This window comes from Burkholderia sp. Tr-862 (genome assembly GCF_011753085.1).
GTDB lineage: Bacteria > Pseudomonadota > Gammaproteobacteria > Burkholderiales > Burkholderiaceae > Burkholderia > Burkholderia ambifaria.
This window is the reverse complement of the sequence record NZ_VWWG01000026.1, coordinates 1-57,671: the sequence shown is the minus strand read 5'-3', so window position 1 is coordinate 57,671 and position 57,671 is coordinate 1. Positions and strand designations below refer to the sequence as shown.

The 57,671-nt window shown below is 64.8% G+C and carries 51 protein-coding genes, 1 tRNA gene and 1 pseudogene; 32 read left to right on the top strand and 21 right to left on the bottom strand.

From position 1 onward, the window contains the following. Positions 1-80 precede the first annotated feature (80 nt). The gene (locus F3J14_RS11075; RefSeq protein WP_166723007.1) at positions 81-1,712 is read left to right on the top strand and encodes a CHAD domain-containing protein; all 1,632 of its coding nucleotides are present in this window, start codon (positions 81-83) and stop codon (positions 1,710-1,712) included. A 48-nt stretch (positions 1,713-1,760) separates the two neighbouring features. Further along, on the top strand, positions 1,761-2,600 hold the full coding sequence (locus tag F3J14_RS11070; RefSeq protein WP_166723006.1) for a TOBE domain-containing protein: 840 nt from the start codon (positions 1,761-1,763) through the stop codon (positions 2,598-2,600). Between the two features lie 185 nt (positions 2,601-2,785). Here the strand turns inward: F3J14_RS11070 and F3J14_RS11065 are convergent, their stop codons facing one another. The 4 genes from F3J14_RS11065 to F3J14_RS11050 all read right to left on the bottom strand — a co-directional run bounded on the left by F3J14_RS11065 (position 2,786) and on the right by F3J14_RS11050 (position 5,914). Next, entirely contained in the window at positions 2,786-3,487 is a 702-nt protein-coding gene (locus tag F3J14_RS11065; RefSeq protein ID WP_166723005.1) for an ATP-binding cassette domain-containing protein, read from the bottom strand. A gap of 106 nt (positions 3,488-3,593) precedes the next feature. Further along, entirely contained in the window at positions 3,594-4,271 is a 678-nt protein-coding gene (gene modB, locus F3J14_RS11060) for a molybdate ABC transporter permease subunit (RefSeq protein ID WP_166723011.1), read from the bottom strand. Between the two features lie 10 nt (positions 4,272-4,281). Next, entirely contained in the window at positions 4,282-5,079 is a 798-nt protein-coding gene (gene modA, locus F3J14_RS11055; RefSeq protein ID WP_166723004.1) for a molybdate ABC transporter substrate-binding protein, read from the bottom strand. Positions 5,080-5,215: 136 nt separating this feature from the next. Then, on the bottom strand, positions 5,216-5,914 hold the full coding sequence (locus F3J14_RS11050) for a phosphatase PAP2 family protein (protein WP_166723003.1): 699 nt from the start codon (positions 5,912-5,914) through the stop codon (positions 5,216-5,218). A 248-nt stretch (positions 5,915-6,162) separates the two neighbouring features. Between F3J14_RS11050 and F3J14_RS11045 the strand changes: the two genes are divergently transcribed. Both F3J14_RS11045 and F3J14_RS11040 read left to right on the top strand, forming a co-directional pair. Next, on the top strand, positions 6,163-7,272 hold the full coding sequence (locus F3J14_RS11045) for a PHB depolymerase family esterase (RefSeq protein WP_166723002.1): 1,110 nt from the start codon (positions 6,163-6,165) through the stop codon (positions 7,270-7,272). An 81-nt stretch (positions 7,273-7,353) separates the two neighbouring features. Next, positions 7,354-7,530 (top strand): DUF3563 family protein, encoded by a 177-nt coding sequence (locus tag F3J14_RS11040; RefSeq protein ID WP_006753395.1) that lies wholly within the window; start codon positions 7,354-7,356, stop codon positions 7,528-7,530. A gap of 108 nt (positions 7,531-7,638) precedes the next feature. On the opposite strand, the gene F3J14_RS11035 is transcribed toward F3J14_RS11040, so the two are convergent. The 5 genes from F3J14_RS11035 to F3J14_RS11015 form a co-directional block, all read right to left on the bottom strand. After that, positions 7,639-8,058 carry an organic hydroperoxide resistance protein gene (locus tag F3J14_RS11035; RefSeq protein ID WP_011658280.1) on the bottom strand — a complete coding sequence of 140 codons (420 nt, stop codon included), beginning with the start codon at positions 8,056-8,058 and terminating at the stop codon, positions 7,639-7,641. A gap of 151 nt (positions 8,059-8,209) precedes the next feature. Next, positions 8,210-8,662, bottom strand: coding sequence for a MarR family transcriptional regulator (locus tag F3J14_RS11030; protein WP_006753397.1), 453 nt, complete (start codon positions 8,660-8,662; stop codon positions 8,210-8,212). Between the two features lie 182 nt (positions 8,663-8,844). Beyond that, positions 8,845-9,654 carry a BPSS1780 family membrane protein gene (locus F3J14_RS11025; RefSeq protein ID WP_166723001.1) on the bottom strand — a complete coding sequence of 270 codons (810 nt, stop codon included), beginning with the start codon at positions 9,652-9,654 and terminating at the stop codon, positions 8,845-8,847. After that, positions 9,645-10,643, bottom strand: coding sequence for a homoserine kinase (locus F3J14_RS11020; RefSeq protein ID WP_166723000.1), 999 nt, complete (start codon positions 10,641-10,643; stop codon positions 9,645-9,647). The genes F3J14_RS11025 and F3J14_RS11020 overlap by 10 nt, the downstream gene beginning before the upstream one ends. Before the next feature lie 107 nt (positions 10,644-10,750). After that, entirely contained in the window at positions 10,751-11,158 is a 408-nt protein-coding gene (locus F3J14_RS11015; RefSeq protein ID WP_166722999.1) for a hypothetical protein, read from the bottom strand. Positions 11,159-11,298: 140 nt separating this feature from the next. On the opposite strand from F3J14_RS11015, the gene F3J14_RS11010 reads away from it, so the two are divergent. Next, positions 11,299-12,825, top strand: a complete 1,527-nt coding sequence (locus F3J14_RS11010; RefSeq protein WP_166722998.1) for an AMP nucleosidase — start codon at positions 11,299-11,301, stop codon at positions 12,823-12,825. A gap of 113 nt (positions 12,826-12,938) precedes the next feature. Here F3J14_RS11010 and F3J14_RS11005 read toward each other — a convergent pair whose 3' ends face one another. Together F3J14_RS11005 and F3J14_RS11000 are read right to left on the bottom strand one after the other, a co-directional pair. Then, a complete protein-coding gene (locus F3J14_RS11005) occupies positions 12,939-13,217 on the bottom strand; it encodes a hypothetical protein (RefSeq protein ID WP_166722997.1) in 279 nt (92 codons plus the stop codon). 401 nt (positions 13,218-13,618) lie between these two features. Beyond that, entirely contained in the window at positions 13,619-14,377 is a 759-nt protein-coding gene (locus F3J14_RS11000; RefSeq protein ID WP_166722996.1) for a TIGR00730 family Rossman fold protein, read from the bottom strand. Position 14,378: 1 nt separating this feature from the next. Here F3J14_RS11000 and polA point away from each other — a divergent pair, with 1 nt between their 5' ends. The 3 genes from polA to F3J14_RS10985 all read left to right on the top strand — a co-directional run bounded on the left by polA (position 14,379) and on the right by F3J14_RS10985 (position 20,041). Further along, positions 14,379-17,132: a DNA polymerase I gene (gene polA, locus F3J14_RS10995; RefSeq protein ID WP_166722995.1), complete on the top strand. Its 2,754-nt coding sequence runs from the start codon at positions 14,379-14,381 to the stop codon at positions 17,130-17,132. Between the two features lie 279 nt (positions 17,133-17,411). Continuing rightward, positions 17,412-18,746, top strand: a complete 1,335-nt coding sequence (locus F3J14_RS10990) for an NAD(P)/FAD-dependent oxidoreductase (RefSeq protein ID WP_166722994.1) — start codon at positions 17,412-17,414, stop codon at positions 18,744-18,746. Between the two features lie 419 nt (positions 18,747-19,165). Continuing rightward, on the top strand, positions 19,166-20,041 hold the full coding sequence (locus F3J14_RS10985; protein WP_166722993.1) for a dienelactone hydrolase family protein: 876 nt from the start codon (positions 19,166-19,168) through the stop codon (positions 20,039-20,041). A gap of 51 nt (positions 20,042-20,092) precedes the next feature. On the opposite strand, the gene F3J14_RS10980 is transcribed toward F3J14_RS10985, so the two are convergent. Further along, positions 20,093-20,962, bottom strand: a complete 870-nt coding sequence (locus tag F3J14_RS10980) for a sulfurtransferase (protein ID WP_166722992.1) — start codon at positions 20,960-20,962, stop codon at positions 20,093-20,095. 117 nt (positions 20,963-21,079) lie between these two features. After that, positions 21,080-22,186 (bottom strand): aromatic ring-hydroxylating dioxygenase subunit alpha, encoded by a 1,107-nt coding sequence (locus F3J14_RS10975; RefSeq protein WP_166722991.1) that lies wholly within the window; start codon positions 22,184-22,186, stop codon positions 21,080-21,082. A gap of 270 nt (positions 22,187-22,456) precedes the next feature. Between F3J14_RS10975 and F3J14_RS10970 the strand changes: the two genes are divergently transcribed. From F3J14_RS10970 to folE2, 4 genes are all read left to right on the top strand, one after another. Then, entirely contained in the window at positions 22,457-22,750 is a 294-nt protein-coding gene (locus F3J14_RS10970; protein ID WP_166722990.1) for an exodeoxyribonuclease VII small subunit, read from the top strand. Next, on the top strand, positions 22,747-23,631 hold the full coding sequence (locus tag F3J14_RS10965) for a polyprenyl synthetase family protein (protein WP_166722989.1): 885 nt from the start codon (positions 22,747-22,749) through the stop codon (positions 23,629-23,631). The genes F3J14_RS10970 and F3J14_RS10965 overlap by 4 nt, the downstream gene beginning before the upstream one ends. An 81-nt stretch (positions 23,632-23,712) precedes the next feature. After that, on the top strand, positions 23,713-25,617 hold the full coding sequence (gene dxs / locus F3J14_RS10960) for a 1-deoxy-D-xylulose-5-phosphate synthase (RefSeq protein WP_166722988.1): 1,905 nt from the start codon (positions 23,713-23,715) through the stop codon (positions 25,615-25,617). Between the two features lie 154 nt (positions 25,618-25,771). Beyond that, positions 25,772-26,581: a GTP cyclohydrolase FolE2 gene (gene folE2, locus F3J14_RS10955; RefSeq protein WP_006751740.1), complete on the top strand. Its 810-nt coding sequence runs from the start codon at positions 25,772-25,774 to the stop codon at positions 26,579-26,581. Positions 26,582-26,681: 100 nt separating this feature from the next. On the opposite strand, the gene tsaD is transcribed toward folE2, so the two are convergent. Beyond that, positions 26,682-27,722 (bottom strand): tRNA (adenosine(37)-N6)-threonylcarbamoyltransferase complex transferase subunit TsaD, encoded by a 1,041-nt coding sequence (gene tsaD, locus F3J14_RS10950; RefSeq protein WP_105786713.1) that lies wholly within the window; start codon positions 27,720-27,722, stop codon positions 26,682-26,684. A gap of 120 nt (positions 27,723-27,842) precedes the next feature. On the opposite strand from tsaD, the gene F3J14_RS10945 reads away from it, so the two are divergent. The 10 genes and pseudogenes from F3J14_RS10945 to F3J14_RS35625 all read left to right on the top strand — a co-directional run bounded on the left by F3J14_RS10945 (position 27,843) and on the right by F3J14_RS35625 (position 36,660). Beyond that, on the top strand, positions 27,843-29,069 hold the full coding sequence (locus tag F3J14_RS10945) for an NAD(P)/FAD-dependent oxidoreductase (protein ID WP_348771984.1): 1,227 nt from the start codon (positions 27,843-27,845) through the stop codon (positions 29,067-29,069). A gap of 106 nt (positions 29,070-29,175) precedes the next feature. Beyond that, positions 29,176-29,388, top strand: coding sequence for a 30S ribosomal protein S21 (gene rpsU, locus F3J14_RS10940; RefSeq protein ID WP_006751743.1), 213 nt, complete (start codon positions 29,176-29,178; stop codon positions 29,386-29,388). A gap of 185 nt (positions 29,389-29,573) precedes the next feature. Further along, positions 29,574-30,020: a GatB/YqeY domain-containing protein gene (locus F3J14_RS10935; RefSeq protein WP_006751744.1), complete on the top strand. Its 447-nt coding sequence runs from the start codon at positions 29,574-29,576 to the stop codon at positions 30,018-30,020. A gap of 72 nt (positions 30,021-30,092) precedes the next feature. Further along, a complete protein-coding gene (dnaG, locus tag F3J14_RS10930; RefSeq protein WP_166722986.1) occupies positions 30,093-31,961 on the top strand; it encodes a DNA primase in 1,869 nt (622 codons plus the stop codon). A gap of 88 nt (positions 31,962-32,049) precedes the next feature. Next, complete coding sequence (gene rpoD, locus F3J14_RS10925) at positions 32,050-34,467, top strand: RNA polymerase sigma factor RpoD (protein ID WP_166722985.1); 2,418 nt, start codon at positions 32,050-32,052, stop codon at positions 34,465-34,467. 138 nt (positions 34,468-34,605) lie between these two features. After that, a tRNA-Ile gene (locus F3J14_RS10920) sits at positions 34,606-34,684 on the top strand. Positions 34,685-35,261: 577 nt separating this feature from the next. Next, a pseudogene (locus tag F3J14_RS35635) lies at positions 35,262-35,441 on the top strand (transposase); the annotation flags it as partial. A gap of 230 nt (positions 35,442-35,671) precedes the next feature. Beyond that, on the top strand, positions 35,672-36,016 hold the full coding sequence (gene tnpB, locus F3J14_RS10910; protein ID WP_166722983.1) for an IS66 family insertion sequence element accessory protein TnpB: 345 nt from the start codon (positions 35,672-35,674) through the stop codon (positions 36,014-36,016). A 39-nt stretch (positions 36,017-36,055) separates the two neighbouring features. Further along, positions 36,056-36,526 (top strand): transposase, encoded by a 471-nt coding sequence (locus F3J14_RS36165; protein ID WP_348771982.1) that lies wholly within the window; start codon positions 36,056-36,058, stop codon positions 36,524-36,526. Beyond that, positions 36,439-36,660 (top strand): IS66 family transposase zinc-finger binding domain-containing protein, encoded by a 222-nt coding sequence (locus F3J14_RS35625; protein WP_348771983.1) that lies wholly within the window; start codon positions 36,439-36,441, stop codon positions 36,658-36,660. Before F3J14_RS36165 ends, F3J14_RS35625 begins: the two co-directional genes overlap by 88 nt. 249 nt (positions 36,661-36,909) lie before the next feature. Here the strand turns inward: F3J14_RS35625 and F3J14_RS10900 are convergent, their stop codons facing one another. Continuing rightward, positions 36,910-37,317 carry a VOC family protein gene (locus tag F3J14_RS10900; RefSeq protein ID WP_166722982.1) on the bottom strand — a complete coding sequence of 136 codons (408 nt, stop codon included), beginning with the start codon at positions 37,315-37,317 and terminating at the stop codon, positions 36,910-36,912. A gap of 34 nt (positions 37,318-37,351) precedes the next feature. Then, positions 37,352-37,753 (bottom strand): 4-oxalocrotonate tautomerase, encoded by a 402-nt coding sequence (locus F3J14_RS10895; protein WP_166722981.1) that lies wholly within the window; start codon positions 37,751-37,753, stop codon positions 37,352-37,354. A gap of 142 nt (positions 37,754-37,895) precedes the next feature. Between F3J14_RS10895 and F3J14_RS10890 the strand changes: the two genes are divergently transcribed. Next, positions 37,896-38,474, top strand: coding sequence for a TetR/AcrR family transcriptional regulator (locus tag F3J14_RS10890; protein WP_166722980.1), 579 nt, complete (start codon positions 37,896-37,898; stop codon positions 38,472-38,474). Between the two features lie 383 nt (positions 38,475-38,857). Here F3J14_RS10890 and F3J14_RS10885 read toward each other — a convergent pair whose 3' ends face one another. Together F3J14_RS10885 and F3J14_RS10880 are read right to left on the bottom strand one after the other, a co-directional pair. Further along, complete coding sequence (locus F3J14_RS10885; RefSeq protein WP_166722979.1) at positions 38,858-39,607, bottom strand: creatininase family protein; 750 nt, start codon at positions 39,605-39,607, stop codon at positions 38,858-38,860. Positions 39,608-39,619: 12 nt separating this feature from the next. Next, positions 39,620-40,906, bottom strand: coding sequence for an MFS transporter (locus tag F3J14_RS10880; protein WP_166722978.1), 1,287 nt, complete (start codon positions 40,904-40,906; stop codon positions 39,620-39,622). Positions 40,907-41,079: 173 nt separating this feature from the next. On the opposite strand from F3J14_RS10880, the gene F3J14_RS10875 reads away from it, so the two are divergent. Further along, entirely contained in the window at positions 41,080-42,003 is a 924-nt protein-coding gene (locus F3J14_RS10875) for a LysR family transcriptional regulator (RefSeq protein WP_166722977.1), read from the top strand. 296 nt (positions 42,004-42,299) lie between these two features. After that, positions 42,300-43,292 carry a formylglycine-generating enzyme family protein gene (locus tag F3J14_RS10870; protein ID WP_166722976.1) on the top strand — a complete coding sequence of 331 codons (993 nt, stop codon included), beginning with the start codon at positions 42,300-42,302 and terminating at the stop codon, positions 43,290-43,292. Between the two features lie 42 nt (positions 43,293-43,334). On the opposite strand, the gene F3J14_RS10865 is transcribed toward F3J14_RS10870, so the two are convergent. Then, on the bottom strand, positions 43,335-43,955 hold the full coding sequence (locus F3J14_RS10865; protein WP_166722975.1) for a TetR family transcriptional regulator: 621 nt from the start codon (positions 43,953-43,955) through the stop codon (positions 43,335-43,337). A gap of 230 nt (positions 43,956-44,185) precedes the next feature. Here F3J14_RS10865 and F3J14_RS10860 point away from each other — a divergent pair, with 230 nt between their 5' ends. The 6 genes from F3J14_RS10860 (at position 44,186) to F3J14_RS10835 (ending at position 52,596) form a co-directional block, all read left to right on the top strand. Next, positions 44,186-46,366, top strand: coding sequence for a glycoside hydrolase family 3 C-terminal domain-containing protein (locus F3J14_RS10860; protein WP_247682185.1), 2,181 nt, complete (start codon positions 44,186-44,188; stop codon positions 46,364-46,366). A 147-nt stretch (positions 46,367-46,513) separates the two neighbouring features. Continuing rightward, positions 46,514-47,761: an MFS transporter gene (locus F3J14_RS10855; protein WP_166722974.1), complete on the top strand. Its 1,248-nt coding sequence runs from the start codon at positions 46,514-46,516 to the stop codon at positions 47,759-47,761. Positions 47,762-47,792: 31 nt separating this feature from the next. Beyond that, positions 47,793-49,280, top strand: a complete 1,488-nt coding sequence (locus F3J14_RS10850) for a sulfatase-like hydrolase/transferase (RefSeq protein WP_166722973.1) — start codon at positions 47,793-47,795, stop codon at positions 49,278-49,280. 163 nt (positions 49,281-49,443) lie between these two features. Then, entirely contained in the window at positions 49,444-50,481 is a 1,038-nt protein-coding gene (locus F3J14_RS10845; RefSeq protein ID WP_348771981.1) for a porin, read from the top strand. Between the two features lie 111 nt (positions 50,482-50,592). Then, on the top strand, positions 50,593-50,913 hold the full coding sequence (locus tag F3J14_RS10840) for a BON domain-containing protein (RefSeq protein ID WP_166722971.1): 321 nt from the start codon (positions 50,593-50,595) through the stop codon (positions 50,911-50,913). 60 nt (positions 50,914-50,973) lie between these two features. Then, positions 50,974-52,596, top strand: coding sequence for a sulfatase (locus tag F3J14_RS10835; RefSeq protein ID WP_166722970.1), 1,623 nt, complete (start codon positions 50,974-50,976; stop codon positions 52,594-52,596). Between the two features lie 189 nt (positions 52,597-52,785). On the opposite strand, the gene F3J14_RS10830 is transcribed toward F3J14_RS10835, so the two are convergent. Then, positions 52,786-54,621 carry a S53 family peptidase gene (locus F3J14_RS10830; RefSeq protein ID WP_166722969.1) on the bottom strand — a complete coding sequence of 612 codons (1,836 nt, stop codon included), beginning with the start codon at positions 54,619-54,621 and terminating at the stop codon, positions 52,786-52,788. Positions 54,622-54,781: 160 nt separating this feature from the next. On the opposite strand from F3J14_RS10830, the gene F3J14_RS10825 reads away from it, so the two are divergent. Next, complete coding sequence (locus F3J14_RS10825; protein WP_166722968.1) at positions 54,782-55,108, top strand: hypothetical protein; 327 nt, start codon at positions 54,782-54,784, stop codon at positions 55,106-55,108. Between the two features lie 466 nt (positions 55,109-55,574). On the opposite strand, the gene F3J14_RS10820 is transcribed toward F3J14_RS10825, so the two are convergent. Then, on the bottom strand, positions 55,575-57,671 hold a 2,097-nt coding region (locus F3J14_RS10820; RefSeq protein ID WP_166722967.1), incomplete at its 5' end, for a mechanosensitive ion channel domain-containing protein.

The following is a 57,671-nucleotide window of genomic DNA, read 5'->3' as shown; positions in this document are numbered from 1 at the left end:
GCCGTGTACTATGGAAGCTGATTCACGGACGACGCCGGCACGCAGGATGAGCCGGCGCTTCTTCATGTGCGGGAGCCTCCATGTCGCGTGTGCTGGAAATCGTGTTGTGCCTGTCGCTGGATGCCTGGCAGGTCAAGACGGGAAGCCGGGCCCGTGGCGAGCCGCGCGATTTCGGCGCCGAACTCGTCCGTGCGTGGCGGATTTGTCCGCAGGTGCGGATGCGGCGCGGCCACGAGCGCGTGACGATCGAGCCGTGCCAGGTCGAGGAGGCCGAGCCGAGCCCCGGCGAGTGCTGGTGGACGTGGATCGAGTCGAACGCGCAGGGGCGGCGTGTCGTCGCGTCCCGCACGAAGGCATTTGCGCCCGGCGTCGTGGAGCGCGAGCTGTTCGACGCCGAGCATGTCGGCATTGCCGTGGCCACGCCGCCCTCCGCGCCGGCGCCGCTCGCCGATGCGCAATCCACGCAGGCCACGGGCGAGGCTATGACGCCCGGCCCGGTTGACGAAGCGGCCGTCGCCGCGTCGTCCGGGCCGCCGCCGTTGCGGCTCGTCGCCGAGCGGCGGCGCGGGCGATGGGCAGACGACAGCGGCGTGGTGGTCGAGATGACGCTCGACGACGTTACGCTGCACGGTGGCGCCGGACTGCCGCACCGCCATGTCGAGCTGCGCCTTGCTGCGCCCGACTGGGAAACCATCCCCGCCCGCACGGCCGCGCTGCACGCGCTGTTCGCCGCCGCGCGCGAGCTCAGCGGCGCATGGCCCGCGTTCGTGCAGCTGACCAGCGTGATCGATCGCGCGTGCGCGGGCGAGCCGGGCGTCACCGGGCCGGTCAAGGCGAAACTCGTCGACCTGACCGGCATCCGCACGCAACGAACCGCGCTGTTCGCGCTGTCCGGCGACATCGCCGCGCAATGGCTCGGCAACGAGGGCGGCGTGCTCGATCGCGACGATCCCGAATTCGTGCACCAGATGCGCGTCGCGCTGCGCCGGCTGCGCACGCTGATGCGCTTCTTTCCGCGCTTCGCGGACGATCAGTGGCAGGAAACCTTCGGTGTCGACCTGCGCTGGCTCGCGTCGCTCCTCGGCACGGTGCGCGACTGGGACGTGTTTTCGACCGAAAGCCTGCCCGCGCTGATCGCGGCCGATGGCGGCAGCGCCGACTGGAACGGCACGCTCGACGCCGCGCGCGCGCAGGCGATGGCGGCGCGCATCGAACTGCGCCAGGCGCTGCATTCGGCGCGCTATGCGCGACTGACGCTCGGCTGGCTCGAATGGCTGAGCACGCTCGCGCTGCCGCCGGCCGCCGGCGACGACGATGCGCCGTCGCTGCGGCGACACGCGACCAAGCGCGTGCGGCGGCTGTTCGGTCATCTGTATGCATCGCCGTCGCTCACGTCGCTCGATACGGCCGCGCGGCATCAGGTGCGGATCGACGCGAAGCGGCTGCGCTATGCGCTCGAATTCTTCGCGTCGCTGGCCTCGCGCCGCACGCGCAACGAAACGGTCAAGACGCTCGCGCGCGTGCAGAGCGTGCTCGGCGAAGCGAACGACACGATGGTCGCGCAGCATCATCTCGAGCAACTGGCGGCACCCGCGTATCAGCTCGGATTCGTGCGCGGCTACGGTGCCGCGCTCGAGCAACGCGCGGCGCGCGACGCCGAGGCGCTGCTCGCGAGCCTGCGTCCGCCGAGACTCGACGGCAAGCCGCGTTGAGCGGCGTGCGCTCCCTATAATGGCCCCCCGTTTTCTGCAGACACACCCATGAGCGACGCGTCACCTCCTTCCTCTTCCGCCGGGCCGCTCGGACTGGGCGGTGAACTATGGCTGCGCGCCGGCCCGCAGACGCTCGGCGGCGCCACCCGCATCGCGCTGCTCGCGGCGATCGGCGACACCGGATCGATCACGCGCGCGGCGAAGGCCGTCGGCCTGAGCTACAAGGCCGCATGGGATGCGATCGATACGATGAACAACCTGGCCGGCGAGCCGCTCGTGACGCGTTCGACGGGCGGCAAGGGCGGTGGCGGCACGACGCTGACGCCGCGCGCGACGTCGCTGATCACCGCGTTCCGCACGATCGAGCGCGAGCATCGCCGCTTCATCGACGCGGCGAGCGCGGCTGTGTCCGGCTTCGACGTTGATTGGGCGCTGATCGGCCGGATCGGCATGAAGACGAGCGCGCGCAACCAGCTGTTCGGCAAGGTCGAGTCGATCGTGCGCGGCACGGTGAACGACGAAGTGACGCTCGTGCTGCCCGGCGGGCAGGTGATCGTCGCGGTGCTCACGCACGAAAGCGCCGACACGCTCGGCCTGGCGCCGGGCGCGGATGCGTGCGCGCTCGTGAAGGCGTCGTGGGTCGTGCTGGCGGTCGACGATGAGGCCGAACCGACATTGAAGGTGTCCGCGCGCAACCAGTTGCACGGGACGGTCGAAACCGTCGCGGCGGGCGCGGTGAACAGTGAGGTGACGCTGGCGCTCGACGGCGGCGGGACGCTCACGGCCGTCGTCACGAACGACAGCGTCGGAGCATTGCAACTCGACGTTGGCCGGCGCGCGATCGCGCTGTTCAAGGCATCGAGCGTGATTCTCGCGGTGACGGGCTGATCGCGCGCGCCGGCGGCGCGCACCGTTTCCGCCGCCGACCATGGGTGGACGAGGCGAAACCGGCGCTGCCCGACGTGCACGAGGCGCCGGCTTCGATTCCGTTTGCAAGCTTATTCCAGCTTATACCGCCAGTGCGGCTTCTTTCAGGCTCCAGTGTGGCCGCCAGAGCCACGGCCGGCGTGCGCTCAGACGACGCGCGTCGGCCACTCGGCGTGCGGCGTTGCGGCCTGCACGCGTCCTTCGCTCAATTGCACGACTTGGTCGCCGAACGCCGCGACGTCATCGGGATCGTGCGAGATCAGCACCATCGGGATATCGAGCCGCGCCTGCAGTTCGGCGAGCTCGTGGCGCATGCGCTGGCGCATCGCGCCGTCGATCGCCGCGAACGGCTCGTCGAGCAGCAGCACGTGCGGCTGCGCGACCAGCGCGCGGGCAAGCGCGACGCGCTGCTTCTGTCCGCCCGACAACTGCGACGGGAACTGGCCGGCGAGCGCGTCGAGTTCGAACGCCTGCAGCCAGTACGCGACTTCGGGCGGCGCCGTCTTCGCACGCGGGTTGCGCAGGCCTGGCGTGAGCCCGAACGCGATGTTCTGGCGTACGTTCAGGTGCGGGAACAGGGCATAGTCCTGGAACAGGTACGCGACGCGGCGCGCACGGGTCGGCACGTCGATGCCGCGCGCGGAATCGAACAGGGGTTCGCCGTTCAGCGTGATCGTGCCTTCGTCGGGCGACAGCAGGCCGGCGATCGCCTGTAGCGTCATGCTCTTGCCCGCGCCGGACGGCCCGAACAGCACGACGCGCTGGGTGGTGGCCGCAAACGACACGTCGAGCGTGAAACGTCGCTCTGCGCTCGCGTAGGTCTTGCGGATGTCGACGACGACGCTCATGCGGGCCTCCGTCGTGCTGCGCCGCCCGCGCCGCCAACCGCGCGCGCAACGGGCACGCGTTTCGCCGCGACCGGCTCGGCCCAGCGGTACGGATGCGATCGGCGCGTCATGTCGGCTGGCTCCGCCCGGCGCGGGACGGCACGAGCCACCCAGTCGCGAGCAGTACGAGCACGCAGGTGATCGATGTCACCAGCACGAGGAAGTTGGCCGTGTTGTCGTCGCCGGCCTGCACCGCCGCGTAGATCGCGACCGACAGCGTTTGCGTGCGGCCGGGCAGGTTGCCGGCGATCATCAGCGTCGCGCCGAATTCGCCGAGCGCGCGCGCGAATGCGAGCAGGGCGCCGGCCAGGATGCCGCGCGTGGCGAGCGGCAGCGTCACGCGGAAGAACACCGCGGTTTCGCCGAGCCCGAGCGTGCGTGCCGCGCGTTCGAGGTGCGGATCGACGCTTTCGAACGCGGCGCGCGCCGATTTCAGGATCAGCGGAAACGCGACGACCATCGAGGCGATCACTGCGCCCTGCCACGTGAAGACGAGTTCGATGCCGAGCTTGTCGAGCCACGCGCCCAACACGCCGCGCCTGCCGAGCAGCACGAGCAGGTAATAGCCGAGCACCGTCGGCGGCAGGACGAGCGGCAGTGTCAGCAGCGAATCGACCACGTCGCGCATCGGCGAGCGCCAGCGCGCGAGCACGAAGGCGGCGGCGACGCCGAGCACGATGTCGAGCGCGGTCGCCCAGCCGGCGACCTTCAGCGACAACAGCAGCGGTACCCACGCGTCCTGCATCATGCCGTGCTCACTTGCCCGCGGGCTTGAAGCCGAACGTCGACAGCACGGCCTGGCCCTCTGGCGACGCGACGAAGTCGATGAACGACTGCGCCTGCGCGGCATGGCGGCTGTCCTTGACCACCGCGATCGGATAGGTGATGGCCGTTTGCGTCGGCACGGTCAGTGCGATCTTCACGCGGCCCGGCATGATCGCCGCGTCGGTGCCGAACACGAAGCCCGCGTCGACTTCGCCGCGCGCGACGTAATCGAGGCTCTGGCGCACGTTGGCGGCCAGCACGCCCTTGGCGCTGACGGCGTCCCACAGCCCTGCCGCGCGCAGCGCGCCTTCGGTATAGCGGCCGACCGGTACCGATGCCGGATCGCCGTACGCGATACGCCTCACGCCGGGCGCCGTCAGGTCGTTCAGCGACGTCGGCGCGGCCGCATGGCTGTCCGCCGGCACGATCAGCACGAGCGAATTCGCCGCGAAATCGCGGCGCGTGCCGGGCACGATGACCTTTTCGGTGACGGCGCGATCCATCGCCTTCTGGTCGGCCGACGCGAACACGTCCGCCGGCGCGCCCTTGGCGATCTGCTGCATCAGCACGTCCGACGCGCCGAAGTTGAACAGCACCTTCGTGTCCGGGTGCTGCTTGTGGTATGCGTCGCCGACTGCCTTGAACGCGTTCGTCAGGCTCGCGGCCGCCGACACGACCAGCTCGTCGGCAGCGGAAGCCGGCGCGCTGAACGCGATGCCCGCGGCCAGCGTGGCGAGCGGCAACAGGCGGAGCAGGGTGCGGCGAAGCGGGCGGACGGTTGAGCGCATGGTCTGGTCGTTCGAATGGTTGAAAACCGTAATCGTAATATAGGGCAGGTTATAACGCTCAGCATACCGTTCATGCGCCGGGACGCATGAAACCTTCAGACGTGAAACGCGGCGGGAAAGACGTGCGCGGGGCCCGTCACGCGTGCAGCGACGGCGTCGACGACCCGGTGCGGTGCAGCGACGACGGCTGCGATGCCGGCCGATAGTTGGGATTGGCTTTCCAGCGGGCGCGGACGAACGGCCGCTCGTGCCCCGACAGCTCCAGCGCGACCTTGGTGACCCATTGGTGCGACGGCACCGTGATGCCATGCAGCGCGATGGTGACGAGCGCCAGGCTCGCGACGACCGCCGGCACCGACCAGCGGTGCGGCACCGCCTGCCACGAGCCCGCGATGAACACCAGTGCGGCGATCGCACCGACGATGCACCCGGTGATCGATTCGGACGGCGAATGCGCGGCGAGCGCGACGCGCGACACGCCGACCGCGATGCCGGCCGCGAGCCCGAGCGCGATGCCGGCGATCCGCAGCGGCGCGCGCGTGCGGATCAGCGCGAGGAACATCGCGACGGGATAGACCGACGTCGACAGCATCGCATGGCCGCTGAATCCGGTGAAATCCCACGCGCGAATCCCGATGCCCCAGCCGAGGAACGCGATCTTGGTGAGCGCGACGACCCCGATCGCGGCCGCGAGCACGCCGAGCCACGCGGCTGCGCGCTGCCACGAGTAGCCGAGCGCGAGCCACACGGCGATCGTGATCGCGAGCGGCAAGGTCAGGCCGGCGCCACCGAACGCGGTGATCGTGATCCACAGGTGAGACGACAGGTCGAACATCGGGAAGGGAACGGACAGAGGCGGGACGAATGCTTAAATCAACGCGCGAGCCGGGAAGAACGACTACAACGGATACAAGCGGTTAAACCCCAGTATAGCGCCGCGGGTGGTCGAGGCCCGTTTTTTGCGCTGCGGGGAACTATCCGCATGCAGGAAAAATCCCAGAAACAATGCTATGGTGCATTGCACAAAGTCGAACGACGCACCGAGTATCGTGTCCCTATTTTTCCTGACTGCGAGCCCGATTGATGACCAAAAGTCTGACGAAGGTATGGCTGGGCGGCGTGAAACGCATGCTGTCCCCGGCCGCCAAACGTGGGGCGCGCGATGCACAGCGGATCGCGCGCGATACGCTCGAGGCCGCGGCCTCGAGCGCCGCCACTGATCCGTCCCCGCTCCGCGAGTCGCGCGTGCGGCCGCGTGCGGCTGCGTGGGCGGCGGGCGAGTGGACGCGCGGCGAGCATCCGATGGCGCCCGCGCTCGGCCGCCTCGTCCAGCAGCTCGCGTACGGGCTTTACGTCCCGCCTGGCCGCCGGCGCGGTGCGATGCCGCTCGTCGTGATGCTGCACGGTTGCCAGCAATCGATCGACGAGTTTGCGCAGGGCACGCGGATGAACCTGCTGGCCGACAAGCACGGCTTCGCGGTGCTGTATCCGGAGCAGTCGCAGCGTGCACACGCGCACGGCTGCTGGCACTGGTATGAGGATACCGATCGTGCGGGTCGTGGCGAAGCGGATACGGTCGCCTCGCTCATCGATGCGCTCGTCGACGAGCACGGTTTCGACGCGTCGCGCGTCTACGTCGCGGGGTTGTCGGCCGGCGCGGGGCTGGCGGCGCTGCTCGCACTGCACCATCCGGACCACTTCGCGGCGGTCGCGCTGCATTCGGGCCCCGCGCTCGGCGAGGCGAATTCCGGTATCAGTGCGATGGACGTGATGCGACGCGGGCTGCGGCAGAACCCGGCGGCGGTGCTCGACGCGCTGGTCGACGCCAAGGCGTATCCGGGCATGCCCGCGCTGATCGTGCAGGGTGACGGCGACCATGTCGTCGCGCCGAAGAACGCGGACCAGCTGACGGTGCAGTTCATGCGCCTGAACGGGCTCGCGGACAGCCGCGGCGCACTGCGCGGCGGCGAGCGCGTGGAGACGCGCGAGGCAGGCGCGCAGATCACCGACGTGCGCCGCGACGGCGAGTCGGTCGTGCGGCTTTGCCACGTCAAAGGGCTCGATCATGCGTGGGCCGGCGGCGACGAAGCGGTGCCATTTCATGCGGCGATCGGCCCCGATGCCAGCGCGATGATCTGGTCCTTTTTCGAACAGAATCGTCGGACTGTGGCGACCGAACGACGCACCGTTTGATCGACGCTAGCCAAGGTCTAGGGTTTTCCCTATAATTCGGGAAAACCCTAGTCAAAGAACCCTTGGATTGCGAGATCGATCATGTACCTGCTGAGCCACCTCTTCCTGATGCTGACCAAGAACGCTGAAAAGGCCGCAAAAGAGCGCGCCGACGCGTACCTGTCCGAAGCCACCGATATCTACGATCTCGAATTCCGCATGCGCAAGATCGATCGCGAAGCGGCGATGAACCGTCCGTTCTCGTTCGGCTCGCGTTAAGCAGCGCAGCGCGGGCCGGCTCGTCAGCCGGTCCGGCGAATCACGCAAAAGGGCGTGTGCGGCAAGTAGCCGCACACGCCCTTTTTGCATTCGGCGCCGCGTGGCGCGTCAGACGACCGTCAGGCGCACCGGCACGTTGTTGCGGGTCGCGTTCGAGTACGGGCACACGTGGTGCGCCTTGTCGACCAGCGCCTGTGCGTCGGCCTTGTCGAGCCCCGGCAGCGACACACGCAATTCGATGTCGAGCCCGAAGCCGCCCGCGTCGTTCGGGCCGATGCCCACTTCCGCGGTGACTTGCGTGTCGGCCGGCAGCGTCTGCTTGTTCTGGCCGGCGACGAATTTCATCGCGCTCAGGAAACAGGCCGAGTAACCTGCGGCAAACAGCTGCTCCGGGTTCGTGCCTTCTGCGCCCGTGCCACCGAGTTCGCGCGGCGCAGCCAGCTTCACTTCCAGCTTGTTGTCGGCGGAAACCGCGCGGCCGTCGCGGCCGCCCGTGCTCGTGGCGCTGGTCTTGTACAGAATGTTCATCGTGCAGCTCCTGTCGGAAAAGGGGGGAAGCGGTCCGGTCGGACTAGGTGTCGCCGGCCACGAGAGAAATATAGAACACAAATGATTTGTGTGCAAATGAAATTTTGAAGAAAGGGCTGGCGTACCGGCCGGTTCGCGACCGATCGGCTCGTCAGCCTTCGTTGGCGGCCGACAGCGCTTTGCGCAACTGCTGGAGATCCGCGCGCAGCCGGACCAGGAACTCAGGTGTTTGCTGCATCGCGCAAAAGAGGTCGCCGGGCACCGAGCGCGCCTTGACCTTCAGCGCGCGGCCTTCGGCAGTCACGCGCACGTTCACGACGCGCTCATCCGTCGCGCTGCGCACGCGCTCGACATAGCCGAGCGCCTCGAGCCGCTTCAGCAGCGGCGTGACGGTGGCGGGGTCGAGGTCGAGGCGGGCGGCGATGTCCTTCACCGCGATGTCGTCGCGTTCCCACAGCACGAGCATTGCCAGATATTGGGGATAAGTCAGCGACAGCTTGTCGAGCAACGGCTTGTACGCCTTCGTCATCGCATGCGAAGTCGAGTAGAGCGCGAAGCACAGTTGCTCGTCGAGCGTCTGGGGCAGCGGGGGCAGGCGGTCCATGATTCGGGCGGCGCGGCGAACGCGCTAACGATTTGTACGCAAATTATTTTGCGCGCAAAAGATTGGATTGAACAGGGGGCGGGTGTCGGGGGAATCGGGCGGCAGCCGCGCTCCGCGAGACCGGCGCGGGGCCGGCCGGGAGGGGCGTGGACGGCCGGCGGCGTGCGCCGGCCGAGTTGGCGTCAGCGGCCGGACGTGGGCGTTGGAGCGCCCGGTTCCTGCACGCCGAAGCAGCCGCGATAGGTCGCGTAGAACGAGCAGTACATCATCGTGACGATGATGATCGTCACCGGCATCATGATCGTCAGCACATAGGCGCCGGCGCCGAGCGCCTGCAGCAGCAGCGACAGGCCGAACGACGAGCCGAGCGCGACACCGAACCACAGCAGCCCGTATACGACGAATGCGCCGCGATTGCGCCAGCAGCTGACGACGCTGAAGAACAGCGCCTTGGCGGGCGGGATGTCGTGCCACGCGGTGAGCACCGGCGCGAACCAGAACAGCATCGCGACCGGCGCATAGAGCAGCGTCGCGAGCAGCAGCGCGCCGAGCGTGCCCTGCGCGGCAAGCGTTTCCGGCGTCGGACTCGTGTCGTTCGTCGCGCCCAGCATCATGTGGAGCAGCCCGCCGCCGTCCACGAGGGACGACGCGGCGAACACCGCCACCATCAGCGCGACATAGACCAGGCCGAGGACGAGCAGCCGCTGCGTCGTCGCGGTGCCGTACGAGCGGAAGCCGTCGATGAGGATCGTCGGCATCACCGGCTTGCCGGCGACCGTGTCGCGGCACGCGGCCATGAAGCCGACGGCGATGCCGGGGATGAACAGCAGCGGCAGCGCCGCGCCGATCACCGGCACCATCGACACCAGCGTGATGGCCAGCAGGTACGTGAAAAACAGCGTGATGAACGCGAGGGGGTTCCGGCGGAACAGCCAGATGCCTTGGCGGAACCAGACATAGCCCGCTTTCGCGGGTACTTCGATCAGTTGCATGCGGTATGGGTCTCGGGAAGCGCCGGCGTGTGGGCGATACGCTCACGCAGGATGCGTTCGAAATGACCGGGGTCGTGCGGTTTGAGCATTTCGGCCGCGCGCGGCAGGTAGAAGTCGTACAGGCGCGACACCCAGAAGCGGTACGCGCCCGCGCGCAGCATGTCGCTCCAGTGGCGGCGCTCCGCGGCCGTGAACGGCCGGACCGTCTGGTACGCACGCAGCAGCGCGTCCGCGCGCGCGACGTCGAGCACGCCCGTCGCGAGGTCGACGCACCAGTCGTTGACGGTCACCGCGACGTCGAACAGCCATTTGTCGCAGCCCGCGAAATAGAAATCGAAGAAGCCGCCGAGCCGTACGTCATGACCGGTGCCGGGCGCCGCGTGCGCGAACAGCACGTTGTCGCGGAACAGGTCGCAGTGGCATGGACCGCTCGGGAGCGCCGCATAGTCGTCGGACGCGAAGAACGCGGCCTGGTGCGCGAGTTCGCCCTCGAGCAGCGTGCGTTGCGCGTCGGAGATGAACGGAACGATCGCCGGGACGTTTTCCTGCCACCACGGCAGGCTGCGCAGGTTCGGTTGGTAGCGCGCATAGTCGCGCCCCGCAAGGTGCAGGCGCGCGAGCATCTGCCCGACCTCGACGCAGTGTTCGATCCCCGGCGCGAGTTCGGCGGCGCCGTCGAGCTTCGTGACGATCGCGGCCGGCTTGCCGTGCAGCAGGCCGAACAGCGCGCCGTCGTCGCGCGGGACCGGATCCGGCACCGGCACGCCGTGGCTCGCCAGGTGGCGCATCAGGTCGAGGTAGAACGGCAGTTGTTCCGCCGTCAGCTTTTCGAAGATCGTCAGGACGTACTCGCCGCGCGTCGTCGTCAGGAAGAAGTTGCTGTTTTCGATACCGGACGGAATGCCGCGGAACGCCAGCACGTCGCCCAGTTCGTAGTGGCGCATCCATTGCGCGAGATCGGAGTCGGAAACAGCGGTGAAAACGGCCATGCGAGATGCGTCAGGTCAGTTGTCGGCACGCGCGCGGCGTGCGGCGCGACAGGAGGTGAAGGGAGAGCCGGTGCGCCGCGTGGCGACCGACGCGGCGCGGCGGGAAATCAGTAGCGCAGGTTCACCGACGGCAGGCGCGTGATCGGGACGCCCGCGTCGTGCGGCTTCGGCGACGTGTCGGGCGTCGAGCTCATCTGGTAGCGCGTGCCGAAATTCGACTTCACGTTGATCTCGACCGGCTTGCCGCGATCGCGATACTCGGTGACCTCGGTGCCGTTCCTGCTCTTTTCATGGAAGCTCGGCGTGCGGCGAATGTCGGCGAAGTCGACTTTCGACGTGACTTCGGCGCCGGGCCGGTTGATCTTGCGGAGATCGGGCAGGCCGGCGGCTTCGTTGGCTTCGGCCCGGGCCTGCGCGTCGGCGTCGGGCGTGCTGCCCGCGGCGTAAGCGGTGCCGACAGCGGCCAACATGCCAGCAAACGCGGCAGCAGCGGCGACGAGAATGAGCGGCTTCATGATGAGTCTCCAGTGAACCTACCGATTTTAGCAAATACTGGGCGCGGCCCGGCCCTCATGTGCAAGCGACTTGCAAGCAGGTGGCCATGAGCGTGACCGGGTTCCGTGGTAATGTCGTTCGATCAGATGAGGTATCGAAAATGAAGAACGATTTGAGCCGCCGGCACCGGATGCTGACGCCCGAGAGCCCGCCTGTCGAAGCATTCGACGATTCCGTTGCCGCCGTCGCGCGGCTGTCGGCCATCTACGACACCAATACGGGCTTCCTGCGCGACGCGTTCGCGCGTTATCGCCGCCACGAGCCGATCACCGAGCACGTGCGCGCGTGCTACCCGTTCGTGCGGATTCGTACCGACGTCAACACCCACGTCGATTCGCGCCGCTCGTACGGCTTTGTCGCGGGCCCCGGCGTGTTCGAGACGACGGTGACGCGTCCGGACCTGTTCGCGAATTACTATCGCGAGCAGCTGCGCCTGTTGGCGAAAAACCACCATGTGAAGATCGAGATCGGCGTGTCGTCGCAGCCGATCCCGGTTCACTTCGCGTTCCCCGAAGGCATCCATCTCGAAGGCGAGCTCGACCGCGACCGCCTGCTCGCGATGCGTGACATCTTCGATACGCCCGACCTGTCGTACCTCGACGACCGCATCGTCAACGGCACGTTCGAGCCGGAGCACGGCGAGCCGCATCCGCTCGCGCTGTTCACGGCCGCGCGCGTCGACTTCTCGCTGCACCGACTGCGCCACTACACGGCCACGTCGCCCACGCACTTCCAGAACTACGTGCTCTATACGAACTACCAGTTCTACATCGACGAATTCGTGAAGCTCGGCCGCACGATGATGACGGAGAGCGACGATCCCGAAGTGCGCGAGTACCGCAGCCAGTACAGCGCGTTCGTCGAGCCGGGCGACGTCGTCACGTACAACGCGAACCTCGGCAGCGAGCCCGTCGAAGGCGTCGCGCCGCCGCGGCTGCCGCAGATGCCCGCGTATCACTTGAAGCGCGCGGACGGCAGCGGGATCACGATGGTCAACATCGGCGTCGGTCCGTCGAACGCGAAGACGATCACCGATCACATCGCGGTGCTGCGTCCGCATGCGTGGGTGATGCTCGGCCACTGCGCGGGCCTGCGCAACACGCAGCGCCTCGGCGACTACGTGCTCGCCCACGGTTACGTGCGCGAGGATCACGTGCTTGATGCCGACCTGCCGCTGTGGGTGCCGATCCCGGCGCTCGCCGAAGTGCAGCTCGCACTCGAGCGCGGGGTGGCCGAGGTCACCCGGCTCGAAGGCGCCGAACTGAAGCGCGTGATGCGCACGGGGACGGTCGCGAGCGTCGACAACCGCAACTGGGAGTTGCGCGATCACCGCGAGCCCGTGCAGCGGCTGTCGCAGAGCCGCGCGATCGCGCTCGACATGGAAAGCGCGACGATCGCCGCGAACGGTTTCCGCTTCCGCGTGCCGTACGGCACGCTGCTGTGCGTATCGGACAAGCCGCTGCACGGCGAGCTGAAGCTGCCGGGCATGGCCGACACGTTCTATCGCGGGCAGGTCGATCAGCATCTGCAGATCGGTGTGAAGGCGATGGAGATCCTGCGCACGAACGGGCTCGACAAGCTGCATAGCCGCAAGCTGCGGAGTTTTGCGGAAGTGGCGTTTCAGTAACGCCGCCGCGCCGTCGCGCCCTCAACGACAAAGGCCACACGCGAACCTTCGTTCGCGTGTGGCCTTGTTCTTTGCGCTTCGGTGCGGGCTGACCGGCCCGGATGCTCAGTTGCTCAGCACTCGCCTTTCTTCGCGTGTCCCGGCGGGCAGTGATAGCCGCCGCGGCCTTCGTGACCATGATGGCGCTCGTGATCTTCCCACTCGCGGCGTTCCCAGTAGCGACGGCCATCCCAGTAGCGGTCGCCGTGCCAGCCGACGATCACCACGGGCGCAGGCGCGACGACGACCGGCGGGGGCGTGCCGATGTTGACGTCGACGTTGACGGCGTGGGCGAGGCCGGACAGTGAAAGACCGAGGCCGGCGAAGGCGAGGGCAATCAGCGAGCGTTGCATGTTGTTTTCCGTGATGTCGTTGTAAGAGGCCGGCGCGACGCGATGGACGCGAGGGGGGATCGTGCCACCGGGGGGACGCCACGCCGACGAGATACAGTGTGCGTGCACCGCGCGGAAAAGGCGAGGCGTGTTTGTTACGGCGAATTCCCGGCCCGCGGCCCGGCGGGATCGATGGCAGGCCGCACGATTTGACAATGACGGGGCGCAGGCGCGGAACGGGGCCCCCGCGTTGCGAGGCACAGGCTGCCCTGATTTGACATTCGGTGGTGCGCGGACGCGCAGCGGGATTAATGCGGCGTTACAAAATGACACGCGGCAGGTGGCGAAATCGCCATGCCTGCCGCGCGGGGTGCGGGATGCGCGATGGCCTGCCGTGAGGCCGGCCATCGACATCGATCGAATTACAGATAGAACATGCGGTCTTCTTCCGGCCGCGGCGGATGGCCTTCGCCGTCCGAGCCTTCTTCCTCGCCACTGTCCTCGTAGAACGCGAGCACGGCGTCGAGCACCTGGTCGGGATCGTCGATCACCTGCATCAGATCCATGTCTTCCGGATTGATGAGGCCCATCGGAATCAGCTGGTCGCGGAACCATTGCAGCAGGCCCTTCCAGAACTCGCTGCCGACGAGAATGATCGGCACGAGGCGCGACTTCTTCGTCTGGATCAGCGTGAGCACTTCGGACAGTTCGTCGAGCGTGCCGAAGCCGCCCGGCATCACGATCACCGCGTCGGAGTTCTTCACGAACGTGACCTTGCGCGTGAAGAAATGACGGAAGCGCAGCGAGATGTCCTGGAAGTGGTTGCCGGCCTGCTCGTGCGGCAGCTCGATGTTCAGGCCGACCGACGGCGCCTTGCCGGCGTGCGCGCCTTTGTTCGCCGCTTCCATGATACCGGGACCGCCGCCGGAGATCACCGCGAAGCCGGCGTCGGACAGCTTGCGCGCGATCTGCACCGCGAGCTTGTAGTGCGGCGTGTCGGGTTTAAGACGGGCAGAACCGTAGATGCTGACAGCCGGGCGGATCTCCGACAGGTACTCGGTCGCCTCGATAAACTCTGCCATAATCGTGAACATCTGCCACGATGCGCGCGCCTTCTTGGCCGTCGCGCGTTCTTGATCTGCGAGCGAACGCAGACTCGGAATCACTTTTCTCTTGTTCATAATGCCTGAAGAACGAAATCTGGAAGGTAAGACCCTGCTATTGGTTGACGGTTCGAGCTATCTGTATCGGGCTTACCATGCGATGCCTGATCTGCGTGGCCCTGGCGGGGAGCCGACCGGAGCGCTCTACGGAATCATCAACATGCTGCGCCGTATGCGCAAGGAAGTCAGTGCAGAGTATAGCGCTTGCGTGTTCGATGCAAAGGGCAAGACGTTCCGCGACGACCTTTATGCCGACTATAAGGCAAACCGTCCGTCGATGCCGCCTGATCTCGCGTTGCAGGTCGAGCCGATCCACGGCGCCGTGCGCGCGCTCGGCTGGCCGCTGCTGATGGTCGAGGGTGTCGAAGCCGACGACGTGATCGGCACGCTCGCGCGCGAAGCCGAGCGGCACGGGATGAACGTGATCGTGTCGACCGGCGACAAGGACCTCGCGCAGCTCGTCTCCGACCGCGTCACGCTCGTCAACACAATGACCAACGAGACGCTCGACCGCGACGGCGTGATCGCGAAGTTCGGCGTGCCGCCCGAACGGATCATCGACTACCTCGCGCTGATCGGCGACACCGTCGACAACGTGCCGGGCGTCGAGAAGTGCGGGCCGAAGACGGCCGTGAAGTGGCTGTCGCAATACGACAGCCTCGACGGCGTGATCGAACACGCGGGCGAGATCAAGGGCGTGGTCGGCGACAACCTGCGCCGCGCGCTCGACTTCCTGCCGCTCGGCCGCACGCTCGTGACCGTCGAGACGGCCTGCGATCTCGCGCCGCATCTCGAATCGATCGAGGCGTCGCTGAAGACGGACGGCGAAGCACGCGACCTGCTGCGCGACATCTTCGCGCGCTACGGCTTCAAGACGTGGCTGCGCGAAGTCGAGAGCTCGCCCGCCGAAGGCGGCGGCGCCGATGCACCGGAGGGCGACCCTGCGCCCGTGGTCGCGGCGGACATCGTTCGCGAATACGACACGATCCAGACCTGGGCGCAATTCGACGCGTGGTTCGCGAAGATCGATGCGGCCGCACTGACCGCGTTCGACACCGAAACCACCGCGCTCGACCCGATGACTGCCCGACTCGTCGGCCTGTCGTTCTCGATCGAGCCGGGCAAGGCCGCGTATCTTCCGGTCGCGCATCGCGGCCCCGACATGCCCGAGCAGCTGCCGATCGACGACGTGCTCGCGCGCCTGAAGCCATGGCTCGAATCGGCCGATCGCAAGAAGGTCGGCCAGCACCTGAAGTACGACGCGCAGGTGCTCGCAAACTACGGCATCGCGCTGAACGGCATCGAGCACGACACGCTGCTCGAATCGTACGTGCTCGAATCGCACCGCACGCACGACATGGACAGCCTCGCGTTGCGTCATCTGGGTGTCAAGACGATCAAGTACGAGGACGTGGCCGGCAAGGGCGCGAAGCAGATCGGTTTCGACGAAGTGGCGCTCGAGCAGGCCGCCGCGTATGCGGCCGAGGATGCCGACATCACGCTGCAGCTTCATCAGGCGCTGTATCCGCAGGTCGCGCGTGAAGCGGGCCTCGAGCGCGTGTATCGCGACATCGAGATGCCGGTATCGCTCGTGCTGCGCAAGATGGAGCGCACCGGCGTGCTGATCGACGACGTACGTCTGCAGGCGCAAAGCACCGAGATCGCGACGCGGCTCATCGAGCTCGAAGGGCAGGCGTACGAACTGGCCGGTGGCGAGTTCAATCTCGGCTCGCCGAAGCAGATCGGGCAGATCTTCTTCGAGAAGCTGCAGTTGCCGGTCGTGAAGAAAACGCCGAGCGGCGCACCGTCGACCGACGAAGAGGTGTTGCAGAAGCTGGCCGAGGATTACCCGCTGCCGAAGCTGCTGCTAGAGCATCGCGGGCTGTCGAAGCTGAAGTCGACCTACACCGACAAGCTGCCGCGCATGGTGAATCCGGCAACGGGCCGCGTGCACACGAACTATGCGCAGGCCGTCGCGGTCACGGGCCGGCTCGCATCGAACGATCCCAATCTTCAGAACATTCCGGTGCGCACGGTCGAAGGCCGGCGGATCCGCGAAGCGTTCATCGCATCGCCCGGCCACCGGATCGTGTCGGCCGACTATTCGCAGATCGAACTGCGGATCATGGCGCACATCTCCGGCGACGCGTCGCTGTTGCGCGCGTTCGCGCAAGGCGAGGACATCCACCGCGCAACCGCGGCCGAAGTGTTCGGCGTGACGCCGCTGGAGGTCAACTCCGACCAGCGCCGGATCGCGAAGGTGATCAACTTCGGGCTCATCTACGGGATGAGCGCGTTCGGCCTCGCGTCGAACCTCGGCATCACGCGCGATGCGGCGAAACTCTATATCGACCGCTACTTCACGCGCTACCCGGGCGTTGCGCAGTACATGGAAGACACGCGCACGGCGGCGAAGGAGAAGGGCTACGTTGAAACCGTTTTCGGTCGTCGCCTGTGGCTGCCGGAGATCAACGGCGGCAACGGCCCGCGCCGTCAGGCCGCCGAGCGCGCGGCCATCAATGCACCGATGCAGGGCACGGCGGCCGACCTGATCAAGCTGTCGATGATCGCGGTGGACGACTGGCTCACGCGCGACCAGCTCGCGTCGCGAATGATCATGCAGGTGCACGATGAACTGGTGCTCGAGGTGCCCGACGACGAACTGTCGCTCGTGCGCGAGAAACTGCCGGAAATGATGTGCGGTGTGGCGAAGCTGAAGGTGCCGCTGGTCGCTGAAGTAGGCGCCGGTGCGAACTGGGAAGAGGCACACTGACGCACCCCCGCGCGATTCCCGCTTCCCGCGGCATATTGTTGCAGGGATGCTGAATATCGAGATGGTTTGCTTGTGGTCAACGCGCAAGCTCCCGGACAATGCAAGTGAGTCAGGTCATTGTCGCGGGGGCGGCGCGCCCCGCGTTCCGGAATCGGACGCATCGAAGTGTTTCGAACTGCACATCGATGATGTCCGAACCGGTTAATCCAACGGGCGGCGCGAATGCATGCGTCTGCATCGTCTGGCGGCAGCAGTTTCGAATCGCAAAGGGGGAATCAGATGCATCGGATCATCATCGTAGGCGGAGGCGCGGGCGGCCTGGAACTGGCGACGCGGCTCGGCGACCGTTACGGCGCGCGCGCCAATCGTCCCGCGCGCGCGCTTGTCACGCTCGTCGACCGCAATCCGACCCACATCTGGAAGCCGTTGCTGCACGAGGTCGCGGCCGGCAGCATGGACCCGTTCACGCAGGAACTCGAATATGCGGCGCAGGCGCGCTGGCATGGCTTCGAGTTTCAGCAAGGCGAACTGACCGCGCTCGACCGCGCGGCGAAGCGCATCACGCTGTCGCCCGTCAACGACAGCGACGGCGCGGAACTGCTGCCCGCGCGCGACCTGGAATACGACACGCTGGTGATCGCGATCGGCAGCACGACGCACTTCTTCGGGGTGCAGGGCGCGGCCCAGAACGCGATCGCGCTCGATACGGTCGGTGAGGCCGAGCGCTTCCGCAAGCGTTTGATCGCCGCGTGCATGCGCGCCGAGCACCAGGCGCCGGTGCAGCCCGCGCCGGGCGCCGCGGCCGAGCCGCGCATCCAGGTCGTGATCGTCGGCGGTGGCGCGACGGGCGTCGAGTTGTCCGCCGAGCTGCGCAATACCGCGCAGGTGCTGTCCGTGTACGGGCTGCACAAGCTCGACCCGCGGCACGACGTCGGCATCGTACTGATCGAATCGGGGCCGCGGATTCTCCCGGCGCTGCAGGAGCGCGTGTCGACCGCAACGGCCGAACTGCTCGAAAAGCTCGGCGTGCGACTGATGCTGGCCGAGCGCGTGACGGAGGTCGCGCCCGGCGTCGTGCACACCGCGAGCGGCAAGGCGGTGCGTGCGGATCTCACGGTCTGGGCGGCCGGCATCAAGGCGCCGTCCGTGCTGTCGCATCTCGACGGCCTGCAGGTCAACAAGCTCGGCCAGCTCGACGTGCGCCGCACGCTGCAGACCTTTACCGACGACAATGTCTTCGCGCTGGGCGACTGCGCGGCATGCGCATGGCCCGGCAACGAACGCAACGTGCCGCCGCGCGCGCAGGCCGCGCATCAGCAGGCGAGCTTCCTGCTGAAGGCGATCGGATGCCGGCTCGACGGGCGTCCGCTGCCCGAGTTCACGTATCGCGATTTCGGTTCGCTCGTGTCGCTCGGTCACTTCAGTGCGGTCGGCAACCTGATGGGCGGGCTGATCGGCGGCAACATGCTGATCGAAGGGCTGTTCGCGCGGTTCATGTACATGTCGCTGTACCGGCTGCATATCGCGGCGCTGCACGGCTATCCGCGCATGATGCTCGATACGGTCGCACACTGGCTGCGCCGCACGACGCTGCCGCGCGTCAAGCTGCACTGACGGCGGTTCGTGCACCGGGCGGGCAGGGAACGCGCATCGAGCGCGTTTCCTGCCCGTTGTCTTTTTCGGGCGCAGAATGACTGCCCATGCGCGTGCGAGAACCATGCGCCGCACGTCTTTTCGTTTCAATCCGAAAGCATTCGATCGCGCAGCGGCGCTCGTTGCGTGCATGCCGCACATGGACGGGAGGGGCGGTCGGCGGCCATCGACACCGCGGTCGATGTGACGGGATCGCACCGTCGTAATCGAGTCTTACACATCTGACAGTTGACGCGACAACGGATTATTGGGCATCTTGTCCGGGTTTCCGCTTGCGGCGGGGTGCCCACCGCCGCGACATCCGCGCCGTCCGCCGGCGTGATGCCCCGTCAGGTCGGATTCGTGGCCGTGACGGCGGCGCCCAATCGAGGAGTGCATTCATGTTGAAACCTGAAGTCGACAGCCTGGTTCCCCACGTTCCGTTCTCGCGCCGCAAGTTCATGCAGGCCGCGCTGGGCGGCACCTTCGCGGCGGCCGTGCTGCCCGTGTCGGCGCAGACCATCACGACCGACAGCGCCGGGCTGGACGTCGACACCATCGAGATCCGCTCGGGCGACGCGAGCATCCCCGCGTATCGCGCGCAGCCGGTCGACAAGACGAACCTGCCGGTCGTCATTGTGATCCACGAGATCTTTGCCGTGCATGCGCATATCGCCGACGTCTGCCGTCGCTTCGCGAAACTCGGCTATCTCGCGATCGCGCCGGACTTGTTCGCGCGCCAGGGCAATGCGTCGAAGTACCCGACGATCCAGGCGCTCGTCGACAACATCGTCAGCAAGGTGCCGGACCGCCAAGTCACCGAGGATCTCGATGCGACCGTCGCGTGGGCCGGCAAGAACGGCGGCGACCTGTCGCGTCTCGGTGTGACGGGCTTCTGCTGGGGCGGTCGTCAGGCGTGGCTGTATGCGGAGCACAATCCGCACGTGCGTGCGGCCGTGGCGTGGTATGGGTTCGTCGAGGGCAAGACCGACGAGATGACGCCGTTCAATCCGGTCGATCATGCGGCGTTGCTGAAGGTGCCGGTGCTCGGGCTGTACGGCGAGAAGGACACGAACATCACGCAGGCGTCGCTGGCCGACATGCGCAAGGCAATCCAGACCAGCGACTCGAAGCTCGCGCGCCAATCCGAGATCGTCGTGTATCCGGATGCCGGTCACGCATTCTTCGCCGATTACCGGCCGAGTTACGTGAAGGGCGATGCCGAGGACGGCTGGAAGCGCGCGATCGAGTGGTTCCACAAGTACGGCGTGATGTAAACGACAAGCGGCGGCAAATGCCGCCGCGTCATCGTGTGCAGTGCCGGTGTTTTACGGCGTCGGGCCGGTCGCGATCGGCCGCGACGGATCGGCGCTCCATTCGCTCCACGAGCCCGGATACAGCGATGCGCCATGCAGCCCGGCGATTTCGAGCGCGAGCGCGTTGTGGCATGCGGTCACGCCGGAGCCGCATTGCAGGATCACGCTGTTCGGTTCGGTGCCGGCCAGCAGCGTGGTGAACGTCTCGCGCAGTTCATGGCCGGTCTTGAAGCGGCCGTCGGCGTTCAGGTTGTCCTTGAAGAACCGGTTGCGTGCGCCGGGGATGTGGCCGCCGACACGATCGATCGTTTCGTTTTCACCGCGATAGCGGTCGGGCGCGCGCGCATCGATCACGACGCGCTTGGCCGACGTCACGTTCGCGAGCACGGCTGCCGCGTCGACCGTCGATTCGAGCGGGGCTGCCGCCCGGAAGTCGCCGGCGGGCGGGTGCGGCACGTCGGTGGCCAACGGCTGGCCGGCCGCTTCCCATGCCTGCAGGCCGCCGTCGAGCACCGCAATGGAATCATGCCCGAGCCAGCGCAGCAGCCACCACAAGCGCGCCGCATAGGCGCCGCCGTGTGCGTCATAGGCGACGACCTGCTGGCCCTGCTTGACGCCGCGGCTGGCCATGAGCGTCGCGAATGCGTCGCGGGTCGGCAGCGGATGGCGGCCGTTGGTGCCGGTCTTGCGGCCGGACAGGTCGCGGTCGAGATGAAGATACTGCGCGCCCGGGATGTGCCCGGCCGCATAGGCGGCTTCGCCCGCGGCCGGATCGGCGAGATCGAAGCGGCAGTCGAATACGGCGACGCTGCCCGGCGCCGCGGCCAGACGTTCGGCGAGATTGGCTGCGGAGATGAGCGTGGTGTAGTGGGTGTGTGGCATGACGGCTCCCTGGAGTGCGAACTGGCCTGATACTCCAAGTCTAAACAAAAAAAGACGGGCCGAAACCCGTCTTTTCATATGCCGAATGCGATGCGGCGCCGAGGGCGCCGCGCGCGCTCAGAGATCGCCGAGGTGGCGGCGCAGGAACTCGTGGAAGTGCTGCATGCCGTCTTCCATCGGGCTCTGGTACGGGCCGACCTGCGATTCGCCGCGTGCCATCAGTGCACGGCGGCCGGCGTCCATCCGCATCGCGATTTCGTCGTCCTCGACGGCCGTCTCCATATAGGCGGCGCGCTCGGCTTCGACGAACTCGCGCTCGAACAGCGCGATTTCCTCGGGGTAGTAGAACTCGACGATGTTGGTCGTCTTCTGCGGGCCGCGCGGAATCAGCCACGACACGACCAGCACGTGCGGATACCACTCGATCATCAGGCCCGGGTAATAGACCATCCAGATCGCGCCGAATTCCGGCGGCACGCCGTTGCGGAACTTGAGCACCTGCTCGTGCCACTTCTGGTAGGTCGCGCTGCCCGGTTTCGCGAGGGCGTTGTGCACGCCGACCGTCTGCACGCTGTACCAGTCGCCGAACTCCCACTTGAGATCGTCACACGACACGAAACTGCCGAGGCCCGGGTGGAACGGGGCGACGTGGTAATCCTCGAGGTAGACCTCGATGAACGTCTTCCAGTTGTAATCGCACTCGTGCACTTCGACGTGATCGAACTGATATTCGGAGAAGTCGAAGTGATGCTTCGTGCCGAGGTTCGCGAGATCGCGCGCGACGTTGCGGCCTTCGGCCTCGAACAGCAGCCCCTGCCAGTTCTGCAGCGGGCTCTTGCCGAGATTCAGGCAGGGCTTGTCGGGGAAGTGCGGGGCGCCGAGTAGCTCGCCTTCCAGATCGTACGTCCAGCGGTGCAGCGGGCACACGATGTTCTGCGCGTGGCCACGCCCGTTGAGCATGATCGCCTGCCGGTGGCGGCACACGTTCGACAGCAGTTCGATCTGGTTCGTCTGGTTGCGGACCAGCACGCGGCCTTCCTTCTCGGACGGCAGCGCGAAATAATCCCCCGCCTCGGGCACCATCAACTCGTGCCCGATGTAACGAGGTCCTTTCTTGAAGAGGGTTTCGATCTCGCGCTCGAGTAGCGCCTCATCGAAGTATGCAGTGACTGGAAGCTGGCTGTGAGCCGACTTCAACTGAAGCGCGTCGCTCAGATTGGACATTCCCACTCCCGGTGTTAGCGTGAAAGCAGTGAACAACCCAACCATCGAAAAATCGATTTAGGGAAACGGACAATTATACCCGGTTCGCCCCGCAAGGCTAGGATTAAGTGCCTGATTTGTGTCAATTTTTTGTCGGGAGACAATCGGAAGGCGCACACTGTGTGTCGAAGACGGGGCCGGAATTGTGCCGGGCAGGCCAAGTCGGCAGATCGGAGAATTGTCTTTTGCCGTAGAATGTCCGACTTGTTTTGAAATTTGACACCCTCGTCCATGGCGAAAACCGCATCCCCAGGCGCCACGCCGCCCGACAATGGCACCGAACCGTTGCCGGACAATTACGAAATGGCGCTCGCGGAACTCGAGACGCTGGTTGCCCGGATGGAAGGCGGCGCGTTGAGCCTCGAGGATTCGCTCGCTGCGTATCGCCGCGGCGCGAACCTCGTTGCGTTTTGCCAACAGCAGCTTGAGAAAGTGGAACAGCAGGTTCGCGTGCTCGACGGCGCGACGCTGAAGCCGCTTTCGCCCGGAACGGCCGCCACGGACGGCGAAGACGACGATCTATGACATTCGAACAATGGATGCGGTCCGTGCTTGACCGTGTCGAGGACGCACTCGGCCACTATCTGCCGGCCGAAAACGTGGTGCCCACGCAACTCCACGAAGCGATGCGCTATGCGGTCCTCGGCGGCGGCAAGCGCGTTCGCCCGCTGCTGTGCCATGCAGCAGGCGAACTGACCGGTGCGACGGAAGCGGCGCGCAACGCGGCGGCGGCGGCGCTGGAGATGATCCACGTCTATTCGCTCGTGCACGACGACATGCCGTGCATGGACGACGACGCGCTGCGTCGCGGCAAGCCGACCGTGCACGTGCAGTACGACGAGCCGACGGCGTTGCTGGTCGGCGACGCGCTGCAGTCGCAGGCATTCGTCGCGCTGACCGACGTCGATGCGCTGTCGCCGGTGCAACAGGCCGCGCTCGTGCGCGAGCTGGCGCTGGCGAGCGGCTCGATCGGCATGGCCGGCGGGCAGGCGATCGACCTGGCGAGCGTCGGCCTCAAGCTGACGCGCGAGCAACTCGAGACGATGCACCGAATGAAGACGGGTGCGCTGCTGCGCGCGGCCGTGCGGATGGGCGCGCTGGCCGGCGACACGCCGTCGGCGGAAACGCTGGCCGCGCTCGACGTCTACGCAGGGGCTGTCGGCCTGGCCTTCCAGGTCGTCGACGACATTCTCGACGTCACGACCGATTCGGCGACGCTCGGCAAGACGGCCGGCAAGGATGCGGCAAACGACAAGCCGACCTACGTATCGATCCTCGGCCTCGACGCATCGCGTGAGCTCGCAGCCCAGCTGCGCGCCGAAGCACACGATGCGCTGAAACCGTTCGGCGCACGCGCACAGCGTCTCGCCGAACTTGCCGACCTGGTAGTGAACCGGGTCAGCTGACGCGAAGCCCGCCGCTGCGCACACGCTTACGGTGCGTGCAATAGAATGCGGGCGCGTTTGATTTCCTACAATGGAACGACGATGTACGACTTGCTGAAAACCATCGACGACCCGGCGGATTTGCGCCGCCTCGATCGTCGCCAACTCCAACCGCTCGCGGATGAACTGCGCGCGTTCGTGCTCGACAGCGTGTCGAAGACGGGCGGCCATTTGTCGTCCAACCTCGGGACGGTCGAGCTGACGATCGCGTTGCACTACGTGTTCAACACGCCGAACGACCGGATCGTCTGGGATGTGGGGCACCAGACCTACCCGCACAAGATCCTGACGGGTCGCCGCGACCAGATGCATTCGCTGCGCCAGTACGACGGCATCTCGGGTTTCCCGCGCCGCAGCGAGTCCCAATACGACACGTTCGGCACCGCGCATTCGAGCACGTCGATTTCGGCGGCGCTCGGGATGGCGATCGGCAGCCAGCTGAACGGCGACGACCGCTTCTCGATCGCGGTGATCGGCGACGGCGCGATGACGGCCGGCATGGCGTTCGAGGCGATGAACAACGCGGGCGTGTCGGAGGATGCGAAACTGCTCGTGATCCTCAACGACAACGACATGTCGATTTCGCCGCCGGTGGGCGCGCTGAACCGCCATCTCGCGCGCCTGATGTCGGGTCGCTTTTATGCGGCCGCGCGTGCGGGTGTCGAGCGGGTGCTGAGCGTGGCGCCGCCGGTGCTCGAACTCGCGCGCAAGCTCGAGGAGCATGCGAAGGGCATGGTCGTGCCGGCGACGCTGTTCGAAGAGTTCGGCTTCAACTACATCGGCCCGATCGACGGTCACGATCTCGATTCGCTGATCCCGACGCTGCAGAACATTCGCGAGCTGCGCGGTCCGCAATTCCTGCACGTGGTGACGAAGAAAGGCCAGGGCTACAAGCTCGCCGAAGCGGATCCCGTGCTCTATCACGGCCCCGGCAAGTTCAACCCGGCCGAAGGCATCAAGCCGTCGCCCACGCCCGCGAAGAAGACGTACACGCAGGTGTTCGGCGAATGGCTGTGCGATGAAGCCGAGCGCGATTCGCGTGTCGTCGGCATCACGCCCGCGATGCGCGAAGGCTCGGGCATGGTCGAGTTCGAGAAGCGCTTCAAGGATCGCTACTACGACGTCGGTATCGCCGAGCAGCACGCGGTGACGTTCGCGGGCGGTCTCGCGACCGAAGGGCTGAAGCCCGTCGTCGCGATCTACTCGACGTTCCTGCAGCGTGCGTACGACCAGCTGATCCACGACGTCGCGCTGCAGAACCTGCCGGTCGTGTTCGCGATCGACCGCGCGGGCCTCGTCGGCGCCGACGGTGCGACGCACGCGGGCGCGTACGATCTCGCGTTCATGCGCTGCATCCCGAACATGACGATCATGGCCGCGTCCGACGAGGACGAGTGCCGCCAGATGCTGCACACGGCGCTTCAGCAGCCGAACCCGACCGCGGTGCGTTATCCGCGCGGCGCGGGCACGGGCGTGGCGACGGTGAAGGAATTCACCGAGATCCCGCTCGGCAAGGGCGAAGTGCGTCGCCGGACGTCGCAGCCGGAAGGCAAGCGCGTCGCGATTCTCGCGTTCGGCACGATGGTCGCGCCGTCGCTCGCGGCGGGCGAGGAGCTCGACGCCACGGTCGCGAACATGCGCTTCGTGAAGCCGGTCGATGCGGCGCTCGTGCGTGAACTCGCCGAGACGCACGACTACCTCGTCACGGTCGAGGAAGGTTGCGTGATGGGCGGTGCGGGCTCGGCCTGCGTCGAAGCCCTGATGGAGAGTGGGGTTATCCGACCCGTAATACAATTGGGCCTCCCTGACCAGTTCATCGATCACGGCGACCCCGCGAAGCTGCTGGCGCAATGCGGCCTCGACGGCGCGGGCATCGCGAAATCGATTCGCGAACGCTTCCTGAGCCCGGCGGCCGACGTCGCCGGTCAGGCGAAGCGCGTCGCGTAAGCTGGCGCCGCCTGCGGGCGGCGTCGGTGCGACTGGCGCAACCGGTCTACATTGATGCGGAAAACATGGGCCTGCGGGCCCATGTTGCTTTTCCGGCTGCCGCGTGACGCGGCGTGCGCGTCGTCGAACGCGCGGCTTACAAGGATTGAACAAGATGAACCAGATGAATCCCGCCTTCGTGATGCCCGACGTGCAGAGCACGGTGGATACCCGCCAGATTCCGATTCAGCGCGTGGGCGTGAAGGCGGTCCGGCATCCGTTGACGGTGCGCACCGAGAGCGGCGACGTGCAGCCGACCGTCGGCGTCTGGAACCTCGACGTGCGCCTGCCCGCCGATCAGAAGGGCACGCACATGTCGCGCTTCGTCGCTCTGCTCGAAGAGAGTCGCGAGCCGCTGACGGTCGAGCGCTTCCGCGCGATGCTCGCGTCGATGCTCGTGAGGCTGGAAGCCGAGGCCGGCCGCATCGAGGTCACGTTCCCGTACTTCGTGAACAAGACGGCGCCGGTGTCGGGCGTGCAGAGCCTGCTCGACTATGAAGTGACGCTCGCGGGCGAAAGCCGCAACGGCGAAACGCGCCTGTTCCTGAAGGTGCTCGTGCCTGTGACGAGCCTGTGCCCGTGCTCGAAGAAGATCTCGCAGTACGGTGCGCACAACCAGCGCTCGCACGTGACGATCGACGCCGAGCTCGCGGCCGACCTGCCGGTCGAGGCGCTGATCCGCATCGCGGAAGAAGAGGCGTCGTGCGAGCTGTGGGGCTTGCTGAAGCGTCCGGACGAGAAGTTCGTCACGGAGCGTGCGTACGAAAACCCGAAGTTCGTCGAGGATCTGGTGCGCGACGTCGCGCAGCGTCTCGATGCGGACGAGCGCGTGGTTGCGTACGTGCTCGAAGCCGAGAACTTCGAGTCAATCCACAATCACAGCGCGTATGCGCTGATCGAGCGCGACAAGCGACACGCCGCGTAACGCTGCGTCGTTTTGCCGCTGCAATGAAAAATGGCCGCTCATCGAGCGGCCATTTTGTTTTCCGGCGTGTGCCGGCGCGTAGGGTGTCGGGTTGCGCGAATCAGCGTGCGAGCGACGCGAGATCCCAGCGCGGCTTCACCGTGAACGCGTAGTCGGCATTCGCCTGCTCGGGCCAGCGGCCGAGCCGCAATGCGCCGGCGAGCGCGATCATCGCGCCGTTGTCGGTGCAGAGCGCGAGATCGGGATAGTGCACGTCGAAGCCGCGCTTGGCCGCTGCGGCCGACAGCGCCGCGCGCAACTGGCGGTTCGCGCCGACGCCGCCCGCGACGACCAGGCGCTTGAGTTTCGTCTGCTTGAGCGCGGCGAGCGATTTCGCGACGAGCACGTCGACGGCTGCATCGACGAAGCCGCGCGCGAGGTCGGCCTTCGCGCGCTCGAGTGCTTCGCCTTCCAGCTTCGCCGCCTCGAATTTCTTCATCTGCGTGAGCACGGCCGTCTTCAGGCCGCTGAAGCTGAAGTCGAGATCGCCCGAATGCAGCATCGGACGCGGCAGCACGACCGCACCCGGCGTGCCCGTTTCCGCGAGCTTCGACACTTCCGGGCCGCCCGGATAGCCGAGGCCGATCAGCTTTGCCGTCTTGTCGAACGCTTCGCCGGCCGCGTCGTCGAGCGTCTCGCCGAGCGTCTCGTACACGCCGACGTCCGTCACGCGCATCAGTTGCGTATGGCCGCCCGACACCAGCAGCGCGATGAACGGGAACGGCGGCGGCTCGTCGACGAGCAGCGGCGACAGCAGATGGCCTTCGAGGTGATGAATGCCGACGGTCGGCTTGTTCCATGCCAGCGCGAGCGCATTCGCGATGCTCGCGCCGACCAGCAGCGCGCCGGCGAGGCCCGGGCCTTGCGTGAACGCGATCGCATCGATGTCGTCGCGGTGCGTGCCGCTTTGCGCCATCACTTCCTCGAGCAGCGGCAGCGCGCGGCGGATGTGATCGCGCGATGCGAGCTCCGGCACGACGCCACCGTATTCGCGATGCATCGCGATCTGCGAATGAAGCGCGTGCGCGAGCAGGCCGCGCTGCGTGTCGTAGAGCGCGAGGCCGGTTTCATCGCAGGAGCTTTCGATGCCGAGGACGAGCATGGGTAAGGGCGGGGGCGCGGTCTGGAGCGCGCCACAGGTAGGTCAACGTAGCCGGAAATTATAGCAGGCAGGGGCCGGTCGCCGCCGCGGACGGTCCGGGCCGGAGGCCGGGCAGGTACAATCCGCGCCATGGAAACTTATGACATCGCCGTGATCGGCGCGGGTGCCGCCGGGATGATGAGCGCCGCGGTCGCCGGGCAACTCGGCCGCCGCGTGGTGCTGATCGACCACGCGCCGCGGCTCGCCGAGAAAATCCGCATCTCGGGCGGCGGCCGCTGCAACTTCACGAATCTCTACGCAGGCCCCGACAACTACCTGTCGTCGAATCCGCATTTCGCGCGCTCGGCGCTCGCCCGTTACACGCCGCGCGACTTCCTCGGGTTGCTCAAGCGCCATCACGTCACCTGGCACGAAAAGCACAAGGGGCAGCTCTTCTGCGACCACGGCAGCGACGCGATCATCGACATGCTGAAGCACGAATGCGACGCGGGCGGCATCGCCTGGCGCCGCCCGGTGGTCGTCGATGCGGTGCGCCACGCGGCCGACGGCTTCACGCTCGACACGCAGCACGCAGGGCCGATCCGCGCACGCGCACTGATCGTCGCGACGGGCGGCCTGTCGATCCCGAAGATCGGCGCGACCGACTTCGGCTACCGGGTCGCGAAGCAGTTCGGCCACAAGCTCGTCGATACGCGGCCCGCGCTCGTGCCGCTCACGTTCGCGCAGCAGGACTGGGAGCCGTTCGCGGCGCTGTCCGGCGTGTCGCTCGAAGTGCGCGTGTCGACCGGCGACAAGAAGCGCGGCGGCGAATTCGTCGAGGATCTGCTGCTGACCCATCGCGGCCTGTCGGGCCCAGGCATCCTGCAGATCTCCAGTTACTGGCAGTCCGGCGACCCGATCCGCATCGACCTGCTGCCGCAGCGCGACGCGGTGGCCGACCTGCTCGACGCGAAGCGCACGTCGAAGCGCCAGATCGGCTCGCTGCTCGCGGACTGGGTGCCGTCGCGCCTCGCGCACGTCTGGCTCGACACCCATCGCGTCGCGGCCGACGCGCGGCTCGCGGACCTGCCCGACAAGACGTTGCGCCAGATCGGCGACGCGCTGTCCGGCTGGACGCTGACGCCGAACGGCACCGAGGGCTACAAGAAGGCCGAGGTGACGAAGGGCGGCGTCGACACGCGCGAACTGTCGTCGGCGACGATGATGAGCGCGCGGGTGCCGGGGCTGTTCTTCATCGGCGAGGCGGTGGACGTCACGGGCTGGCTCGGCGGCTACAACTTCCAGTGGGCGTGGGCGTCCGGCACGGCGGCCGGGCAGGCGGCGGCGGAATTTGCGCGCGGCGTCTGATGCGTCCGCGCAGGCCTGCCGTTGACGGGGCCCGGCCCTTAGGCCTTTGTGCGACGCTCTGCTATACTCCTAAGTCTTCTGTGCAAACCTTTATTCGTGTCGGATCATGACGATCATTCGCGTTAAAGAAAACGAGCCGTTCGAAGTCGCCATGCGTCGCTTCAAGCGCACGATCGAGAAGAACGGTCTGCTGACCGAGCTTCGTGCGCGGGAGTTCTTCGAGAAACCGACCGCCGAGCGCAAGCGCAAGAAGGCTGCCGCAGTGAAGCGTCACTACAAGCGGATTCGCAGCCAGACGCTGCCGAAGAAGCTGTACTAAACGATTGAGCGCCGCGCGGTTCACTGAGCGGCGCACCGGCGACCCCCGCACGATCGGCCTTGATCAGGGGCCGCGAGTCGCCGATGCCGGATTCGAGCAACCCGCTTGAGACATAGTCCCAAGCGGGTTTTTGTGTTGACGTCCATTCACGGGCGTCGAAGTCACGTTTCCATCCCGGGTGCAAGATGAGTTTGAAAGAGCAGATCAGCGAAGACATGAAGGCCGCGATGCGCGCGAAGGAAAGCGAGCGTCTGGCGACGGTTCGCCTGCTGCTGGCCGCGATCAAGCAGCGCGAGATCGATGATCAGGTGACCCTCGACGACGCGGGCATCACCGCCGTGATCGACAAGATGATCAAGCAGCGCAAGGACTCGATCAGCCAGTTCCAGGCCGCCGGCCGCGACGATCTCGTCGCGAAGGAACAGGCCGAACTGACCGTGCTGGGCGCCTACATGCCTGCGCAACTGTCGGACGCGGAAGTGGCTGCCGAAGTCCAGGCCGCGGTCGCGGCAACGGGCGCAGCCGGCCCGCAGGACATGGGCAAGGTGATGGGCGTGCTGAAGGGCAAGCTCGCCGGCCGTGCCGACATGACCGCTGTCTCCGCGCAGGTCAAGGCCGCGCTGTCGAAGTAAAAGCCGCTTCCCGGCGCGTCGCATGCGCGTGCGCCGGGGCATCGTATTGTCTTTTTTTCGCTCGATCCCACGGTGATTCCGCATTCGTTCCTGCAGGATTTGCTGAACCGCGTCGATATCGTCGACGTGGTGGGCCGGTACGTGCAGCTCAAGAAGGGCGGCGCCAACTTCATGGGGCTGTGCCCGTTCCATAACGAGAAGAGCCCGTCGTTTACCGTCAGCCCGACCAAGCAGTTCTATCACTGCTTCGGCTGCGGCGCGCACGGCACGGCGATCGGCTTCCTGATGGAGCACGCGGGGCTCACGTTCCCGGAAGCCGTGCAGGAACTCGCGCAATCGGTCGGACTGACCGTGCCGCACGAGCCGTCGATGCGCGGTGGGGGTGGGGGCGGCGGCGACTATCCCGCACCTGTGTCGAAATCGGTTGCGACGGCGCTGTCCGACGTGATGTCCGTTGCGTGCGACTACTATCGCAAGCAATTGCGCGGCGCGACCGTCGCGATCCAGTACCTGAAGAACCGGGGCCTGACCGGCGAGATCGCCGCGCGCTTCGGCCTCGGCTATGCGCCGGACGGCTGGCAGAACCTCGAAACCGCGTTCCCGGACTACCGCGACGAGTCGCTGGTCGAATCGGGGCTCGTGATCGTCAGCGAAAAAACCGACGCGCAAGGCGTTGCGCGACGCTACGACCGGTTCCGCGAGCGGATCATGTTCCCGATCCGCAACGTGAAGGGGCAGGTGATCGGGTTCGGCGGCCGCGTGCTCGGCAGCGGCGAGCCGAAGTACCTGAATTCGCCCGAAACGCCGCTGTTCAACAAGGGCAGCGAACTGTACGGGCTGTTCGAGGCGCGCCTCGCGATCCGCGAGCGCAAGTACGTGCTGGTCGTCGAGGGCTACATGGATGTCGTCGCGCTCGCGCAGCTCGGCTTCCCGAACGCGGTCGCGACGCTCGGCACGGCGTGCACGCCGATCCACGTGCAGAAGTTGCTGCGCCAGACCGATACGGTCATTTTCAGCTTCGACGGCGACTCGGCCGGCCGGCGTGCGGCGCGCCGCGCGCTCGAGGCGTGCCTGCCGCATGCGGCGGACAACCGGACGATCCGATTCCTTTTCCTGCCGTCCGAACATGATCCGGACAGCTACGTACGCGAATTCGGCGCGGACGCGTTCTCAGAGCAGGTCGAACGCGCGATGCCGCTGTCCCAATTTCTGTTGAACGAAGCAATTGCCGGCAAGGCGCTCGATCAGCCGGAAGGTCGCGCGAAGGCGCTGTTCGACGCGAAGCCGCTGCTGCAGGCGCTGCCGGCGAACGCGTTGCGCGCGCAGATCATGCACATGTTCGCCGACCGTCTCGATATCCCGTTCGAGGAAGTCGCGGGGCTGTCGGATGTCGATGCGCGCATTGCCGCGCCGGCGCGCCAGGCGCCCCCGCGCAGCGAGCGGCGGCGTGTGACGGACAGCGAAAAGCGGGCGTTGCGTACGCTCGTGATGCATCCGCGGATCGCGTCGCAGCTCGACGACGAACAGCTTGCGACCCTGCGCGCGCTGCCGCGCATCGGCGAGTTGTTCGCCGAAGTCGTCGAGCATGCGCGCGCGCTGGGCGACGGCGCGGAGTTCCGGCTGCTGTCGGACGTGCTGCGCACATCCTCGAACGGGGCGACTTACGAGGAAATCTTCCGCGAAATTCTGGACTATGATGAAAACGTCCGCGACTTGCTGCTACAGAATCCGGAAGACGAGACGGTGCCTGAGCGGCAGCGCGAACAGGAACGGATCGCGGGCGAGGAACTGCAGGCCGCGGTGCTCAAGATGCGCTATGACGCTTGCTGCGACCGGCTCGATCGGCTGGCGCGGCAATCCACCTTCACACCCGAGGAATTGGCCGAATTGACGGAATTGAACCAGCAGCGAACCGACATGAAGCGTCGGCTCGGGCTGTAGGCGGCCGGGGCGCCAAGAGAGGGCTCCCCAGCGTGCTATAATATAAGGTTTCCAGCGGTTTGTTTTCCAAGCAGAGGCGAGAATCGCGATGGCAAAGACGACAGGCGGAAAGAAAGCAACAGGCAAGGGCTCGACGGAGCCGACCACTAAGGTCACAGCGGCCAAGTCTGCTTCTTCCACCAGGACAACGTCTTCAGCCACGTCTGCCCCTGCAGGAAGGAAAACCGCGGCCGGCACTGCTCAGGCTGCGCCGGCGTCGGCAGCCAGAACACGGGCTGCCGCCAGACCCGACTCCGGGCCGGCCAAGCCGGCGGCGAAGCGGGCAAGTGCGAAAAGCGCAAGGGACACGACTGCCGCCGCGGACGAAACGGCAGTACGTACTACTCATGCACCCACGGTTCAACCGGCTGTCGTCCAGCAGCCGCGAGTCGATATAGCCGGTACGGCGAACTCCATGACCAAAAAGCTGAACGAAGTATCCGTCGATGACGACGCAAATCAGAGCGACGAGCAGCCCGCAGCCGCGGCTGCCCCGGGCAAATCCAAGGTGCGCGATCGTCGCGCCAAGGAAAAGGCGCTGCTGAAGGAAGCGTTCGCGACGAGCACGCCCGGCACGGCCGAGGAGCTCGAAGAGCGCCGCGTGAAGCTGCGCGCGCTGATCAAGCTCGGCAAGGAGCGCGGCTTCCTCACCTATGCCGAAATCAACGACCACCTGCCGGACAACTTCACCGAGACAGAAGCCCTCGAAGGCATCATCGGTACGTTCAACGACATGGGCGTGGCGGTATACGAGCAGGCACCGGACGCGGAAACGCTGCTCCTGAACGACAACGCGCCGGCCGCGTCGTCGGACGATGAAGTCGAGGAAGAAGCGGAAGTCGCGCTGTCGACCGTCGATTCGGAATTCGGCCGCACGACCGATCCGGTCCGGATGTACATGCGCGAGATGGGCACGGTCGAGCTGCTCACGCGCGAAGGCGAAATCGAGATCGCGAAGCGGATCGAGGACGGCCTGCGCCACATGGTGATGGCAATCTCCGCGTGCCCGACGACGATCGCCGACATCCTCGCGATGGCCGAGCGCGTCGCGAACGAAGAGATCCGCGTCGACGAACTCGTCGACGGCCTGCTCGATCCGAATGCTTCGGACTCCGCCGATACCGACGGCTTCTCCGCGAAGGAAGCGGAAGCCATCGAGAACGAGGACGAGGAAGCCGAAGAGGAAGAGGAAGAAGAGGAAGAGGAGGAAGACGACGGCGCCGCGCAGGCATCGGCCAACGCCGCCCAGCTCGAAGCCCTCAAGCGTGCGTCGCTCGAGAAGTTCTCGCAGATCAGCGAGTGGTTCGACAAGATGCGCCGCGCGTTCGAAAAGGAAGGCTACAAGTCGAAGGCCTACCTGAAGGCGCAGGAAACGATCCAGTCCGAACTGATGACGATCCGCTTCACCGCGCGTACCGTCGAGCGTCTGTGCGACACGTTGCGTGCGCAGGTGGACGAAGTGCGTCAGGTCGAGCGCCAGATCCTGCACATCGTCGTCGACAAGTGCGGCATGCCGCGCTCGGAATTCATCGCACGCTTCCCGGGCAGCGAGACGGATCTCGACTGGGCCGAGAAGATCACGGCCGAAGGCCATTCGTACAGCGCGGTGCTGTCGCGTAACGTTCCGGCGATCCGCGAACAGCAGCAGCGCCTGCTCGACCTGCAGGCGCGCGTCGTGCTGCCGCTGAAGGACCTGAAGGAAACCAACCGCCAGATGGCGGCCGGCGAACTGAAGGCGCGTCAGGCGAAGCGTGAAATGACCGAGGCGAACCTGCGTCTCGTGATCTCGATCGCGAAGAAGTACACGAACCGCGGCCTGCAGTTCCTCGACCTGATCCAGGAAGGCAACATCGGCCTGATGAAGGCGGTGGACAAGTTCGAATACCGTCGTGGCTACAAGTTCTCGACCTATGCGACGTGGTGGATCCGTCAGGCCATCACGCGTTCGATCGCGGACCAGGCGCGCACGATCCGTATTCCGGTTCACATGATCGAGACGATCAACAAGATGAACCGCATCTCGCGGCAGATCCTGCAGGAAACCGGTCTCGAGCCGGATCCGGCAACGCTCGCCGAGAAGATGGAGATGCCGGAAGACAAGATCCGCAAGATCATGAAGATCGCGAAGGAGCCGATCTCGATGGAAACGCCGATCGGTGACGACGACGATTCCCATCTCGGCGACTTCATCGAGGACAACAACACGGTCGCGCCGGCGGATGCCGCGCTGCATGCAAGCATGCGCGACGTCGTGAAGGACGTGCTCGATTCGCTGACGCCGCGTGAGGCGAAGGTGCTGCGGATGCGCTTCGGTATCGAGATGAGCACCGATCACACGCTCGAGGAAGTCGGCAAGCAGTTCGACGTCACGCGTGAGCGGATCCGTCAGATCGAGGCCAAGGCGCTGCGCAAGCTGCGTCACCCGAGCCGTTCCGACAAGCTGAAGTCGTTCCTCGAAGGGAACTGATTTCCAGCGTCTCACTTGCGAACGCCGCCGGTATCCACGTGATGCCGGTGGCGTTTGTCTCCTTTGTCGTCTTTGTTGTTACAATGCCGGCCCGGCTTCGTTGCCGGGGCGACATGTAACACGCCTTGCTTCTCATCTGGGCCCCTAGCTCATGCTTGGTTAGAGCAGCGAACTCATAATTCGTTGGTGCCGGGTTCGACTCCCGGGGGGCCCACCAGATTCTCTTCCAGGATCATCCAGGGAAGTTGTGCCGTTAAGCATAAGTTGTCCACCTGGACACGTTATGCCTGATTTCCCGATCGGCCACGTTTTGCTTTATCGGGAATCGGCTGTACGTTTGAAGGTTTGGTTCGCGGTGGCAATCGGCCGCGATTCGACGCGAAAAAGCCGACTCATTGGGTCGGCTTTTTCGTTTCTGATGTACCGGCTGCCTAGCTCAGTGCGAGCGCCTTCTAGCCCCTCTGACGTCTGTCTATGACGCCTCGGATGCCGGTCACGACCTCATGGGGGCATCCGGGCGAAACGACTGCGCCGGGACTGATCGACCGGCACCCAGCACTCGCTCGACGTGGCCGTCTGCGCTCAAACAATCGCGCGCGTGTCCATAACAGAGTCGCGATATACGCGAGCGAGAACCTCGGGTGCGCGATTAGCGCAGGCGTCGCGGTCTCGCCTCGCGAACCTGAGTTCCGTCTCTAGTCCGCTTCTAGGTAAGCGGCTCGGTATGGCCGTCCCCCACTGCTGGTTGCGCCGGCTCATGATGGGCGCGATCAGATTGACGGAGACGGTCATCCATGTCGAATTCAGCGGGCCGAGCCCATCCCCATCGCACGTATGCGCGGGAATTCAAGCAGCAGGTGATCAGAGAGACGTTGGAGCCCGGTATGTCAGTATCGATTGTTGCTCGACGGCACGACATCAACGCCAACGTGGTGTTCGGCTGGCGTAAGCAATATCGTGAAGTCAAGCTAGCAGTACCGACATTGGAAACTGCGCCGACCATATCAGGCACGGAGCTGCTGAGCGTCGACGTGATTGACTCGGCATTGGTACTGCGGGCGTCGGAGTCGACAGTGGCGTCGAAGGGGGCGGTCAGCGTACCGACACCGGTGTGCGAGATCGAGGTTGAGGTCGGCAAGCGGCGTGTCCGGATTCGTGGACTGTCTGCTGAACGCGCCGAGGCATTCCTGCAGGAATGCCTGAAGTGATCGCGTTGCCGGCCGGCACCCGCATCTGGCTTGCGGCGGGCGTGACGGACATGCGCTGCGGCTTCCAGGGGCTTGCCGCGAAGGTGCAGGCGGCGCTCGCGGAGAATCCGTTGGACGGTCACGTATTCATCTTCCGCGGGCGCCGCGGTGATCTCGTGAAGTTGCTTTGGGCCACCGACGATGGGCTGTGGCTGCTGTCGAAGCGGTTGGAACGCGGCCGCTTCATCTGGCCGCAGGCCGATGGCGGGAAGATCTCGCTCACGGTCGCGCAGCTGTCGATGCTTCTCGAAGGCATCGATTGGCGGCAACCCCGCCGCACGGCCCCCCTGTCGATGCTGTAGGTGTTGTAAACCGCTTGGGAGGCTCGTAAACTCCGGTGCATGCCGAATCTCGACGATCTACCCAACGATGTCGCTGCACTGAAGGCCATGGTGGCTCAGGCTCGCGCGTCGGCAATCGAAAGGGAACTCGAGATCGAGCAACTGCGCCGCGAGATCGCCGAGAGCGATCTCGAGATTGCACGGCTGAAACTCCTAATCGACAAGCTCAAGCGAATGCACTTCGGCCGCAAGTCAGAGAAGCTCGCCCGAGAGATCGAGGGGCTTGAATTGCGGCTCGAGGATTTGAGCGCCGGGAGCGGCGTCGCCGACGTGCAGCATGCGAAGGTCCGGCGAGAAAAGCCAGCGACAGGTGGCGAGTCGGCGGCCCGGGAGCCGCTGCCGCCACATCTGCCGCGTGAAGACCGCGTGCTCAACCGGATTCGATCTGCCCCGAGTGCGACGGCGCCACGCAGAGCCTCGGCGAGGACGTCTCCGAACAGCTCGCCCGCGTCGCGGCGACGTTCCAGGTGATTCGCACGATCCGGCACAAGATGGTCTGTCCCAGCTGTGGCCACATCGAGCAGCCGTCGATGCCGGGGTTGCCGATCGAGCGTAGCATCGCCCTGCTTCGCCGTCACTTCATCAAGGGCCGTGATCGACCCTGAAGGAACACTGGGGTTATTGAATTGGTCGCCGCACAGTAAGTAGACCTCCGAACGGATTCGCGTGACGTGGAGCGTAGGTTATGGCCGATCGACCGGCAATCATCGGTCAGACGGTTGTATCGAGCATACGGCACACTTTCAGCATGTCGACAATTGCTTCGGCGGCGTCCCCCTGATGGAACCGAGGTGATGCCTTGCAGCGTGCACTGCATCTCCTCAGCGAGAACATCTAGCACGTACCTGCCGCAATCACGATCGAGCTGGCTCATGGCAGTTCAGCATCCATTGCACACCAAAGCGATCCGTCAGTTTTCCGTAGTAGCCCCCCCACGGTTGCATGCCGAGTGCAGTCGTCACGAGACCGCCTGAACTCAACGCACTGAACAACTGATCGGTCGATTGCCTGCTGTCCATCGCCAGATGATGCGCGGACCCTCGCATCGGCTCTGCGTCATCGTTGTCCGAAGCATAGAAGACGACGCCATCCCCTTCGAACTTGGCGTGCATGACCTTCCCGCGCATTGCCTCGCTCGTGGCGGGCATCCAGTCTGCGCCGTACCGCACCATCTCTACAATCTGACCAAGACCACATGCCTCGTAGAAGCGCAGTGCCTCCTCGCAGGCGTCGGTAAAGAATAGGTAATTTGAAAGCAGCATCAAGCACTCCTTGTAGAAGGCCAAGCTCCCCGAGTCAGCCTACGAGTTGCGCATTGGTCAACGCCACACCGCCAATTCCCCAGGTGCCGTCCACCGCGTGAACCACGTTCACCCAGATGCGCTCCTTGGGCTGTTTCTCGCCCGACATCAAATGGATGATCTCCGTGGCCTCTTCGATATATCCCAATTGAATCTCGCGGGTGTTGAACGCAAATGATGGAACTTTCCACTCGATGAATACAACGGCAGCCTCCTTCGATCCGGAGAACGTGTGCTCTTTTGGCACGACGTTGATTGATCCGACGATGTTCGGCGTGATGGCCGAATTCCCCGTCAGTCCGTGCCACTTGAGCATGGCATCGGAAAGCCGGGCGAAAGCTAGCGTCTCCTGGCCCTTTGGGAGAACGCCTTCAGTAAGAGTGAGGGTGAGCGGCATGAGATGTCTCGAGTCCGAGGGTTGCGGCGTCATACGCGATTTCTCCCGTCAATCGAGTTTCGCGTAACGACCGTGATGCAAAGATAGATAACGAACGTTATCCCGTCAACTACAATGTGATCTTGGAGATAAGAGGATTTCAATGTCACGAGCTGAACAGAAGGCGCACACGCGTCAGCGCATTCTTGAGGGATCAGGACGGGCGTTTCGCAAGGGTGGATACGCAGGAACAGGAGTTGACGCTCTGGCCAAAGAGGCGGGTGTCACGTCTGGCGCCTTCTACGTCCACTTCGACTCCAAGGGCGAGGCTTTCCGTGAATCGCTGAGGCAAGGAATGGACGATTTGCGACGAGGCATCCTTTACTTCCAATCAGAGCATAGGCGTGCCTGGTGGCCGGAGTTTGTGCGGTTCTATCTCAACGCAAAGCGAACCTGCGATCTGTCGGAAGGCTGCACTCTGCAGACGTTCCCGACTGAGGTGGCACGCTCCGACCAGGAGTCGCGCGCTGCCTTCGAAGTGGCACTGCGCGAAGTTGCACAGGCTATCGTAGACGGCCCCGCCTCGCCACGCGCCCCCCGGAATCTCGAAGCCGCGTGTTCAGCTTTGGCTTCCCTAGTCGGCGCGGTGACACTCGCACGTGCGGTTGGAAACCCGACGTTTGCAGATCAGATTGCGAATGCGGCCGAGTCGGTGCTGCTGGGCCCAGTTCCACCCAGGTAACTTTGCCTCCCGAAAGCTACCTCTCGTGAATGCCCGTAACTGGCCGAGCTGAGTCAGACGATCTGACGTTGTCTGTTTGGTCCAGTCCAGCCTTATACATCTGATTGCCAGGTAAATCTGGATAGATCGTGCCCGTGATCAACGATCGTGGGCACGAGCTAACGTGATCCACACGGAATTCTCCAACCTCTCACATCATGCTCCACGCGCGCGTGAATCGGAGACCGGCCGCGCCGAGCCGCTTACGCTTCTAGCAAATTGAGCGCAAGCCAATCGAACGCAGAGGCAGCGTCGGTGGATATCGTGTGAATGCGTGATGCTGGTCAATGGCAGTCAAGGCAGCTGGCGCCAGAGAGAATCAGAATGGCGCCAGCGGGTCGGTTTCAGGCGGGCATCGGCTCGCGGCCGAAGGCTTCGAGTTCGCGCGCCAGTGACTGCGCGGCCAGTTCAACCAGTGCGCGGCCTTTTTCGCGCGTGGCCAGGCCGGGATCGGAACCGATGCGTCCGTCAGGGAAGCGGGCGCGGAAGTCGAGTGCTTCGCGGATCGGGCCGGTGTTGGCGATCGGCGGCGCGTAGTCTGCCGACTTGATCGAATCGGGGAAGGCCCACTGTGTAATCGCAATCTCGGACGGGGTGGCATGCGTGCCGTGGCCCGTCGGGAACTGGTCCCGCGCCAGTTCGCCCACGCCTTCAAGATCCCACCAGTTGCAAAGCTTCAGCGCGAAGCCCGCACGGCGACGCGCGAAGCTGGCTTCGGCATAAAGCTCGGAGAACGCAGCATCGATCGATGAGATATTGCCGCCGTGACCATTGAGGAACAGGATTTTCTCGAAACCGTGTGTCACCAGCGAGCGGGTCCAGTCGCCGATCGCGGCAATGAATGTGGACGGGCGCAGCGAGATGGTGCCAGGAAAGCCAAGGTGATGCTGTGCCATGCCGATATTGAACGTGGGTCCCACAAGGATATCGGCGGATTTTTCGGCTTCACGCGCGATGATCTCGGGACACAGCCAGTCCGTGCCAAGCAGTCCGGTAGGGCCGTGCTGTTCATTGGAGCCGATCGGCACGACGATCGTGCGGCTGCGCATGAGGAACTGCTCGATTTCGGACCAGGTAGAAAGATGTAGAAGCATGACGACTCCTTGTTACGGCTTTGCGGGTAGCTTGTTGGCGAGAATGATCAGTGCGGCGATGATCGGCAGCGTGGCCAGGATCAGCATACCGAGGTGAAGGTTGCCGGTGGCCGTCTTGGCCCATCCGATGATGGCCGGGCCCCAGAAGCCGCCTGAAAGCCCGATCGTGTTGATCAGTGCGATGCCGCCGGCTGCCCCGGGGCCCTTGATGTATTCGGAGGGCATGGCCCAGAACACCGTGTAGGTCATCCACAGTGCGCAGGTACCGAGCGTGAGCAGCACCAGCGATGCGGCGAGATTGCCGTCGACGAGGGTGGACGCGGCCAGCAGCAGGCCCCCGATGGTTGCGGGCACCGCACTATGGAAACGGCGTTCGCCCGCCCGGTCGGACCGGCGCCCCATGTAGTACATGCCGAACGCCGCCGCAATATAGGGCAGGGCCGAGTACCAGCCGAGTTGTACGGTGTCGCCCACGCCCTGCGCCTTGATGAGGGTCGGCAGCCAGAAGCTGATGGCATAGATGGCGGCGATAATGCAGAAGTACGCGAAGGCCAGCACATAGACCCGGACGTCACGTGCCACGGCCAGGAAAGAGTGATTGTGTCCCGTCGTGGATCCGATCTCGCTGGCGAGCAGGCGCTTTTCCCGCTCGGTCAGCCACGCCGCATCGGCCGGCCGGTTCGGTACGAAGAACAGTGCGAGCACGCCGAGCAGGATACAGGGCAGGCCCTCGACCAGAAACATCCATTGCCAGCCGGCCAGTCCGCCGGCGCCCGACAGCGCGGTGATCAGCCACGCTGATACCGGCCCACCGACAATGCCGCCGAGCGGGCCGGCAAGAAACACAACGGCGATGGCGCGCGCCATGCGCTGCGGGCCATACCAGCACGAGAGGTAGTAGATCATGCCCGGTGCAAAGCCCGCTTCGAAGATGCCGAGCACGAAGCGCATCGCGTAGAACATCGGCACGTTACGCACGAACAGCATGCAGGCCGAGGTAATGCCCCACAGCACCAGGATGCGGCTGAAGGTCTTGCGCGCGCCGATGCGCGGCAACATCAGGTTACTTGGTATCTCGAACAGTACGTAGCCGATGAAGAAGATCCCGGCGCCCACGCCGTACGCGGCATCGGAGAAACCGAGGTCGCCTTGCATCTGGAGCTTTGCAAAGCCGATGTTGACGCGATCGAGGTAGGCGAACAGGTAGCAGCTCAGCAGGAACGGCAGCAGCCGCCAGTTGATCTTGCTGTAGAGATTTGAGGTGTCGCCTACCGCACTTTCGTTCGGGATTGCCAGCATGCCTGTCTCCAATGTCGTACGTGGTACCGCGTTGATGCATCGGATAGTGGCAGCGCAAGGCGCAATCACCAACAGCAACCATGTGCACACTTCGTTGCCCGCAGGGCAACGCATCTGGTAGGGTGTGTGAATCTGTCCATAGGGACGGTAATCACCGGGTGGATGGATTCGACATGCGTGAAATCAATCAGCAGCGGCTGCGTTACTTCCGCGCAGTGCTCGAGCAAGGGACCATCCGCGGCGCCGCCGAGAGTCTGAACACATCGCCGTCGGTGATTACCCGGCAGATCCGGCTGCTCGAGGACGAACTTGGCGCGACGCTGTTCGAGCGCCAAGCGCGCGGCGTGAGGCCGACCGAAGCCGCCGCGCACCTGCTCGAGTTCTGGCGCGGCTACCGCTCGCATCAGGAGCGGCTCGAGGATCAGCTCCACGCGCTCAAGGGCCTGAAGCAGGGGCAGGTCCAACTGGTCCTGAGCGAGGGCTATGTGGATGCGCTGGTCAACGAGGTGCTGGCGCCATTCTGTGCGCAGTACCCGCTGCTCGAAATCGGAATGGAGATCCTCGGCGTGGATCAGGTGCTAGAAGCCGTGGCGGAAAGCCGCGCGCACATCGGGCTTGCCTTCAACCCGCCGCCGCACCCGCGTATCGAGTATCTGGCGAGTTCGTCGCAGGCGGTCGGGCTGCTGGTGCGGTCCGACCATCCGCTAGCATTGCGCGGCGGCGCGGCCAGCGTCGAGGACATGTTGTCGTGGCCGCTGGCCATGATGCCAGCATCGTTCGGTGTCGGACATGCGGCCAAGATGCTCGAATTCGCCGAGAACATTACGATACGGCCGACGCTGGTCACCAATTCGCTAACGGCGCTCAAGCAGTTCGTCGCTTACGAAAACTACATGACGCTGATCGGCGGCGAATTCGCGGCGTATCGGGAGATCGCCGCCGGCACGCTCACGGTGGTGCCGATCGATCATCCGCTCTTCAAGGGCACCCAGGCGCGATTGCTCGCGAAGGCAGGGCGGCCGTTACCGGCGGCCGCCCTCAAGCTCCTTGAACATATTCTGCGGGACATGCCGATGTTCGCACAGGGCGGAGAGTAGACGAATAAACGGACAGGTCATCGCCCAGTCGGTTCAGATGTCGATAGGTGATCGACCGGTCCTTGTCCACCGCTGCAAGCCGCTCGCCGGATTGAAGCAGGATGGGTTGCAGATGCTCTGTCATGTCTGGCAGCGTCGTTTTTTTCACCTTCGATCCGTCGGCGATATCGGCGCCGGAGATGGAGCCGGCGGGGCAGGTCAATGCTTGATGGCACATTTTTCAGCTTGACTGCGGGTATGCTTGCGTTGAATATTTATCCGATCGGATAAATATTCAACGATGGAGGAGAACGGACTTGAGCGAATCTGATCGATCGATCGCTGCTGGGCGCACGTGCTGCGCTCCTCGGCGTGAGAATTCATGCGAAGGTGTCGCGGCGTCGGTGTCCGAACCCGATCGGCTCGTGCATCCCGCGCCGGCCAATGTTCGTCTCCCGGGAGAGAACATCGTCGAGTTCGACGGCGGGACCAGCTGGGTGGGCACCGATGCGCCGGTCATCAAGGCGGATGGCGAGGCGCCGCGCCGAAAGGTGCATCTGAAGCCGTTTGGTATCGAACGGTACGCGGTGACGAACGAGCGATTCGCCGAGTTCGTGTTGGCGACCGGCTATCGCACGGATGCCGAGCGATTCGGATGGAGCTACGTGTTCGACGCTTTTCTCGAGCCCGACTGCATCGCCGAGGCGCCGGCAAACGTACCCTGGTGGCGGTCGGTGCCGGGGGCGTACTGGGCTGCCCCCGAAGGGCCGCTTTCGTCGCTTGACGGGCGCGGCATGCATCCCGTCATCCATATTTCCTGGAACGATGCGACGGCGTTTGCGCGGTGGTGCGGAGGGCGATTGCCGACCGAGGCCGAATGGGAGCATGCGGCGCGTGGCGGTGCCGATGCCCGACGTTTTCCGTGGGGAGACGAGGAACCGGCGGAAGACGCGCTCTGCTGCAACATCTGGCAAGGCCGCTTTCCCGATCGGTATAGCGGAGGCGACAGAACCTTCGGAACGGTGCGGGTCGATGCGTTTGCGGCGAATCCGGCGGGCCTCTACAACTGTAGTGGCAATGTCTGGGAGTGGTGTGTCGATCCGTTTCGCGTCAGATCGTTGTCGAGCGCCGGCAAGGCGAGAGATCGGCAGGCCGTCTCGGATCGGGAGTGCACGCTGAAAGGCGGCTCATACCTCTGTCATCGAAGCTATTGCTATCGCTATCGGATCGCGGCCCGAACCGGGCGGTCAAGGGATACCTCCGCCGGGCACACGGGATTTCGCGTGGCTTATGATCTGACGCCGAAGTAAGGCCGGGCCCGACGGATTTCTGTCGGGCTCGACGGCTGGTCATTAGCGAAAGACGAACGCCAGGACGGCTTCGCAATGGGCTTCCACGGCCTTGTCCCGCAGCGCGTTGATGCCGTGCGCGTATTTGATTTCAGCGGTCAGCAGATACGGGATCTGCGCGATCGCGGTGATCATGTACAGGAGCGTGACGGGATCGATCTTTTCGAGCCCCTTCGTCTGCGCGCTCACATGCTCGATCAGCGGAATGGTGAGGTCGTGGCGTGGGCGAATGAACGTCTGTGCCATCCATTTCAATCGTTCGGAATCACGATTGGCTTCCTGCATCATCAGGCGTGCGTGCTCCGGATACTTCGCGCAATACCGGACGTAGTTCCGGATGTACTCCTTCACGACATCGAGAGAGATTCGCCCTACATCCGACCCGGGTGGCTTCGCCTCTTCCATGAAGCGGTCGAAGAGGAAGGTCACGCTTTCCCGCCACAGATTGTCCTTGCTGCCGAAGTAGTAACGAATCATCGCGTGATTGACGCCGGCCGCGTCGGCGATATCGCGCACGCTCACCGCATCGAAGCCGCGAGTCGAAAACTGCTCGAGTGCAATGGCCAGAATTTCTGCTCGTGTCTGCTCGCTTCGTTCCTGCTGAGCCTGTCTGACAATCTGCATCGCAACGTTTCCTGAGTCGAGTCATCCGGATTGTGCCTTTCGTTCGAAGGGTTCGCAACGCCGTCCCGTGTCCGCATGAATGGCGGGGCGCATCGTCGGCCTCGCTCGGCGATGCACGCGACCGATGTCGGGGAAAGTCCCAGTGTCCACGGATCGCATTGCGCTTGACGAGGGGGCAGGCGTATCTATAAATTATCCAAGTGGATAGTTATTCAATGAAACGAGCTCTCATGACGCCTGTCGACCCTGATGCCGGTATCGAATTTTCGAATGCGGTGCTTCAATCCTCCTTATCCTCGCCGATGGCGGCGCTTGCCGATCCTGACGAACGCGCCCGGGAAGTCGAAGCCCGCATGACGGACGACGAGCGGTTTTCGATGTTGTACAGCCTGATGGTGCGCATTTTCGGCACGAACGCGCGCGAATCGCGCGTGCCGGCGCACGTCCCCGACATCGCGGGATACGTTCATGGCGTGCCGCGACTCGGAATTCCGCCGCTGCTTCTTGCCGATACCAGTCTGGGCTTGCGGGCGACCCATGACGCGAACGAGACGGCCACCGCGCTGCCGGCGGGCCTGGCGCTCGGGGCGACGTTCGATCCGATGCTGGCCACCGCGGCGGGTACGCTGATCGGCAAGGAAATGCGCGAGCGCGGCTTCAACGTCGCACTCGGCTGCGGCATCAATCTGGTGCGCGAGGTGCGCAACGGCAGGAATTTCGAATACCTGTCGGAAGACCCGCTCCTGTCGGGAAAGCTCGGTGCAGGCATGGTGTCCGGTACGCAGGCCGAGGGGGTCATCGCGTTGGTGAAACACGTCTCGCTCAACGCGAGCGAAACGAACAAGTTCTTTCTGGATGCGATCATCGACCCGGCCGCCCATCGGGAAAGCGATCTTCTCGCGTTCCAGATCGCGATCGAGACCGGTCGGCCCGGCGCGTTGATGGGCGCATACAATCTCGTCAACGGCGAATATGCGTGCGGCAACAAGCAGATCATTCAGGACACCATAAAGGACGCGATGGGGTTCGAAGGGTGGGTGATGTCGGACTGGCGCGCGGTCAATAGCTGGGATTACGCGCTCAAGGGCCTGGATCAGCATTCCGGTGCCCAGCTCGATGAATGCGAGTGGTTCAACGAACCATTGCGCAGGGCCTTCGACGAAGGTCGCATCCCCCGGAAACGGATCAGCGAGATGGTGCAACGCATGTTGCGTTCGTACTTTGCAGTGGGCATCGACCGGCCGTCCGCCGCGGAGCCGGTCGATGCGGACGCACATAACGACGTTGCGCTGGAGATTGCCCGTAAAGGCATCGTCTTGTTGCAGAACCGCGATGCGATGTTGCCACTCGGCCGGAATGTGCGGCGGATAGCGCTGATCGGCGGCTTCGCGCAGGCCGGTGTCCTGTCGGGATCCGGTTCGAGCCAGGTTCGGCCGCGCGGCGGCTACACGGCGGAGATTCCGTTCAGAAGTCACCCGTTGCTCGGCGCGACCTCGATGTGTTTTTTCGGGCCATCGCCACTCGCGCAACTGCGTGCGCGCCTGCCGGGCGCGACGATCGATTTCGACAGCGGTGCGCATATTGCCGATGCGGTGGCGCTGGCTGAAAAGGCCGACGTCGTGATCGTGAACGCGATTCGACACGAGGGCGAGCGCTTCGATTGCCCCGACATGACGTTGCCGTATGGTCAGGATGACCTGATCGAAGCCGTGGCGCGAGTGAATCCGAATGTCGTCGTCGTACTGCAGACCGGCAACCCGATCGCGATGCCGTGGCGAGACAAGGTGCGGGCCATCGTCCAGGCCTGGTTCCCGGGGCAAGCCGGTGCACAGGCAATTGCCGAAGTGTTGACCGGCGAGGTCAATCCTTCGGGGCGTCTGCCCGTCACGTTCCCCGTCAGCGTCGATCAAACACCGCATCCGCGGTTGCCCGGGGCGGATGTGGAACTCGGCACGCCGATTCAGGTGCGTTATCACGAGGGCGCCGAAGTCGGTTATCGCTGGTTCGCGCAGCGAGGCGACACGCCGATGTTCGCGTTCGGTCACGGGATGAGCTATACGGACTTTGCGTACGGCGATTTTGCGGTGAGCGGCGGCGACACGGTAACGGCGAGCTTTACCGTCACCAATACCGGCCCGCGAGACGGGGACGATGTTCCGCAGCTTTATCTCACGCATGCGGCCGAAGCGACGCGGATGCGTCTGCTCGGTTTCGAGCGCGTCTGGTTGCGTGCGGGCGCGTCGGTCAGGGTGAGCATGGTCGCGGATCCGCGCTTGCTCGGTTGTTTCGATGCGACATCAGGGCGGTGGCGAATCCTTGAAGGCGACTATCGGATCGTGCTCGCTCGCTCGGCTGCAGATCACGTCGTCAATGCGACGGTTCGGCTCGCGCATCGTGAATTCGGCAGGTAAGTAACCGGCGGATCGGCTGGCGCTGTTTCGGTACGGGCGCGCTCGCGTACCGCGCATGGCCGATGGGCGGGGAATTTTCGCATCAGCAATTTATCCGGTCGAATGATTCAGGGTGGTTTTTGCCCAATCGGCTGCAATGGAGACACCATGGACGAACTCGTGCTTGCGGGGGCCGGCAGGCGCTCCCGCGGACATCTCGGCATTACCCTGACCCTGGCCTTTATCGGCGTCTGGCTTGCATTGATACCGTATCCGATGATGATCCTGCCGATGCTGGCCGAGCGCATCGCGCCGTTGGACAAGGCGAACGTGCTTGCCCGGGCGATCGGCGTCGGCGCGATCGTCGGATCGATTGCGCAACCGATCTTCGGGTTGCTGAGCGATCACACGCGCGCCCGCTGGGGCATGCGCAAACCGTGGATCTTCGGTGGCGCGGTGGCCGGTCTGGGCGCCATGGCGATCCTGGCAACGGCTCAATCGCCGGCTCAGCTTGCGCTGGGATGGGCGCTGATGGCGCTGTCGTTCAATGCGACCTTGAGCGGGCTCAATGCGATTCTCCCGGATCAGGTGCCGCCCGCCCGGCTCGGATTCTTTTCGTCGATCGTCGGATTCACACCGCCGATCGGCATTCTGCTGGGCGTGTGGATCGTGCGGCAACTGGCGCCCGATCTCGTGTCCGTCGCGATGTTGCAAGGTGCGATCGCGTTTACCGCCATCACGTGTTTTGTCGTGTTTGCGAATGACCGGAGACTCGAGGAAGGTCATTTCAAGCGGCTGCAATGGAAACGGCTGGCGGCATGTTTCTGGACGAATCCGGTCAAGCATCCCGATTTCGCCATCGCGTGGCTATCGCGTGCGTTGGTGCTGTTCGGCGTGAGTTGCCTGCAACACTATCTGATGTTCTATTTGCGCGACCGGATCGGCCTGTCGCAACAGGAAACGCCGCACGCGATGTTCATGTGCCTGTTGGTCGCCACGGCGGCGATGACGGTCAGCGCGTTGCTGTTCGGGCGACTGTCGGACCGCCTGCAACGCCGGAAGGTATTCGTCTTCGTGGCAGGGGTGGGGATGGCACTCGGTCTGCTGGCCTTGCTGGCCTGCACGACGCTCGCGCAACTGCTGGGCGTGATCGTGTGGATCGGTCTGGCGCAGGGCGCGTATCTGGCCGTCGATCTGGCGTTGGTGACCGAAGTGCTGCCCGATCCCGATACCGCGGCCAAGGACATGGGCGTGTTCCACCTCGCAAACGTGCTGCCGCAATTCGTGCTGTCGCTTTTCGTGACATGGCTGACATTGCCCGGGGGTGCGATCCGTTACGACACCTTGTTCGTAACGGCGAGTTGCGCGACGGCGCTCGGTGCGCTCGTCATCACCTTCATCAAAGCGGTTCGTTGACATCGAACGTCTCTTTACCATCGGATTTGAAATGACCAAGCAGCCCAATTTCGTCGTCATTGTCGCGGATCAGCTACGTGCCGATTGCGTGCACGCAGTGCATCCGTCAACCCAGGTCCGGACACCGAATCTGGACCGGCTCGCAGCCGACGGCGTGGCCTTTACGCAAGCGTTCGGACAGCACAGCGTGTGTTCCCCGTCGCGCGTGTCGTTCCTGTCGGGCCGCTATCCGCATGTGGGCGGTCATCGGACGCTCGGCCACTTGCTCGGTCCGAATGAACCCAATTTTCTGCGCGTCTTCAAGGAAAGCGGCTACCACGTCGCGATGGCGGGCGGCCGTGGCGACTCGTTTGCCGCCGGTGCGACTGAGTTGTCGATGCATGAGCACGGCTTCCTGCCCGAAGAAACGCGGCGCAGCGCCGGCGAATTTCTGCGGAGCAAGACGCAGGGTGATCCGAGCGATCCGATGGTCCGCGCGTTCTATCGCGGGCAGCGCACGCAGGATCAGGCGAACGTCGAATATGACGAAGTGGTGGTCAAGACAGCGGAGCACTGGCTCAAGTCTCCGCCGCGGGAACCCTGGGTGCTGTATGTCCCGCTGTTTGCCCCGCATCCTCCGTTCGAGGCGGAAGAACCGTGGTTCTCGATGTACGACCGCGAGACGGTGCCCGAACGTGTCGCCGGAAGCGGGCGCATGCCGGCCTACGTCGACGCGCTCACGAAAGCGCATGGCTGGGATCACATGACCGACGCGCAGTGGCGGGAATTGCGTGCCGTGTATTACGGGATGGTGTCGAGGCTTGACCATCACGTCGGGCGGATCGTGGATGCGGCCAGGCAGGCGACAGAGCCGGAGCGGCTGATCACCACCTTCTTCTCCGATCACGGCGAATATTTGGGCGATTTCGGCCTCGCCGAAAAGTGGCCGTCCGGTGTGCACGAATGTCTGCTGAGAAACCCGCTGATCGTGTCGGGCGTGTCGGCGCCCGGTGTGGCCGGCACCGTTTCCGACGCGTTGGTGGAAATGATCGACGTGTTTCCCACGTTGCTGGATCTGGCGGGTCTCGAGGCCACACACGCGCACTACGGGCGCAGCTTCGTGCAGTGCCTGCGCGAGACCGGTGCGGCGCATCGCGACAAGGTGTTCAGCGAAGGAGGATTTCTCGTCAGGGAAGCCGATCATTTCGAGAATGCCGGCTTCCCGTACGACATCAAGGGCACGCAGCAAAGGGAGCATCCCGAGTCGGTCGGAAAAGTGGCGGTCGTTCGCACGCTTGAATGGACTTACGTGTGGCGATTGTACGAAGGTCCGGAACTGTATCGACGGACGACCGATCCGAACGAGACGACGAATCTGGCCGGTATGCCGGAATACGCCGAGATCGAGGCCGATATGCTCGCATCCTTGTTGCGTTGGCAGGTCGAGACAGCGGATGTGCTGCCGGCCGGGAAAGGCGCCCGATTCCCGGTCGTCGATTTGCCGCGTCCCGGAGAGTGGCTCGAACAGCAGGAACGTTGACGGCGCTCAGGTCGCGGAGTTGTCGAAACCGACAACTCGGCGACCTGATTTCCAGGTCGGGCGGTGGCATTGGTCACGCAGTTTTCCGATTGAATTTTCATAATAATTACTTAACAGAACTAATTATTAAATGGAGGGGACAGTGCGGAAAGGAGCTGTAGCGGTGATCGCCATGGTGATCTCGGGATATACGTATGCGCAGTCGAGCGTGACGCTGTTCGGAACGGTCGGGGGAGGCGTGCGTTGGACCGACGGGGTACAAGGTGGGCATCAGATCGGGTTCGACAGCAATTCCATCTCGGGCAACTCGTTCGGCATCCGCGGGGTGGAAGACTTGGGCGCGGGATGGCGTGCGATCTTCATGTTGCAGAGTGGCTTCATTACTGGCACGGGCGGCACGAAAACGTCGAGTACTTTTTTCTCTCAGCGCTCCTATGTCGGGCTGGAGGGGGGATTCGGCCGGCTGATGCTGGGGCGTCAACTCAACGCAGCGGAAGACATTGGGGTTCAGCTCGACCCGAATGAGGCCAACGGGCCTTCGTTGGCCACCGTGCCGGGCATTGTGTGGGGCGGCAACTTCTTCACGCTGGACGCGCGCTTCAACAATACGATCAAGTATGTCGGGCGTAACGGCGGATTCACGTTGCGGGCGAGCTATTCGCCAGGCGGGGTGGCCGGCAATACGCGGGCCGGGACCAACTTCGCCGTCGGCACCAGCTATCAGTTTCGGACGCTTCTACTGGCAGCTGCGTATCAGAAGACCTACAACGCCAGTGCCTCGCAACGCGCGGAGACGGCGATGGGCGGCGCAACGTGGCAACTGGGGCCGACCCGGATGTATTTGAGCTACAGCGCACTGAAGGTTTCCGCGGCGACCGCGGCCGGCGCGGAACGGCGCGATCATATTCCGTCGATCGGGCTCGTATATCGAGTAACGCCCACGTTGCAGTTCACCGGTGCGACCTATTACGACATCGCCAGCAACCTGAAAAATGTCGCTGGCGCCGACGGCCGAAAAATGACGACGTATGCAATGGTCGAATATTTTCTGTCGAAGCGCTCCGAACTCTATGTTGAATTTGACCGAAACGGGTTTTCCGGTGCTTACAAGAAAGATCCCACGAACGTATCGGCGTTGAATCTTCGTCCGGACGGCCGCGCGGTGACCGGTGTTTCGATCGGGATGATCACGCAATTCTAGATACACATTCGATGGCAAGGTCGTGCTCGAACACGAAGCACGACCGGCGCATCGACTCTACGGGGAGGATGTATGCATGTTCGAGTGATGGTGTGCCGGGCCGCTGTGGCAATGGCACTGACGGTGCTGGCCGCGAGCGCGGCGGCGCAGGAGCGGCAGGCGGAACCGGCGCTTTCGTCAATGCCCGCGGCGGCGCCCTCCAAGGCGCAGAAGGCGGCGGATCGCCAATTGAGAAAGCGCGTTGCGCGCGCGCTCGGGCGAGCGAAGCGACTCGATGCGAGTCGCTTGTTGATCTTCGTGCGCGGCGATGTCGTGACGCTTTCCGGCGATGTAGCGGATTCGGAACAGAGCGCGTTGGCTATCGGTACCGCGCAGCGCGTGCCGGGCGTCGGCGAGGTACGCAACCAGCTTCGTATCCGTACACGAAACTGATAAGCAGCGAGCCGATCGCATGAAGAATGAGCGTTAATCCAGGAGTGAAATGAGCGAATCATGAAAGCAATTCTTGTGATGTACGACAGCCTCAATCGGCACATGCTCCCGCCTTATGGCAACGAGTGGGTCAAGGCGCCGAATTTCCAGCGGCTTGCCGAGCGGAGCGCTACGTTCGACAACTGCTATATCGGCAGCATGGCGTGCATCCCTGCCCGCAGGGAATTGCATACGGGGCGCTACAACTTCCTGCATCGAAGCTGGGGGCCGCTCGAGCCGTTCGACGATTCGATGCCGAACATGCTTCGACGCGAGGGCATCCATACGCATTTGGCCAGCGATCATCCGCACTATTGGGAAGATGGCGGTGCGACTTATCACACGCGCTACAGCAGTTGGGAGTTCTTTCGAGGGCAGGAAGGCGACCCGTGGAAGGGGCAAATCCGGCGGCCGCCGATTCCAGCACGGCTCAAGGGGGCGCTGAACGAGAAGGCCGCGCGACAAGACTTCGTCAACCGCCAGTACTATCCGACCGAAGATCTCCATCCGCAAACGCTGACGTTCGACGCAGGCGAGGCGTTCATCCGGGAAAATCACGATGCGGATTCGTGGTTGCTGCAGATCGAGACTTTCGATCCGCATGAACCGTTCGCCAGTTTTCCGAAGTATCGCGATCTTTATCCTCGAACGAATACGGACGCGCATTTCGACTGGCCGCCATACGGTCCGGTATCCGGCAACGAAACCGACGACGACATTCGACACGCGCGATCCGAATATGCCGCGCTGGTATCCATGTGCGATCACTCGTTGGGGCGGATTCTCGACCTGATGGATGAACTGAATCTGTGGCAGGACACGATGCTCATCGTGTGCACGGACCATGGCTACATGCTCGGCGAACACGGTTGGTGGGCCAAGACGGCGCAACCCTGGTTCGACGAGCTCGCGCATACGCCGCTTTTCATCTGGGACCCGCGTTCCCGCCGTGCAGGCGTTCGACGCCAGTCGCTCGTGCAGATGATCGACATCGCGCCGACGCTGCTCGATTTCTTTGGCGTGCAAGCGACACCGCGCATGCAGGGCGTGGCGCTCGGCAAAACCATCGACGAGGATCTGCCGGTTCGGGAGGCGGCGCTGTTCGGCATGCATGGCGAACACGTCAACGTGACGGACGGGCGCTACGTATATATGCGGTCAGGGCCGGACCCGGACCGCAACGCGCCGGTGTATGAATACACGTTGATGCCCACGCACATGCGCGAGATGTTCAGCGTCGACGAACTGCAGGCTATCGAGCTGGCGGCGCCGTTTCCGTTTTCACAGGGCGTGAGCATGATGAAGATCGCGAGCCGGCCTATCGGTTATTCGTATCGTGCCGGCACGCTGTTGTTCGACTTGCAGGCGGATCCCGGGCAGGCCCATCCGTTGTACGACGATGCCGTGGAGCAGCGCATGGCGACACTCGCTCGTGATCTGATGCGTGCCAGCGACGCACCGGACGAGCAGTATGAACGTTTGGGTTTGCCGGCCGCGGGCCCGATCGAGCGCGATCAACTGCTCGCCCGTGCCCACGCGGATCGATCGGAGGCGCTACGTCTGCATCTGGCCGCGCGTGCGCAAGTGATGCGCGCTGAAGTGGAGCACCGGCGCGTTCGCGCCGAAGCATTGCCGGACCATTGAGCCGCATGTGAAGGCTTTGCCGTCCGCAAGAAAGCGCGGCGGCAAGGCGCAAGGCACGGTCGCACGTCGTGGCCCGGCGTGGAATGCGAAAAACCCGCGAAGGCTTCACGGCCTTCGCGGGTTTTGTTTTTTCGTGCGGCAGCGCTTGGCTCCGCCGACTGGCGCGGAACCGCACGCGTCATCCGGCCGTCAGCGCGCGAAATCCGACGTGCTCTGGATGAACGTGTTCAGCTTCGAGATGTTGACGCTGCCGAAGCCCGTCGTCGCGTCCCAGCCGGCCTTTGCCTTGTAGCCGTACGTCCCGCTGCCGTTGTTGCCGGACGTCACGTCGTGCAGCAGGGCCGCGTTGGTCGGGAAGTACTTGTAGATGCTCGACGCCGGGAAGCCGAGCGCGTTGTTGTTGGCCGATTGCAGCCGCGCCCAGATGCCGGTGAAGATCGGCGCGGCGAGACTCGTGCCGCCTTCGTTGTTCAGGTAGCCCGAACCCCACAGCGTGTCGGACGTCTGGCCGTTCACCACGAGGATCGCGCCGGTGCGCAGGTCGGCGTCGAAGCCGACGTCCGGCAGCGCGCGCTTGGTCGACCCGGTGAGGCTCGACGATTGCCACGACGGCGCGGCTTCGTACTTGCTGTAGCCGCCGCCCGTCGACCACACGGTGCCTGCCTGCCAGCTCGGATCGTTCCACACGATTTCGCTGTTGTACGCGTTGGTCGACGTATTGGTGAACAGCGTCGTGCCGCCCACCGCGATTACGTAAGGCGACGTCGCGGGTTCGCTCACCGTGTAGGTCGAGCGCGACGGCGTGCCGCTCGCGCATTCGTATGCGCCGTGGTCGCCGGCCGACACGGAAAAGGTCTGCCCCTGCGCGACGGCCTGCTTGAAGATGGTGTCGTCGGTCGCCTGGGAGCCGGTGCTGTACGAGGACGATTCGCACACGCCGAGCGACACGTTGATGACCTTCGCGACGTTGTCGCTCACCGCCTTGTTGTACGCGGCGGTGATCGCCGTGAGCGTCATCGACGGCGCGACGTAGAACACGACCTGTTTCACGCTGCCGCCGGCGGCGCCGACGATCGACTGGCTGTCGAGGTTCCATTCGACGGTGCCGGATGTATCGGTGTACGAACTGCCTGACGGCCCTGTCTGAACGACGCTGCTGCTGATCGTGCCGAGGCCGTTGTTCGCGGCGAACGTGTTGAGGTCGCTGACCGTCTGCGACAGATCGCCTTCGGAGATGATGCCGACCGTGGTTTGCGAGGCCGTCGGCGTACCGTCGCCGCCATAAAGCGACGAGAACTCGGTCGGGTTGTGCGGCACCGCGGATGCGCCCGCCGGGATCGTCAGGTTGCTGGTGTTGCCTTGCGGCTTGCTGCCCGCGCCGGTATGCATGAGCTCGACGTTCTGCAGGCCGAGCACGGCGCCGACGATGCCGCCGATCGCGTTCGGCACCTGCGCGGCGTCGGTGTTCGCATAGACGCTGCGGCCGTTACGCGTGAAGCGCTTGAGCGTCGTGCGGAAGGCCGACTTGATCGTTGCCGCGGTGCCGGATGCGGACACGAGCAGGCGGTTCGGCGCGACCACGATGTTGACGAAGCCGGCCTTGCGCAGGTGCGCGACGACGGAGGCGACCTGCTGGTCGGTCGGCGCGTATTGCGCGGCGAACTGCGCCGGCGTGAGGAACTGCTTGTAGTGCGGCGAGCCGGGCGTATGCAGGTCGCGCAGGTATTGATCGAGTTGCGCTTCGTTGCGCAGGTTCAGCCCGAGCACGATGTCCACCGATTCGCCGGGCGCCATCTCGGTGGCAGCCGCCGCAGCGGCCGCGGTGCTGGCCGCCGGTGCGCCGGTGGTACTGCTGCTTTCACCCTGCTGGACGAGCGGCAGGAATCCCTTGGTGCGCGTTTCCGTCCAGCCGGCGGCCGGTGCGGCATGGACGGCCGTCATGCCGAACGAAGCGGCTGCCGCGGCGGCGAAGGCGAGCTTGACGATGCGGATGTGCTTTTGTTTCTTGTCTGCAACGTGATTCATTTTGAATTACCCCTCCGGTTGAACATCGAACGGCATGAACAACAACAGTTGACAGCGGCGCGGATCGTGTGCCGCCGATATCCGCCGCGCTCGCGTGGATGGCGCGGACGCGACGGGGCCTTTCGCCCGATCCGGAAAGGTGGTGACCTCCGGGAGCGAAATGCTGGAATGCCAGGTAGTGATGGTGCTGCGCCGCGTTGCGGGCGGCCGCGCCAGCGGGCTTGATGCGGGCGGGATGGCTAGAGCAATAGTTTCGGTGTCCTGCTCATTCGGTTCGGTCCTTCGGCCCGCTGCCGGACGGCAGCTGCCCAATGAAATGCATCGGGATGTTGCATGCGCCGACGGAAGAGAGGTGGTCGGCGACGAGAACTTCTGTGCGGCGGAAGCGAAATGCGTCGAGCGGAATCGATTGCGTGGTTTGCAATGTGTCAGATTGCTTGCATCGGACGGTATCAAGAACGAAAGTTTGGTGTCAAACTTTTTCTGATTATATGAAACAAAATTAAATGAATTAAGCTGAAATGCTTTTGAAAAGATCGGGGGTGTTTTGTAATTTTCGAAACCCGATTTGGTTGTAATCGCAACTTAATCGGCCGGATCATTCGCGGTTCGAATCGTAATGGGCGAACCGTTGTCGAAGAAACATTCGAGTCGGCGGTGCCGGTCATCCGTCGCGCCATGCGCCGGGCGTCATGACGTCCGGCGCGGAACGCCGGATTCGAGTGCGATGCCGTTGCCATTGACGAACTTTGCCGGGCGAGCGCCTCGAACACTGGCATGCGCAGCGCGGTGCAATTGCCGACGAAACATCGGCCGGCTTACAGCGCGGCGTGGGCGTGAAACGCGCGGCGAAGGCTGCTGCACCGGCCGCCGCATCGAAGCGCGTGCCGCGCACGAAGAAGCCTGCGGCACGCTGAGCGTGCGCATCGGCCATCGGCCCACGGCACGCGCGATCAGTTCGGCTTGCGCTCCGGCGGGGCGGGACGCGTCTCGGCGGCAGGCATGCCGGCGGCATCGTCATCGTTTTCGGGCGCCACAGGTCGCGAACCTTCGTCATACGCGACGAGGCTGCGCTGCGGATTCGCGATCCGGATCCCGCGTTCGCGGAACATCACGGCGATCCGCCGATTGAACTCGCGCTGCACGCCCCAGCGTGCCGAGTCCTTGCACTGGATCTGGCCTGCCAGCGCGATCATCGCGCCGTCGACCTGGTCGATGCCCCAGTAGCTGAAATCCGACAGGATGCCGTCCTTGTAATTCGGGTCGTCGCGCAACGCGGCGCCGATCTCTTTCAGCGTCGCGATCGCGAGATCGATGTCCTGGCCGTAGGCGATGCTGACCTTCACGGCCGCGTTGCCGAGCCCGCGGTTCGTGTTGTTGACGGTCGTCACCGAGCTGAACGGGATCGTGTACAGCGACCCGTCGCCCGCGCGCAGCCGCACGGTGCGGATCGACAGGTATTCGACCGTGCCCGACACGCCGGCGAGCGTGACCCAGTCGCCCACCTGCATCGCGTTCTCCATCAGCAGGAAGATCCCGGTGATGAAATCCTGCACGAGCTTCTGCGAGCCGAAGCCGAGCGCGACGCCGAAGATGCTGGCGCCGGCGAGCAGCGGGCCGATGTTCACGCCGATTTCGCTGAGGCCCGTCAGCACGACGACGAGCGCGATCATGATGAACAGCAGCGAACGCAGCATCGGCAGCAGCGTGCGCAACCGCGCCGCGCGCACGAGGTTGCCTTCGCGCGTCCATAGCTGCAGGCGCCGCTCGATCGCGATGTTCGCGGCTTCCCATACGATCAGCGCGACGACGGCCGCGATCGCGATCGTGATCAGCGCCGACGCGAGCCGATGGCCGATCGTGCCGGTCCCGAACGCATGAAAGATCGGCACGCCCCAGGTCTGCAGCAGCAGCACGACGGTCACGACGGCGATCACTGCCGACACGATCTGGCGCATCAGCGGGTAGTAGCGGTACGCGTGCAGGTGGACGAGCGTGCGATCGTCGTCGCGGCGCTGGAACAGCCGCGCGAGCGCGCCGAACACGACGATCGACACGATCCGCATGCCGACCATCACGGCGATCGAGCGGCCGCCGAGCGTGATCAGCACGCGGTAGCCGTTGTGGACGTCGAGCGCCCACACGAACCACAACGCCATCACGACGAACACCGACACGGGCGCCCACGCGTCGGCGAGCGCGTTGCCGATCATCGCGAAGGCCGGCCGCTCCTCTCCGGCGGCGCGGATGCGCGCGGCGACCGGCTGGCGGCACTGCAGGATCAGCGCCGAGATCATCAGGTGGCCGACGAGTGCGACGGCCTTCAGCAGCGCGCCGTGACCGGCGTCGCTGAGGCCGAAGCTCCCGGCGATCTCGACCGCGGCGGTGCAGGCGCCGAGGACGATCACGATCCGCGCGATCGAGCGCTGCGCGAACGCGGCCCATGCATCGCTGATGTGCAGCAGCCGCAGCTGCGGCGCATCGGGCTGGAAGAACAGCCGGCTGACGATCGTCACGAGGCGGCAGATCACGTAGATGTCGATCAGCGATTCGAGCGCGATTTCGGTCGGCGTGCCGGCGTCGTCGAGCAACGACATCGTCAGGCTCGCGACGCCGACGAACACCAGCAGCGGCACGACCCGCAGCGCGAGGCTGATCAGCGCGCGCGGCATCCGGCGCAGCAGCGTGGTGTTGCGGCGCGCATGGCCGCGGCCTTTCGACGACGTATCGGGCGTGCCGGTGCCGTCCGCATTGGCGGCGGAGTCGACCGTCGATGCTGGCGGCGTGTCGTCGTCCGGCCCGGGCGGCTCGGATCCGGCTGGCTCGTCGTCGCCCAGGCGCGACGATTCGGCGCGACGCGCGCCCAGGGCGGCCAGTGCGCGCCGCAGCAGCCGCCTCGCGAACCATTCGACGACGAACGCGGGCACGAGCACGGCGAGGATGATCCAGATCGCGCGCGTGAGGTCCGCACGTGCGTCGGCGCGTACCAGCCGCTCGTGCCACCAGTTGCCCACCGAGCCGACATCGAGCAGCGAGCGCAGCGATTCGTA

Coding starts and splice junctions, on each gene's coding strand:
- F3J14_RS10860 (WP_247682185.1), top strand. CDS start 44,186: ATGACGCCTGTCGACCCTGATGCCGGTATCGAATTTTCGAATGCGGTG.
- F3J14_RS11000 (WP_166722996.1), bottom strand. CDS start 14,377: ATGAACAAGAGAAAAGTGATTCCGAGTCTGCGTTCGCTCGCAGATCAA.
- F3J14_RS10830 (WP_166722969.1), bottom strand. CDS start 54,621: ATGAATCACGTTGCAGACAAGAAACAAAAGCACATCCGCATCGTCAAG.
- polA (WP_166722995.1), top strand. CDS start 14,379: ATGCCTGAAGAACGAAATCTGGAAGGTAAGACCCTGCTATTGGTTGAC.
- F3J14_RS10965 (WP_166722989.1), top strand. CDS start 22,747: ATGACATTCGAACAATGGATGCGGTCCGTGCTTGACCGTGTCGAGGAC.
- F3J14_RS10975 (WP_166722991.1), bottom strand. CDS start 22,186: ATGTCCAATCTGAGCGACGCGCTTCAGTTGAAGTCGGCTCACAGCCAG.
- F3J14_RS11040 (WP_006753395.1), top strand. CDS start 7,354: ATGTACCTGCTGAGCCACCTCTTCCTGATGCTGACCAAGAACGCTGAA.
- F3J14_RS10935 (WP_006751744.1), top strand. CDS start 29,574: ATGAGTTTGAAAGAGCAGATCAGCGAAGACATGAAGGCCGCGATGCGC.
- F3J14_RS10895 (WP_166722981.1), bottom strand. CDS start 37,753: ATGCCGCTCACCCTCACTCTTACTGAAGGCGTTCTCCCAAAGGGCCAG.
- F3J14_RS10875 (WP_166722977.1), top strand. CDS start 41,080: ATGCGTGAAATCAATCAGCAGCGGCTGCGTTACTTCCGCGCAGTGCTC.
- tsaD (WP_105786713.1), bottom strand. CDS start 27,722: ATGCTCGTCCTCGGCATCGAAAGCTCCTGCGATGAAACCGGCCTCGCG.
- F3J14_RS10970 (WP_166722990.1), top strand. CDS start 22,457: ATGGCGAAAACCGCATCCCCAGGCGCCACGCCGCCCGACAATGGCACC.
- F3J14_RS11045 (WP_166723002.1), top strand. CDS start 6,163: ATGACCAAAAGTCTGACGAAGGTATGGCTGGGCGGCGTGAAACGCATG.
- modA (WP_166723004.1), bottom strand. CDS start 5,079: ATGCGCTCAACCGTCCGCCCGCTTCGCCGCACCCTGCTCCGCCTGTTG.
- F3J14_RS11025 (WP_166723001.1), bottom strand. CDS start 9,654: ATGCAACTGATCGAAGTACCCGCGAAAGCGGGCTATGTCTGGTTCCGC.
- dxs (WP_166722988.1), top strand. CDS start 23,713: ATGTACGACTTGCTGAAAACCATCGACGACCCGGCGGATTTGCGCCGC.
- F3J14_RS36165 (WP_348771982.1), top strand. CDS start 36,056: ATGCCGAATCTCGACGATCTACCCAACGATGTCGCTGCACTGAAGGCC.
- F3J14_RS10880 (WP_166722978.1), bottom strand. CDS start 40,906: ATGCTGGCAATCCCGAACGAAAGTGCGGTAGGCGACACCTCAAATCTC.
- F3J14_RS10835 (WP_166722970.1), top strand. CDS start 50,974: ATGAAAGCAATTCTTGTGATGTACGACAGCCTCAATCGGCACATGCTC.
- F3J14_RS10985 (WP_166722993.1), top strand. CDS start 19,166: ATGTTGAAACCTGAAGTCGACAGCCTGGTTCCCCACGTTCCGTTCTCG.
- F3J14_RS10855 (WP_166722974.1), top strand. CDS start 46,514: ATGGACGAACTCGTGCTTGCGGGGGCCGGCAGGCGCTCCCGCGGACAT.
- F3J14_RS10840 (WP_166722971.1), top strand. CDS start 50,593: ATGGCACTGACGGTGCTGGCCGCGAGCGCGGCGGCGCAGGAGCGGCAG.
- F3J14_RS10990 (WP_166722994.1), top strand. CDS start 17,412: ATGCATCGGATCATCATCGTAGGCGGAGGCGCGGGCGGCCTGGAACTG.
- folE2 (WP_006751740.1), top strand. CDS start 25,772: ATGAACCAGATGAATCCCGCCTTCGTGATGCCCGACGTGCAGAGCACG.
- F3J14_RS11030 (WP_006753397.1), bottom strand. CDS start 8,662: ATGGACCGCCTGCCCCCGCTGCCCCAGACGCTCGACGAGCAACTGTGC.
- F3J14_RS10900 (WP_166722982.1), bottom strand. CDS start 37,317: ATGCTGCTTTCAAATTACCTATTCTTTACCGACGCCTGCGAGGAGGCA.
- rpoD (WP_166722985.1), top strand. CDS start 32,050: ATGGCAAAGACGACAGGCGGAAAGAAAGCAACAGGCAAGGGCTCGACG.
- F3J14_RS11020 (WP_166723000.1), bottom strand. CDS start 10,643: ATGGCCGTTTTCACCGCTGTTTCCGACTCCGATCTCGCGCAATGGATG.
- F3J14_RS10890 (WP_166722980.1), top strand. CDS start 37,896: ATGTCACGAGCTGAACAGAAGGCGCACACGCGTCAGCGCATTCTTGAG.
- F3J14_RS11035 (WP_011658280.1), bottom strand. CDS start 8,058: ATGAACATTCTGTACAAGACCAGCGCCACGAGCACGGGCGGCCGCGAC.
- F3J14_RS10980 (WP_166722992.1), bottom strand. CDS start 20,962: ATGCCACACACCCACTACACCACGCTCATCTCCGCAGCCAATCTCGCC.
- F3J14_RS11015 (WP_166722999.1), bottom strand. CDS start 11,158: ATGAAGCCGCTCATTCTCGTCGCCGCTGCTGCCGCGTTTGCTGGCATG.
- F3J14_RS11050 (WP_166723003.1), bottom strand. CDS start 5,914: ATGTTCGACCTGTCGTCTCACCTGTGGATCACGATCACCGCGTTCGGT.
- F3J14_RS11065 (WP_166723005.1), bottom strand. CDS start 3,487: ATGAGCGTCGTCGTCGACATCCGCAAGACCTACGCGAGCGCAGAGCGA.
- rpsU (WP_006751743.1), top strand. CDS start 29,176: ATGACGATCATTCGCGTTAAAGAAAACGAGCCGTTCGAAGTCGCCATG.
- F3J14_RS11070 (WP_166723006.1), top strand. CDS start 1,761: ATGAGCGACGCGTCACCTCCTTCCTCTTCCGCCGGGCCGCTCGGACTG.
- F3J14_RS10865 (WP_166722975.1), bottom strand. CDS start 43,955: ATGCAGATTGTCAGACAGGCTCAGCAGGAACGAAGCGAGCAGACACGA.
- modB (WP_166723011.1), bottom strand. CDS start 4,271: ATGCAGGACGCGTGGGTACCGCTGCTGTTGTCGCTGAAGGTCGCCGGC.
- F3J14_RS10850 (WP_166722973.1), top strand. CDS start 47,793: ATGACCAAGCAGCCCAATTTCGTCGTCATTGTCGCGGATCAGCTACGT.
- F3J14_RS11005 (WP_166722997.1), bottom strand. CDS start 13,217: ATGCAACGCTCGCTGATTGCCCTCGCCTTCGCCGGCCTCGGTCTTTCA.
- F3J14_RS11010 (WP_166722998.1), top strand. CDS start 11,299: ATGAAGAACGATTTGAGCCGCCGGCACCGGATGCTGACGCCCGAGAGC.
- F3J14_RS10885 (WP_166722979.1), bottom strand. CDS start 39,607: ATGCTTCTACATCTTTCTACCTGGTCCGAAATCGAGCAGTTCCTCATG.
- F3J14_RS11075 (WP_166723007.1), top strand. CDS start 81: ATGTCGCGTGTGCTGGAAATCGTGTTGTGCCTGTCGCTGGATGCCTGG.
- F3J14_RS10825 (WP_166722968.1), top strand. CDS start 54,782: ATGCTGGAATGCCAGGTAGTGATGGTGCTGCGCCGCGTTGCGGGCGGC.